A 57,671-nucleotide genomic window follows, 5' to 3' on the forward strand; every position below is an offset into this window, starting at 1 on the left:
ACACTCAACGCCCTGCCATCCGCGGCGCTTGGCGATGCGATGCGCGAGGCGTTGATCTCCGGACATTTCAGCATCGCTGGACTTATTTTCTTGGTTCTCTGGTCGGCAGCTGGCTCATTTGCAGCCATCAAGCTCTTCAAGTGGAACTAGCCAATACATATATCTTCAAGGGAGATTTCCATGTCTTCAGACTTGGCCGCTAAAAGCTGGGCCGACAAGCTGCCAACGAAGGTCACTCGCCTCGTACATGGCCTCGCGATTGCCTCGTTGATCTCTCAGGTCGGCATCATCGTTACCGGCGGTGCAGTCCGGCTGACCGAATCGGGACTGGGGTGCTCGCACTGGCCCAACTGTGTTCCAGGCTCGATGACGCCAGTGCCGGCAATGGGCATCCACGGCATTATCGAGTTCGGCAACCGCACTTTGACCTTCGTGCTTTTGGCGATTGCAGTGGCATTCCTCGTCTCGGTTTGGTCGATGCGACGGACTCACTCCACTTTGTTCAAGCTTGGGCTGACCCTCTTGCTGGGCATCCCAGCCCAGGGCGTCATCGGCGGCATCACAGTATGGACCGGGCTGAATCCATGGGTTGTGTCCCTGCACTTCCTGCTTTCAGGAACCCTGGTGATCCTGGCTACCATGCTGGTCAATCGCACGCGTACTGAGCTGAAGGCCCAGGAGAATCCGGCAACTACAAAGACCATTCGCCAGACCGCCACCGCGGCATGGATCTTCAGCATCCTCGCCGTCATCCTGGGCACCATTGTTACTGGAACGGGCCCGCACGCCGGGGACGCAACGACGCCTCGCCATATGTTCGACCCGCTGCTGGTGACCCGCATGCACACGGCGCCGGTGTACCTGCTGATTATCGCCACCGTCGCATTGCTGGTCCTGGTCTACAAAGCTGGCGGCAATGCCCGCTTGCGCTCGTCTGTCTGGTGGCTGGTAGCTGTCATCTTAATTCAGGCAGCCATCGGATACACTCAGCACTTCACTGGATTGCCCATCGGGTTGGTGCTCCTGCATATGCTTGGAGCCAGCTTGCTGCTGGTATCCAGTACCGACACATGGGATCGGACCTCGCTTCTCCCCAAGTACCAGCGAGTCGATAACTAACTTCGCAGAAAAGCTCGGGTGGCCATGCAAATCATTGCATGGCCACCCGAGCTGTTTTACATGGCCTTGCGACCGCGGTCCAGTTACTAACCTGCCGCGTTACGCTTCTCGAACCACAACAAGCCGTACAAGCCGAAGTAGAAATACGTTATGCCCCCGAGCCAGAACGCGGCCATCAGCATTCCCTGATCAATGATGGACAGGGCAGCCAGTCCAGCACCAACGACGCTGGTTGCCCAAAGAGCGACCCTGTATCTGAGCAGGAATCCTACGCCGCATAGTAGGCCAACGGCCGCGTAGGCGTAGGCACCGCCCCCTTCGACAGCTCCGGTGGCCAGCCCGCCCAAGACGAATAGCACAGGGATCAGCAAGGCCGCCGCTCCGATCAACTGGATGGTGCGTGAACGCTTGGCTCTACGGTCCTGGCTGAGCTTTAGATTATTGGCTCCGGCGAGCATCCAGGCGGTAACCATCGATGGCACGAAGAACATCCCCAAGCCGGTCCCGCAGAAAATCACCACAATCGTCATGACGATTGCAGCGGCGAAACTGTATTTGCGCGCAATCACCGGCCGCATCACCGCCGAGGCAGCAACCATCAAGGCAAGTGCCAAGAAAATCAGGAGCTGTATCGCGGCGAAGATATCCGAGTAGCCGTAATTGCTACTCAGCCCTTGGAGGTCCACCGGCCCGAAGGCCATATCGACGATTGTTGAATCCGAGGATCGTGAAACGATGGCGGCGAACAATCCGGTCACCAAGGCGACAATGCCCAGCACACGTCGAATCGTCCGCATTCGAGGCGAGTTCCCATCCTGCATGAGGTCATCCAGATATGGCGCAGCCACAGCTTGTGGTGAACCGAGCGCAGCAAGGATCTCCCTGTCGTTGCGTCCCCGTTCACGGCCCTCATCGATATGCGCCGCAATATCTTCAACAAGATCGCGTCGTGCCTCTACAGGCACATGTCGCAATAGACGATCCAAAGAACGCAGATAGGACTCCACGCTGTGGTTTTCAGCTAGCTTCCCCATCTTGCCCTCCAAGCAATTGTTCGACCTGCTCAGTGATGTCAGCCCAGACAGCACGAAATTCCTTTAGCATGACCCGTCCACGGTCGGTGATTGAATAGTATTTTCGCTTCCGGCCTGCCCCACCTTCTTCCCAGCGGGTCTCGACCAAACCCGCCGTTTTCATGCGGGCAAGGAGCGGATACAAGCTGCCTTCCCCAGCAGTCAAATGCAGTTTCGTCAGTTCTTCAGCAAGCTCCAGCCCATACTTGTCTTCGCTTGCCAAGGAACCCAGAACGCAATATTCGAGCACGCCCTTGCGAATGTTGGTTGCTATCTTTTCACGCTGTTCAAGCATGATCCGAGAATACCTTGCATAACAAGACTTGTATAGCAAGATTTACTTTCGCAGCTCGGCCATCTTGGAATAGCTTGGTTTCAAGCACGCAAAAGCCCCTCCGCCAATCCAAGGATTTTCGCGAAGGGGCTTGCGGATTATGGAAGCTACAACGGCAATTAGCCGAAGAGCGGATTCCCCACAAAAGGATCAATTGCCAAGGCCAAGAAGACAATCGACAAGTAAGTGATGGAAATGTGGAAGACCTTCATGGCCTTGCGATTCACTACCGCAGGCTTGTGATCGCCCTGAGCTTCACGGTAGAGGACATGCGATTCGTAGATGAACCAGATGCCCGCGCCACCGGCAATCGCCGTATAGACGATGCCTGCATGACCCAGCGGGACGAGCAGGAGTGAGCAAACGACGGTTGCCCATGCGTAAAGAACGACCTGGACCGACACGCGTCGAGCGTTGGCAATCGCACCGAGCATCGGAACCGACGCAGCGTTGTAATCGTCCGCATACTTCATCGATAGCGGCCAGTAATGAGGTGGAGTCCAGAGGAAGATGACCAGGAACAGGATGACCGCTGGCCATTCAACGGTTTCTTTCACAGCCGCCCATGCGATAAGCACTGGCATGCAGCCGGCGATACCGCCCCAAACAATGTTTTGGGCGGTGCGGCGCTTCAGGATCATCGTGTAGAACACTACATACAGCAAGATGGCAGCTAGGCCCAGGGCGGTAGTCAGCGGATTGGTTCCGACCCACAGCACGACCAGCGAAGCAATTGCCAGAGCCCACGAGAAGATCAGTGCCTCTTTAGGCGTCAGGTCGCCGGTGACCAAAGGACGTCCCTTGGTGCGCTTCATCAGCTTGTCCATGTCGCGATCGATATAGCAGTTGAAGGCTCCCGATGCACCAGCAGCCATGGCGCCGCCGACAAGAGTGGAGATCATCAACCACACCGGCGGGAATCCTCGCTGGGCAAAGATCATGGTCGGGAAGGTGCTCACTAGCAGCAACTCGATAACGCGAGGTTTGGTCAACGCCAAATAGGCGCCGGCCTTGCGCTTCACATACTCTCCGGTACTTTCGCCAGGCTGACGCGAGGCGCGAGGCACGGATGCTCCAGCGACACTTTGAGTCTTCAATTAAACGCACTCAGTTCTTCACGGGTACAAGATAGACAAAGTTCATTCTACGCCCGATAGAAATTCTTTGAAACTCCAAACCGGAGAGTTCTTCGGCAAATATTGGTGATCTCTATCAACCCGAATATCCCGTCAATCCCCTATGGGCAACCAAGGTGGTCGCGATTCAGGGGGAGTTCCTCTAACGGAGAACATCGCCCCATGCCGACCATTTCTTACTGACTTGCGCGTCACTAAGTCTCAATATTCGGACAGCCACATCGGAACCCGGCACGCGGACGAGGCGTCACGAGCCAGTAATTGTTAGATTTTTGAAACTCGTGCGTTGCACACCGAAACGAGAGCACTCAATTCCGCGACAAACAGTACCTACACCCTGTTCTTGTCACAGTTACAACAGTTGAAGCTTGTTCTTGCTCATCTTGCGGCGTTTGTGATCCGTCCCGAAATCCGCTCCTCAGGCATTCGAATAACCACGACATCACGCAAGGTGACCGCCGTTACATCGCAGTGCATGGCTTGCCACCATTTATCAACCGTGAATCCACTGTTACGTGGTGGAAATAAAGTTGCGTGTCATCTTGCTATAACCAACACCTCACTCATCGTTTTCGCGATAGAGTTGGACGAGATTGCGCCGTCGCAACCTACATCTTCCTGAGCCTTAATGAGCTCCGGAATATATGGGAGGCGACGGCGTATTGCGTGTCAGCGGGAGAGATCTCCCGTCCGAGCCTGAATGGAAGGAACGCCGCTGTGGCGACTGAATCCTTAGTAGAAGAGTTTTCACTGACCGAGTTGGACCGTAAGGCCATCGACACCACCCGTGTCCTGGCAGCCGACGCTGTTGAAAAAGTTGGCAATGGCCACCCCGGTACCGCCATGAGCCTGGCACCGGCCGCCTACCTGATTTTCCAGAAGCACCTGCGCCATGATCCGAAGGATCCGAACTGGATCGGACGCGACCGCTTCGTCCTCTCCCCTGGTCACACTTCCTTGACCCTGTACCTGCAGCTGTTCCTTTCCGGCTACGGCCTGGAGATGGAAGACATCGAGGCACTGCGCACCTGGGGCGCCAAGACCCCGGGCCACCCAGAGTACGGCCACACCGCCGGCGTCGAAATCACCACCGGTCCACTGGGCCAGGGCCTGGCTTCCGCCGTGGGCTTCGCCTACTCCCAGCGCCGCATGCGCGGCCTGCTGGATCCGGCCGCCGAGCCGGGCACCAGCCCATTCGACCACACCGTGTACGTCATTGCTTCCGATGGCGACCTGCAGGAAGGCGTCACCTCCGAGGCCTCCTCGCTGGCGGGCCACCAGGAACTTGGCAACCTCGTCGTAATTTACGATGACAACAAGATCTCCATCGAGAACGACACCGACATCGCCTTCACCGAAGATGTCCTCGGCCGCTACGACTCCTACGGCTGGCACACCCAGCGTGTTGACTGGACCGTCACCGGCGAATACGTGGAAGACCTGAAGGCACTGGATGAGGCAATTCGCGCTGCCAAGGCCGAGACCTCCCGCCCTTCGATCATCGCACTGCGCACCGTCATCGGCTGGCCAGCACCAACCAAGCAGAACACCGGCGGCATCCACGGTTCGAAGCTCGGCACCGAAGAAGTAGCAGGCCTCAAGGAGGTCCTGGGCTTCGACCCGGCAAAGAACTTCCACATCGACCAGGAAGTACTGGATCACGCCCGCGAGGTTGTCACCCGCGGCGCAGACCTGCACGCTTCGTGGAACGAAGGCTTCAACGCTTGGAAGAGCGCAAACCCGGAGCAGGCTGCCCTGCTGGAGCGCCTGGAATCGGGCAAGCTGCCTGAAGGCTGGACCGAGAAGCTTCCGGTCTTCGAGCCAGGCTCCACCATGGCTACACGTTCGGCTTCGGGCAAGGTCATCAACGCCATCGCCGATGAGTTGCCAGAACTCTGGGGCGGCTCGGCCGACCTCGCAGGTTCGAACAACACCACCATCGACACCGCGAAGTCCTTCGCTCCGGAGCGTCGCTCCACCGCTTCGTGGGATGCCAGCCCATACGGCCGTGTCCTGCACTTCGGCATCCGCGAGCACGCTGCTGCCTCGATCGTCAACGGCATTGTGCTCTCCAGCCCAACCCGCGCGTTCTCCGGCACCTTCCTGATCTTCTCGGATTACCAGCGTCCGGCCATCCGCTTGGCTGCCTTGATGGGTGTTCCATCGATCTTCGTATGGACCCACGACTCCATCGGTCTGGGCGAAGACGGCCCAACCCACCAGCCAGTCGAGCAGCTCGCTTCCCTGCGCATCATCCCGAACTTCGACGTGGTCCGCCCAGCGGATGCCAACGAAGTCGCCTACGCATGGCGCGGCATGCTGGAACTGACCGACACCCCATCGGGCATCGTGCTCTCCCGCCAGAACCTGCCAATCTACGATCGCGCAGCCGCCGGCTTCCGCGGCGCAGAAGGCACCCTGAAGGGTGGCTACATCCTGGCCGAGGCAGTACGCGACGGCGCAGAGGTCACCCCAGACGTGATCCTGCTGGCTACCGGTTCCGAGGTGGAACTGGCAGTCGAGGCCCGCGAGGAACTGGCCGCCAAGAACATCGCCGCCCGCGTTGTTTCGCTGCCTTCGCTGGAGTGGTTCGCCAAGCAGGATGCCGCCTACCGCGAAGAGGTCCTGCCCGCTGCCATCACCGCCCGCGTGTCGGTTGAAGCTGGCGTGGCCCAGGGCTGGCGCGAACTGGTCGGCGCCAATGGCGAAATCATCTCCCTGGATCACTTCGGCGCTTCCGCCGATTACAAGAAGCTGTACTCCGAGTTCGGCATCACCACCGCGGCCGTTGTTGCCGCAGCCGAAACCTCCGTGCAGAACGCTGCAAAGTAAGGAACCGAAGTAAATATTATGAGCAACCCAAATACCCAGGCCCTGTCCGATGCCGGCGTTTCGATCTGGCTCGACGACCTTTCCCGCGAGCGGCTGACCAGCGGTTCGCTGGCCAAGCTGATCGAAGAGAAGAACGTCGTCGGCGTGACCACCAACCCTGCGATCTTCGCAGCTTCGCTGTCCAAGGCCGAGGTGTACGGCGAAGCCATCGCCGAGCAGCGCGACAAGTCCGTTGAAGATGCGATCACCGAAATCACCAGCGATGACGTAGCCGCGGCCTGCGACCTGTTCAAGGGCATCTACGAGTCTTCCAAGGGCTTCGACGGCCGCGTATCCATCGAGGTCGACCCTCGCCTGGCTCACGAAACCGCGCCGACCATCGCACAGGCCAAGGCCCTGTACGAGCGTGTCAACCGCGAAAACGTGCTGATCAAGATCCCGGCAACCCTTGAGGGCCTGGAAGCGATCACCGAGACCATCGCCGAAGGCATCTCGGTCAACGTCACCCTGATCTTCTCGCTGGAACGCTACCGCGAAGTCATCAACGCCTACCTGATCGGCCTGGAGAAGGCCCACGCCAAGGGCCTTGACCTGTCCAAGATCCACTCGGTTGCTTCCTTCTTCGTCTCCCGTGTGGACACCGAGATCGACAAGCGCCTGGATGCCATTGGCACCGAGGCAGCCACCGCGTTGCGCGGCCAGGCTGGCGTGGCCAACGCCCGCCTTGCCTACCAGGTTTTCGAAGAGACCTTCTCCTCGGCTCGCTACGAGGTGCTGGCAGCCGCCGGTGCCAACGTCCAGCGTCCGCTGTGGGCCTCGACCGGCGTCAAGGATCCTGCCTACCCATCCACCCTGTACGTCACCGAACTGGTGGCACCGCAGACCGTGAACACCATGCCGGAAAAGACCCTGGATGCCACTGCAGCCGAGGCCGAGGTTCGCGGCAACACGATCGCCGGCAGCTACGATGCAGCCAACCGCGTGCTGGACAAGCTCGCCGCGCAGGGCATCGACTACAACGAGATCGTGAACCTGTTGGAGGTCGAGGGCGTCGACAAGTTCGAGGTCGCCTGGAACGAACTGCTCGAAGATATGTCCGTTGCACTGAAGGGAGCCAAGTAGATGGAACTCGGTTTGGTGACCTCTGGCGAGGCCCTGGCCTCCGTTGATGCACTGCTCCCGAAGCTCATCGAAGCTAAAGTCGGCAGCCGCATCGCAGCCCAGGATCCTACCGTGTGGGGTCCGGCAGCAGAAGCAGAATCCTCCATCCGCCTGGGCTGGGTCAACCCCTTCGAGGCAGCTGGCAAGCTGATCCCGGCCATCCTGGAACTGCGCGATGAGCTGCAGAAGGAAAACCTGACCCGCGTCGTCTTGTGCGGCATGGGCGGCTCGTCCCTGGCTCCTGAAGTCATCGCGGCCCACGACGAGGTTGACCTGGTCATCTGCGACACCACCGACCCGTCGATGGTCAAGCAGATCGTGGAAACCGATCTGGAGCGCACCGTTGTGGTCGTATCTTCCAAGTCCGGCTCCACCGTTGAGACCGACTCCCAGCGCCGGGCATTCACCGCGGCATTCCAGGCAGCCGGCATCGATCCAGCCACCCGCCTGGTGCTGGTGACCGATCCGGGTTCGCCCATGGACAATCCTGAAGGCGTTCGCGCGGTCTTCAATGCCGACCCGAACGTCGGCGGCCGCTACTCGGCACTGACCGCCTTCGGCCTGGTTCCTTCGGGCCTGGCCGGTGCCGACATCGAAGCCCTGGTTGAAGAATCCGGACTGATCAATGACGTCTTGGCTTCGGACGACGAGGACAACCTGGCGCTGCACCTGGGGGCTGCCATGGCCACCGCAGGCCGCGACAAGCTGCTGATCGCCTGCGTCGGCGACGCACTGCCAGGCTTCGGCGATTGGGCTGAGCAGCTCATCGCTGAATCCACCGGCAAGGACGGCAAGGGAGTCCTCCCGGTAGCCGCCCACGTCGACGCGCCAGAGCTGAAGAACCTGCCTGCCGATGTCGTGCCGCTGTTCGTCTATGACGAACTGCCAGAAGAGATCGACGAGGAAACCACCGGAGTGCACTTCAGCGCGCCGCTGGGCACCGCGTTCATGATCTTCGAGTACGCCACCGCGGTAGCCGGCTACCTGCTGGGCATCAGCCCATTCGACCAGCCGGATGTCGAAGCCGCGAAGGTCGCAGCCCGCTCGATGCTGGAGGCCCCGGCCGCCGCCGAGCCCGATGCAGTCGACGGCTCGGTGCAGTTGTTCGGCACCACCGCGAGCACCTTGGATGCCGCGTTGGCCGAGCTGACCGCCAAGCTGCCTGAGGACGGCTACTTCGCCATCCAGGCGTACCTGAACCGCACCTCGGATAACGAGCTGCAGGAACTGCGCGATCTGTTCGCCGAGAAGACCGGACGTCCGGTCACCTTCGGCTGGGGCCCGCGCTTCCTGCACTCCACCGGCCAGTACCACAAGGGCGGCCCGGCTCAGGGTGTCTTCCTGCAGATTACCGCTGACCACCAGGACGACCTCGAGATCCCGGATCGTCCATACTCCTTCGGCTCCCTGATCACTGCCCAGGCCATCGGCGATGGCGCAGTGCTCTCGGATGCCGAGCACAACCGCCCAGTGCTGCGCGTGAACCTCACGGACCGCGCAGCCGGAATCGCTGCCCTGCTTGAGGCAGCGAAGTAAGGCACTAATGAGTAATCCACTACGCGATGCCCGCGACCGGCGACTTAACCGCATTGCCGGTCCGGGCGCGCTGGTGTTCTTCGGAATCACCGGCGACCTTGCCCGCAAGAAATTGATGCCAGCTGTCTATGACCTGGCCAACCGCGGGCTGCTCCCCCCGAATTTTGCCATCGTCGGCTTCGGCCGCCGCGACTGGAGCGCCGAGGACTTCGCGAACCAGGCCCGCGAATGGATCCTCGCCAGCTCCCGAACCCCGTTCAACGAAACGGTCTTCGCCCAGCTGGCCTCCGGAATGCGCTTCATCTCCGGTGCTTTCGACGATGACGACGCCTACAAGAAGCTCGCCGAGACCCTCGACGAGCTGGCGGAGTCCCGTTCCACCGGCCGCAACCATGCTTTCTACCTCTCGATCCCGCCAAGCTGGTTCGAAATCGTCTGCCAGAAGCTCTCCGAGCACCACCTGGCCAATGATTCCAACCCCGGCTGGGAACGCGTGGTCATCGAGAAGCCGTTCGGCCACAACCTGCAAAGCGCCCGCGAACTGAACCAGATCGTGGAATCCGTGTTCCCTCCGGATCAGGTCTTCCGCATCGACCACTATCTGGGCAAGGAAACCGTGCAGAACCTGCTGGCTCTGCGTTTCGGCAACCAGATGTTCGAGCCGCTGTGGAACAACAAGTACGTTGACCACGTCCAGATCACCATGGCCGAGGACATCGGCATCGGCGGACGTGCCAGCTACTACGACGGCGTGGGCGCGGCCCGCGACGTCATCCAGAACCACCTGCTCCAGCTGCTCGCGCTGACCGCCATGGAGGAGCCGATCTCCTTCAACGCCGATCACCTGCGCAGCGAAAAGGAAAAGGTCCTCTCGGCGGTTGAGCTGCCCGAGGATCTGGGAGCTGCCAGTGCCCGCGGCCAGTACACCTCCGGGTGGCAGGGCGCCGAAGAGGTTGTCGGCTTCCTCGATGAGGAAGGCTTCAACCCGAAGTCCAAGACCGAAACCTATGCGGCGGTGCGCTTGAACATCAAGACCCGCCGATGGGATGGCGTGCCGTTCTACCTGCGTGCCGGCAAGCGCCTGGGACGCCGCGTCACCGAGATCGCCGTGGTCTTCAAGAAGGCCCCGAACCTGCTCTTCGGCGACCACGATTCCGACGAGTTCGGCCAGAACGCCTTCGTGATCCGCGTCCAGCCAGATGAAGGCGCCACCATCCGCATCGCCTCGAAGGTGCCAGGCACCCAGATGGAAATCCGCGATGTCACCATGGACTTCGGCTACGGCAACGCCTTCACCGAATCCTCCCCGGAAGCCTACGAGCGCCTGATCCTCGACGTGCTCCTGGGCGAACCGCCGCTGTTCCCGCGCCATGAGGAAGTGGAACAGTCCTGGCGGATCCTGGATCCGTTCGAGGAATACTGGGCTTCGCAGCCAACCCAGCCGGATCCATATGCTCCGGGGTCGTGGGGACCAGCCAGCAGCGATGAGCTGATGGCCAAAGATGGAAGGACGTGGCGACGCCCATGATGATCGATCTTCCCAACACCACCACCTCCAAGGTGGCCAAAAAGCTGATCTCCTCGCGCCGTACCCACGGCGTGGTGGCGCTCTCCCGCGTGCTGACCCTGGTGGTCATCACCCGCGAAGGCTTCGCGGAGAACGCGATCGAAGCTGCCAACCTGGCCAGCCGCGAGCACCCCTGCCGCATCATCGTGGTGGTGCGCGGCAATACCAAGGAGAAGAACCGCCTGGACGTGCAGATCCGCGTGGGCGGTGACGCCGGCGCTTCCGAGGTCATCGTCATGCGCACCTTCGGCCCGGACGTCGTCGCAGATGAGGCGCTGATTTCCGCGCTGCTGCTGCCGGACGCCCCGATCGTCGCCTGGTGGCCGCATGGCGTGCCGAAGGATCCATTCGCAACCGCATTGGGCCGGCTGGCGCACCGCCGCATCACCGATTCGGCAGAAGAGTCCGATCCGGTGGCCTCGCTCTATGGCCGCGCCGACAGCTACCACGCTGGCGATACCGACCTGGCCTGGACCCGCCTGACCTACTGGCGCGGACAGCTCGCGAGCATCATCGACCTGGTCGGCACCGAGGACCTGACCGGCATCACCGTGAAGGGCGCGGAGAACTCGCCTTCCACCGTATTGCTGGCTGCCTGGCTAACCATGAGCCTCGATTTGCCGGTGACGATCGCCGCGGATAACACCACCGGGGGCCTGTCCAGCGTGCGCCTGTCCCGCGAGGCTGGCGATGTGGAACTCTCGCGTCCCTCCGGCGCGGTGGCCCACCTGTACCAGCCAGGCTCCGCCCCGCAGCGCATCTCCCTGCCTCGCCGTTCCGTCGCGGACTGCCTGGCCGAGGAAATGCGCCGCCTGGATGCCGACGAGGTCTTCGGCGACGTCATCACCAAGGGCCTGAAGATGACCCAGATCGGGAGCGTGGTTCCCAGTGATCGCTAGGCAAATCACCATCCACGACGACGTCGCTTCCACCGCGCATGCCATCGCCGCCCGCTTGATCACCTCGATCAACGACGCGATCGCGGCCCGCGGGGTCGCGCACGTGGTGGTCACCGGCGGCAGCCTGGGCATTGCCGCGCTGGTAGCGGTCGCTGAAAACCCGGCCAAAACCTCGGTGAACTGGTCGCAGGTGCATTTCTGGTGGGGTGACGAGCGCTTTGTCGACAGTGATTCCGCCGATCGCAATGTGCTGCAGGCCGAGCCGCTCTTCGCCGCACTGGACGAATTGGGGCTGGACCGCGGCACCGTCCACGCCATGGGCGCCAGCGACCAGTACGAGAGTGCCGAGCAGGCCGCCGTGGCCTACACGCAGCTGCTCGCGCAGGAAGCACCGGAAGGTTCCGCCTCGCCGGTCTTCGACGTTCTGATGCTGGGCATGGGCCCGGATTCGCATGTGGCTTCGCTTTTCCCGAACCACACGCGCTCCGATGAGCTCGGGGCCATCGCGGTCCACGACTCCCCCAAGCCGCCACCGCATCGCGTCAGCTTGACCATGGGGACCATCAACACCGCGCGCGAAGTGTGGTTGATCGTCGCCGGCGCCGACAAGGCTCCTGCCTTGGCCGCCGCCTCCCATGAAATCAACGAAGTGGCTGTTCCTGCCAGCGCAGTGCGCGGCACCCAAGCCACCCGCTGGATCGTCGATCGCGCCGCGTCAACACTGCTCTGATCAGCAACGCTAGGTCGGCTCCGTGAACCTCTTGGTTCGAAGGAGCCGGCCTTTGCGCTAACCACCGTCTTTAAGGATTCCCATGCCAGAACTGCTCGCCCCGCTCAATGTCACGGTGATAGGTGCCGGGGTCATCGGCCTGTCCACCGCAAATGAACTGGCCAGCCAAGGCCACCGTGTGCGCGTGATCAGCGATCAGGAACCGCTGCACACCGTTTCCGCAGTCTCCGCGGCCATCTGGTTCCCGTACCACTCGGAGAACTCCCCCGCCGCCGATATCCTGCTCGCTCGAACCTTGGAACGCTTCGAGGCGCTCTCCTTGATTCCGGAGACCGGAGTCGACCTTCGCTTCGGCATGGATGTCGAGCGGCGCGCGGATGCCGATCGCTCATGGACCAGGCATGTTGCCGACGCCGCGGTCGTCGACCCGGAGCTGCTGCCCGACGGCGCGCTCTCGGCCACCAGCGGAACGGTCCCGGTCATCACCATGCCGACCTATCTAGCCTGGCTGCAACAGCAGTGCCAGCGGCTCGGCGTGCAATTCGAGCAACGCACGGTCACCGATCTGGACGAACTGGGTGCCCACAGCGATGCAGTAGTGGTGGCCGCCGGGATCCGCGGAGGCGAATTGCTGGGCGATGACCACAGCGTCTATCCGATTCGCGGCCAGGTCATCCGCCTTGCTAATACCGCCGGATTGACCGACTGGTTCAGCGATGACGACCACCCGCAGGGTGTCTGCTATGTCATTCCGCGGCGCGATGACATCATCGTGGGCGGGACCGACGTCGCCCACGACACCAACCTCGAAGTTGATGAACAGACGGCGATCGACATGCTCGATCGCGCCATCTCCCTGGTGCCGCAGCTGGCCGATTGCGAAGTCCTGGAACACAAGGTCGGCCTGCGTCCGGCGCGGGAAACCATCCGGCTGGAGCACGTTGCCGGGTACGGCATCCCGGTGATCGCGGCTTATGGCCATGGCGGCGGCGGTGTCACCCTGTCCTGGGGCACCGCGCGGCGAGTGGTGGAATTGCTGAACTCGTAGGCCCGGATAGTGCACGATTAAACCCAAACTTCATCCTATTTAAACACTGTGTTGCCGATGACGGGCTAGGCTCGCCATAGAACGCCAAATGGTGTCGTTCGCTGCCTAGGCTGGGGCAGTTTTCGGCACTGCGTTTCGAAAACTGGGAGAAGGTCCGTTCCACCGCGCTCTGCACCGCGCGCGGGGACGTGCCGGGCCGTCGCAGTACCTGGCCCAGCGGCGAACGACGCCTTTGATGACATTTGCCGGTCATAGGCGACGACAGATCGCCGGCCTTAGAGTAATGTCACGTTTCACGCACGACCACTTTCAACCCAGGTACCACTGAAGATCACGAGAGCAGCCAATGTCGCAATCATTCGATGCCCGTCAACTCCGCGAGACGACCGCCGCAGATTCTGCGCCGACGCCAGCACAGTTTCGCCAGGCCTTGTTGCGCCACCTGCAGTACACGGTCGGCAAGAGCCCGCAGCAAGCCTCGCTCTTCGACTGGCGGATGGCCCTGTCCCACACGGTGCGTGATTACGCGGTTGATCCGTGGTTCAGCGCTACCCGTCGTACCTGGGATGAAGACCGCAAACGCGTCTACTACCTGTCGATGGAATTCCTGATCGGCCGGCTGCTTGAAGACCAGGCCATCAACCTGGGCCTGCGCGATGTCATGGTCCAAGTCCTGGCGGAATTCGGCTTGAGCTTCGATGAGGTAGCCGAGGGAGAACCCGATGCCGCCTTGGGCAACGGCGGCCTGGGACGGCTCGCGGCCTGCTACCTCGAATCCATGGCCACCATGGGCTGCCCCGCCTACGGCTACGGCCTGCGCTACGAACACGGGCTGTTCCGCCAGCTCTTCGAAAACGGGCGTCAGATCGAAACCCCGGAAAATTGGTTGGCCACCGACAACCCATGGGACTTCACCCGCCCCGAAGCCGCCTACCCGGTCGGCTTCGGCGGCGAGCTGCACGATCACGACGGCACCTCCATCTGGTCGCCACGCTCCAAGGTCCTCGCCTCGGCCCATGACACCCCGGTGGTTGGCTACGGCGGCCAATGGGCGAATACCCTGCGCCTTTGGGCCGCGATGCCCAGCGCCGACCTTTTCGATCTGGATCGCTTCAACGCCGGCGACTTCGCCGCCGCCTCCGAACCCGAAGCATTGGCCCGCAGCCTCAGCCGCGTTTTGTACCCGAACGACACCACCGAGGGCGGCAAGGAGCTGCGCCTTTCCCAGGAGTACTTCCTGACCTCCGCCTCGGTGCAGGACATCCTTCGCCGCTACCTGGCGGCACACGATGACCTGCTCAAGCTCCCCGAGTTCGTGGCCATCCAGATGAACGACACACATCCAGCCATCGCCGGCCCCGAGCTGATCCGCCTGCTGGTTGACGAGCACGCCGTGGACTTCGATACGGCGGTGGAAACCGCGACCGGCGTCCTGGGCTATACCAACCACACGCTGCTGCCCGAAGCCCTGGAACGCTGGAGCGTCGGGCTGATGCGCAAGGTCCTGCCACGCCATCTGCAGATCATCGAGACCCTCGACACCCAATTCATCGCGCTGCAGGGCCAGGTCTCGGATCCGGTGCGCCTGATCAGCAACGATCAGGTCAGCATGGGCGATTTGGCGTTCACCACCAGCCACAAGGTCAACGGCGTGTCAGCGCTCCACACCGAACTGGTCAGCCAGGAGCTGTTCCCGGTCCACAACGAACTGCACCCAGGGCGGATCGTGAACATCACCAACGGAGTCACCCCGCGTCGTTGGCTCAAACTCGCCAACCCATCGCTGGCCGCATTGATCACCGACACCATCGGCGCCGGGTGGGAGACAGATCTGGAGCGGCTGCGCGAACTCGAACCTTATGCCGAGGATCCTGCCTTCCGCGATGCCTTCGGCCGCAGCAAGCGCCAGGCCAAGGAGCATTTCACCGGCTGGCTGGTCGCTGAGCACGGTATCGAACTGCCTGCCGAGGCGTTGTATGACGCCCAGGTGAAACGGCTGCACGAATACAAGCGCCAGCTGTTGAACATCTTGTGGACCATTGCGCACTGGCAGCGGATCAAGCGCGATCCGCAGGCCAGCTGGGTCCCCCGGGTCAAGATCTTCGGTGGCAAGGCAGCACCGAGCTACCACATGGCCAAACTGATCATCCAGCTGATCAACGACGTCGCCGAAGTCGTGAACAACGATCCGGAAACCCGCCACCTGCTGCGCGTGGTCTACCCGCCGAACTACGGTGTATCCATGGCCGAAAAACTGATTCCGGCGGCCGATCTGTCCGAGCAGATATCCACCGCGGGCATGGAAGCCTCAGGCACCGGCAATATGAAGTTCGCCCTCAATGGGGCGTTGACCATCGGCACCCTTGACGGGGCGAACGTCGAAATCCGCGAGCATGTCGGTGCCGAGAATTTCTTCCTCTTCGGGCTCACCACCGAACAGGTCGCCGAACGCCGCGCCCAGCAGGGCCACTCCCGCGCCGCGCTGGAGGCCAGCCAAACCCTGCGCGATGTCCTGCAGGCCATTGCCGAAGGCACCTTCAGCCCCGAGGATCATCACCGCTATGACGGGCTGCTGGAGACCATGTGGAACAGCGACTGGTTCCTGGTTGCATCGGACTTCGAGGATTACGACCGGGCCCAAGGCGAAGTAGCCGACTGCTACAGCGACCCCGAAAAGTGGCAGCGCATGGCCATCTTGAACATCGCTCGCATGGGGTATTTCAGCTCCGACCGCTCAATCCGCGAATATATGTCTCAGATTTGGGACGTGGAATCCGCGCTGTAGCCGGTCACCTTCTGTCACGACATGTAATACAAAGGTGACCTGCGTCATCTTGGGTCCAGCGGGCTCTGCGTGTGTTTGGATGAGAGCAAAAGCAACAGCAAGGAGCCGACGTGCCAGACGAGGATACAAGCCATCCGGTGCTCGATGCGCGGCAGGTGCGCCTGCTGTCCCAGGGGCGGCATCCGGATCCTTTCTCCGTGCTCGGCCCCACCGAAGACGGACGGCACCTGGTGGCGCGCATTCCAGGCGCAATTCAGCTCTGGGCAGTGAACGCCACCGACCAGGTGCAGCTTGAACCTCATCCCCAGGACCCTGAGCTTTTCACCGGCCCCGCACTTCCGTACTACAGGTTGCGCATCCGCTGGGCCTCGGGATATGTCGAGGAACGCGAGGACCCGTACCGCTTCGGGCCGGTCATCGGCGAATTCGACGAACACCTGATCGGCGAAGGTGAACACCGCAGCCTCTGGAAAGCACTGGGTGCGCACCTGATCACCCACGAGCAGGTTGCTGGCGCGCATTTCGCGCTGTGGGCGCCCAATGCTCGGCGGGTCAGCGTAGTTGGCGATTTCAACTCATGGAACGGCACCGCCCATCCCATGCGTGCGCGCGGCGCCACCGGAGTTTGGGAACTATTCCTGCCCGGTCTCGACGAGGGCGCGGTGTACAAGTACGAGATCCTGGGCCCTGACGGCGAGCTGTTGCCGTTGAAGGCCGATCCCGTTGGCTTCGGCTCCGAGCACCCGCCGGCCACCGGTTCGGTGATCCGGCGGATCGAGGCCCATGATTGGCGCGATGGATCATGGCTCGCCCGCCGCGAGCAGATCAACTCGGTCAACGCCCCGATCAGCATCTACGAGGTGCATCTGGGTTCCTGGCGGCGTACCGAGGGCACCGGCCAATCGCTGAGCTACCTTCAACTGGCCACGCAACTCGTGGACTACGCCGCCGACATGGGATTCACCCACATCGAGGTCCTGCCTGTCACCGAGCATCCCTTCGACGGATCCTGGGGCTACCAGCCCATCGGTCTCTTCGCGCCAACGATCCGCTACGGCACTCCGCAGGAATTCGCGGCCTTCGTCGACGCCGCCCACCAACGCGGGCTCGGGGTCATTGCCGATTGGGTTCCGGGGCACTTCCCCACCGACCAACATGGCTTGGGCCGGTTCGACGGTACTGCGCTCTACGAGCATCTTGATCCACGTGAGGGCTTCCACCCGGACTGGAACACGTTGATCTACAACTACGGCCGCCCCGAGGTGCGCAACTATCTGGTGGCCAATGCACTGTATTGGCTGGGCGAATACCACCTCGATGGGCTGCGCGTGGATGCTGTCGCCTCGATGATCAACCGCGACTACTCGCGCGCCGAGGGCGAATGGATCGCCAATAAGGACGGCGGGAATGAAAACTACGAGGCCTTGGACTTCCTGAAGCAGACCAATGTGGCCAGCTATGCGCAGCACCCGGGCATCGCGATGATCGCCGAAGACTCCACCGCCTACCCCGGAGTCACCCGCCCGGTGGATGCCGGCGGCCTGGGCTTCGGCTACAAGTGGAACCTCGGGTGGATGAATGACTCGCTGGAGTACTTCGGCAAGGATCCGGTCTACCGAAAGCACCACCACAACCAGCTGACCTTCGGCATCACTTATGCCTTCAGCGAGAACTTCCTGCTGCCCATCAGCCATGACGAGGTCGTGCATGGCAAGGGCTCGATGTACTCGCGCATGCCGGGCAGCCACGCCGACAAGCTCGGCAACCTCAAGGCCTTCTACGGCTACATGTGGGGGCATCCGGGCAAGAAGCTGCTGTTCATGGGCCAGGAATTCGGCCAACCCGCCGAATGGGACTACCAGGCCCAGCTCGACTGGAACATCCTCGATGATCCCGGCCATGCCGGAGTGCAGACCCTGGTCCAGGATCTCAACCGGATCTACCGCGAGCAACCGGCCCTGCATCGGGGCGATGCCCGCCCGGAGGGGTTCCAATGGCTGCTGGTCGACGACATCGAGCATCAGGTCTTCGCTTGGCTGCGCCGCGGCGAACCTGGCGATCCCCACGTGGTCGTCGTTCTGAACCTCACCCCGGTGGAACGCACCGGATTCCGCATTGGATTCCCGGTGGCCGGACGCTGGGTCGAGGCCCTGAATACCGATTCCGAACGCTACCACGGGGCCAATCGCGGTCACGGTGGAGCCATCGAAACCGAAGCCGTCCCCTCAGGCGGCGAAGCACAATCCGCACTGCTCACGCTCCCACCCTTATCGGCAATCTATTTTGTGGAGGAACGCTCATGAATACCACTTCCAATAGGCGCAATGCAGCCGGTGCACCACCGCGCCTGTCCAGCCAGGCGATGGCCTTCGTCCTGGCTGGCGGCCGAGGCAGCCGACTCGAGGAGCTCACCGACCGGCGTGCAAAACCTGCGGTCCACTTTGGCGGCAAGTCGCGCATCATCGACTTCCCGCTCTCCAACGCCTATAACTCCGGGGTGCGCAAGATGGCCGTTGCCACCCAATACAAGGCCCATTCGCTGATCCGGCACATGCAGCGTGGCTGGAACTTCTTCCGAGCCGAGCGCAACGAGTACCTGGACATCCTGCCTGCCAGCCAGCGCGTCCAGGAGAACAAGTGGTACCTGGGCACCGCGGATGCGGTCACGCAGAATATCGACATCGTCGATGATTATGACGTTGAGTACGTGATCATCCTGGCCGGCGACCACGTATACAAAATGGACTACGAGGTCATGCTGCGCCAGCATGTCCAGACCCAGGCCGACGTAACCATCGGCTGCTTGACTGTACCGCGTGAGGAAGCCACCGGCTTCGGCGTGATGCATGTTGATGAGAACGGCCGTATTGTCGACTTCCTCGAAAAGCCAGCCGATCCCCCGGGCATGCCTGACGATCCGGCGATGGCTCTGGCTTCCATGGGCATCTACGTCTTCAACTGGAAGTTCCTACGCGAGCTGTTGCTGGATGATGCCGAGGATGACAGCTCCAGCCACGACTTCGGGCATGATCTGATCCCGTCCATCGTGAAAAACGGCGGCGCCTACGCCCACAAATTCACCGAGTCCTGCGTCATGTCAGGTCTGGAGACTGAACCATACTGGCGCGATGTGGGCACCATCGACTCCTTCTGGCGAGCAAATCTCGACCTCACCGAGGTCGTCCCCTCGCTAGACCTCTACGACAACAGCTGGCCCATCTGGACCTATGCCGAGTTGACCCCTCCTGCCAAGTTCATCCACGACGATGAGTCACGCCGCGGACAAGCCGTGGAGTCACTGATCTCGGGCGATTGCATCCTCTCCGGAGCCGACGTACACAAGTCGCTGCTCTTCACCGGGAACCGGGCCCACTCCTTCTCCAAGCTTGACCAGGTCGTATCGCTGCCCAACGTTGATGTGGGGCGCAATGCGGACTTGACCAAATGCGTTATCGACAGCCGGGTGCGCATCCCCGAAGGGCTGATCGTCGGCCAGGATCCGGTCGAGGATTCCAAGTGGTTCCGCCGCACGGATTCGGGCGTCGTGCTCATTACCCAGCCGATGCTTGACCGCCGTGCCGCAATTCTCGAAGGCGGCATCTCGTGGAGCGCCGAGCAGTTGGAGGGGAAGTAGGATTCGATGGCTCAACGACTACGCCGTGTGCTGTCTGTTGCTTCTGAATGCGCGCCACTGGTCAAAACCGGCGGACTGGCCGATGTAGTTGGCGCGTTGCCTGCCGCGCTGGAGCCTCTGGGGTGGCGCACCCGCATCCTGATGCCGGCCTATCCTGGCCTGCTGGAGCGCGTGGGCCGCACTAGACGGATTTGGCGGGACGAGGACCTCTTCGGCGGCCCTGCCACAGTGCGTTCCTGCCACTTCGAGGGACTGGACCTGCTGCTGCTGGATGCGCCGCACCTTTACGACCGGCCCGGCGGACCCTACGTGGTCGACGGGCACGACCACCACGACAACCACGTGCGTTTTGCCGCGCTGTCGTGGGTGGCGGCGCGGATTGCCATCGACGGCACCTCCGATAAGTGGCGCCCGGATGTGGTGCATGCCCATGATTGGCAGGCAGGGCTGGTTCCCTCCTACCTGAAGTATGCCGGCTCCCGGGTTCCGACGCTGCTGACCATCCACAATATTGCCTTCCAGGGGATCTTCGGCCCGGATCAGCTTGATGCGCTGCACCTGCCGACCTGGGATTTCCATCCTGAGGCGCTGGAGTACCACTCGCTGGTCAGCACGCTGAAGGCGGGGCTGGTACATGCCTCGCGGATCAGCACCGTCAGCCCGAGCTACGCCCAGGAACTCACCCGTGAAGAGTTCGGCTTCGGCCTCCAAGGCGTAGTGACGATGCGCAGGGACCGCGGTGAGCTTTCCGGCATCCTCAACGGCATCGACACCGAGGTCTGGAATCCTGCCACGGATCCGCAGATCAACAACTACGACGCGGCTGATCCGGCGGCCAAGGCTGCGAACCGGCAGGCATTGCTCAACGAATTCTCGCTGGCCGAGCCATCGGGCCCGTTGGCCGTGGTTGTCACCCGGCTCACCCACCAAAAGGGCGTGGACCTGCTGCTGGAGAAGCTGCCGGTCTTCATCGAATCCGGCGGCGCCGTGGTGGTGCTCGGCTCAGGCGACCCGGGCTACGAGTACGCGCTGGGCGAGCTGGCGGCCCGCTATCCGCAGTCCGTGGGCCTGCACATCGGCTACGACGAACAGCTCAGCCACCGGATGTACGCCGGGGCCGATCTGGTGCTGGTGCCCTCCCGATTCGAGCCATGCGGGCTGACCCAGCTCATCGGCCTGCGCTATGGGGCGATCCCGCTGGTGGCTGCCACCGGCGGCCTGCGCGACACCGTAGTCGACGCGACGCCGGAGCACCTGGCCGATGGCACCGCCACCGGCTTCACCTTCAGCGACATCGATGCCGGCGGCTTGGGCTTCGCCCTGGGCCGGTCGGTGGACCTCTACAAGGATCAGGCGGCCTGGGCGCAGCTGCGCTCCCAGGCGCTGAACACCCCGGTGGACTGGGGCACCTCGGCTGCCGTATATGCCAGGCTGTTCACGGAGCTCGTTTCATGACCCAGGCCCCGGCACTCGACACGACGGCCGGCCGGCCGTGGCCGCTGGGCGTCACCGTGGACGCTTCCGGAGCCAACGTTGCGGTCTACGCGCCCAAGGCGAGGGCCGTATACTTCTGCTGGTTCCCCGAAGGCGATGACGCGGAAGAACACCGCCTGGCCCTGCCCTACGTCCAGGACGGCATCTGGCATGCGCATTTTGGCGGCATCGGCGCAGGCACCAGGTATGGATTGCGCGCGGACGGCGAATACAAGCCCGAAGCAGGCCTGCGCTTCAACGTAAACAAGCTGCTGATCGATCCCTACGCGAGATCGCTGGACCGCCCGGTGCGGTATCACGAACTGATGGACGGCGCCCTTCGGCCCGCTGCCACGGATCCCGTGGACGACGGCGACAGCGACCTCGCGCCGCAGCCAGATCCGGAGGACAGCGCTCCCGTCGTCCCCAAGGGCATCATCACCGCGGAACCTTCGGGGCCTGACCCCGCCAGCAACCGACCGCACCACGAGCTCGCGGACCTGGTGATCTACGAAAGCCACCTCAAGGGCTTGACCGCAACCCACCCAGGGGTTCCCGCCGAAATCCGCGGGGCATATGCGGGCATGGGGCATCCGGCCATCATCGATCATCTTCAGTCCCTCGGCGTCAACGCTGTCGAGTTTTTGCCGGTGCAGGCATTTATCGACGACGAGCACATCGTTGAACAGGGCCTCACCAACTACTGGGGCTACCAGCCCGTGGCCTGGTTCGCTCCCGAGCCCCGCTACGCCCAGAACGATGCCGTGGCCGAATTCCGCCAGCTGGTCCACACCCTGCACGAAGCGGGCATCGAGGTCATCCTCGACGTGGTCTACAACCATAGCGGCGAAGGCGGGGAACACGGTCCCACCCTGAACCTGCGCGGCCTGGATAACGCCGGGTACTACCGCTTGGCCGAGGACCCGCGCCATTATATTAATGATGCTGGCACCGGGAACACCCTTGCGGTCTACTCCCCCATGACACTTCGCATGGTGCTAGATAGCCTGCGCTATTGGGCCCAGGCTTTCGGCGTGGACGGCTTCCGCTTCGATTTGGCGACCTCGGTGGCGCGCAGCCCGCAAGGATTCGAGCCCGAGGGAACCTTCTTGCAATCCATCGCGCAGGATCCCGTGCTCTCCGAGCTCAAGCTCATCGCCGAGCCATGGGATTTGGGCCCCGGCGGTTATCAATTGGGCAATTTCCCCGCTCCTTTTGCGCAATGGAACGATCGCTTCCGTGACGGGATCCGGCAGGTATGGCGAGGCGAAATCCTGGGAGCTGCGAATTTCGGTTCCCTGCTCCTTGGCTCCGCCGACTTCTTCGATCATTCGGGCCGGAGTGCCACATCAGGAATCAACTTCATCAGCGCTCACGACGGCTTCACTCTGCGTGACGCCGTCACTTACTCGCAGAAGCACAATGAGGCCAATGGCGAGGAGAATCGCGACGGCCACGACGAAAACTACTCCGACAACTTCGGTGTCGAGGGGCCAACTGATGAACCGGGCATCCTCCAGGGGCGTAGCCTGCGCGTCCGCGGCCTGCTGGCCACCTTGCTGCTTGCCCAGGGTGTGCCCATGCTGTTGGCCGGCGACGAATTTGGCAACAGCCAGCAGGGCAATAACAATGCCTACGCGCAGGATAACGAGTTGGGATGGATTGACTGGTCGTCGCAAGACCATGTGCTGACCGGGTTTGTCCGCGACTTGATCGAGCTGCGCCGCCGATTCCCCCACTTGCGCCAGCGCGGCTTTTTGCACGGCCAGCAGCGGGCTGATGGGCACCGTGATGTCCGTTGGTTCTGTCCCGATGGTTCCAGTCCCGACGCGGAGCACTGGCAGGATCCGGAGTTCCGTTCTCTGGCGTTGCAGCTGCGCGGCGCTGCCGGCGAACCACGCGGCGAGGCACTCGCAGGCAGCGTCCTTGTTATTTTCAACTTTGGAGATGAGTGCGAATTCACTCTTCCGGACCCTGATGATGGTGCTTTCTGGTGTCTTGAACTGGACAGCGCCGAGCCGGAAGTTTCAGCGCACAATGTTGCAGGCAGCTACCTGATGCAGGGTCACTCTGTTGCGCTGCTGAGCTCCTAGAGGTACTGAAGGAGCCTTAAACTCAATGGGCACCTTCCACATGATGTGGAAGGTGCCCATTGGCAGCTATTGGTCTAAGTCCGCTTAGCCCTCGGCGCTGAATCTCAGGACCAGGGCCAGTCCGATAATCACGGCGCCCCAGATCAGACCCAGGATAATGGTGATGCGGTTCAGGTTGCGCTCCGCGACACCTGAAGAGCCCATTGAACTGGTCATACCGCCGCCGAACATGTCCGACATACCGCCACCACGACCCTTATGAAGCAGGATCAGGAGGGTCAGCAAGACACTGGTAATGCCCAGCAGTACCTGCAAAATGATCTTGATAATATCCAAGTCGACGGTTCCTTAGCTAGATTCAGTCGGTGACGAGGTGATGCTCGAACCTGACAATATTAGCAAACTCTTCAGCGTCGAGGCTGGCTCCGCCAACCAACACGCCGTCAACGTCACGCTCGCGCATGATCGCCGCTGCGTTTGCTGCCTTAACACTACCGCCATAGAGCAACTGGGTCTTCTCGGCAATCTCTTCGCCAAAGCGCTCAGCCAGTGCACCGCGAATTGCTGCGCACATTTCCTGAGCATCTGCCGGACCTGCAACTTCACCGGTTCCAATGGCCCACACTGGTTCGTAGGCGATAACCAGGTTTTCAGCCTGCTCAGCGCTCACGCCTTCCAGCGATTCAGCCAACTGGTTCAAGGTGAAGGCAACATGCTCGCCAGCCTTGCGGACCTCCAGGCCTTCGCCAACGCAAAGCATTGGAGTCACCTCGTGGCGGTATGCGGCGGCCAGCTTGGCTGCGATCACATCGTTGGTTTCGTTGTGGTACTCGCGGCGTTCCGAGTGGCCCACCAGTACGTAGGAGCAACCCAGCTTCTTCAGGAACTGGCCGGAAATTTCACCGGTGTAGGCTCCTGAATCCTGTGCCGACAGATCCTGGGCGCCGTAAACGACCTCCAGCTTGTCGCCCAGAACCAGGGTCTGCACGCCACGGATATCCGTGAATGGCGGGAAGACAGCTACCTCAGCACGATCGTAGTTGTGCTCGTGGTCCTTGAGGGTCCACGCCAGCTTCTGGACAAGGGTGATGCCCTGGACGTGGTCCATGTTCATCTTCCAGTTGCCAGCGATCAGTGGCTGGCGCACGTAGGCGCCGTTCTGCGAAATAGTCATTTCCTAGCCTTCCAATGCGGCAACGCCCGGCAGGGTCTTGCCTTCGAGGTACTCCAATGAAGCTCCGCCACCGGTGGATATATGACCGAAGTCCTCCTCCGAGAAGCCCAATGCGCGGACAGCTGCGGCTGAATCGCCACCGCCGACGACGCTGAATGCTTCAGAGTTAGCCAATGCCTGCGCTACGGTGCGGGTGCCTTCCGCGAACGCCGGAATCTCGAATACGCCCATCGGGCCGTTCCAGAATACGGTGTTGGCGCTGGTGATGTAGCTTGCGAACTGCTCCGCCGACTTCGGTCCGATATCCAAACCCAGCCCGGTGGAGCCGAAACTTGCTTCCTCGATCTTGTCTGCTGGCAGAATCTCATGCGCCGAGTCGGCGCCGAACTTCTCAGCGACAACGACGTCAACAGGAACGATGATCTCGCAACCCAGCTGCTCGGCACGCTTGAGGTATTCCTGGCAGGTAGCGATCTGGTCTTCCTCCAGCAGCGAGCCGCCAATGGCGTAGCCCTGTGCCTTCAGGAAGGTGAACGCCATGCCGCCGCCGATCAAGAGCTGATCGGCCTTGCCCAGCAGGTTGTCGATGACTGCAAGCTTGTCCGAAACCTTGGAGCCTCCGAGCACCACAACGTATGGGCGCTTAGGGGCTTCGGTCAGGGTCTTCAGGACCTTGACCTCGGTTGCGACCAGGTCACCCTGGTAGCTAGGGAGCAAGCTGGCAATGTCGTAGACGGAAGCGTGCTTGCGGTGCACGGCGCCAAAAGCGTCGTTCACGTAAGCGCCGTTTTCGCCGGTCAGTGCCGCAAGTTCGTTGGCGAACTCTTCGCGTTCTGCGTCGACCTTGGAGGTTTCGCGAGCATCGAAGCGAACGTTTTCCAGAACCAGCACGGAGCCTTCGGCCAAGTCTGCCGCGGCCTTGCGAGCGGATTCGCCCACAACATCCTCGGCGACTGTTACGTCAAAGTCTGCAAGTTCGTTCAAGCGCTGTGCTGCAGGTGCGATCGAGTACTTCGCATCAACCTGCCCCTTAGGGCGGCCCAGGTGCGCCATCACGATGACTTTTGCACCCGCTTCAACCAGCTTGGAGATGACCGGCAAGGATGCGCGTACGCGGCCGTCATCGGTCACAGTTGCACCGTCGAGCGGCACGTTCAGGTCGCTTCGGACCAGAACGTGCCGTCCGCGGACACCGTTGTCAGCGATCAATTCGTCAATAGTGTGAGAAGACATATCTCTAGGTTATCGACTAGAGGCTTGATCCCACGAATCCAACGAGGTCAACAAGTCGCGAGGAGTAGCCCCACTCGTTGTCGTACCACGAAACAACCTTCACGCTGTTGCCCATAACGGTGGTCAGACCGGAGTCGAAGATCGACGAGTTAGGGTTGGTGACGATGTCCGAGGAAACCAGTGGATCGGTCGAGTATTCCAGAACGTCCTTCAGCGGACCTTCGGAAGCGGCCTTCTCGAATGCAGCGTTGATTTCCTCTGCGGTTGCGGTGCGAGCCAGGTTGACGGTCAGGTCGGTTGCCGAACCGGTTGGAACTGGCACGCGCATTGCGTAACCGTGCAGCTTGCCCTTGAGCTCTGGCAGTACGACGCCGATGGCCTTGGCAGCACCGGTCGAGGTAGGGATCAGGTTCAGTGCAGCGGCACGTGCACGACGTGGGTCGCTGTGTGGAGCATCCTGCAGGCGCTGGTCAGCGGTGTATGCGTGGATGGTGGTCATCAGGCCGTCAACAATGCCGAACTCGTCGTTCAGGACCTTGGCCAGTGGAGCCAAGCAGTTGGTGGTGCATGATGCGTTGGAGATGATGTTGTGGTTTGCAGGATCGTACTTGTCCTGGTTAACACCCATCACGATGGTGATGTCTTCATCGGTTGCTGGAGCCGAGATGATGACCTTCTTGGCACCGGCTGCAATGTGCTTCTTGGCGTCTACAGCCTTGGTGAAGAAGCCGGTCGATTCGATGACGACATCGACCTTCAGTTCACCCCATGGAAGGTTTGCTGGATCGCGCTCGGAAAGAACCTTGATGCGACGTTCACCGACGACGATGGTGTCACCATCTACGGATACTGCCTCGCCCACTGGGCCGAGTACAGAGTCAAACTTCACCAGGTGAGCAAGCGAATCGATTGAACCAAGGTCGTTGACGGCGACAATTTCGATGTCTGCCTTGTGGGCCAATACTGCACGCAGGAAGTTGCGTCCGATGCGACCGAAACCATTGATACCAACACGAGTTGTCACGTGACTATCTCCTCTAAACGGGATGATTGTGCCACGACCGTTCACAAACGGAAGTGGCCTTCTTTGAGAGGACACTCCGTTGTGCCGTGCTTTGCGGATCCCGGTGGATCACCGGGATCCGCAACACACTTGAAACATACTACGCTATTTTGGCGCAGAATGTGAGCTAACTTACCAGATTAATTATTTACCTGGAACGATTAGCGATGCTGCGCCGTTGCGGGCAGCTTCGAAACGTGCCTGAACGTCTGCCCAGTTCACGATGTTCCAGAAAGCCTTGACGTAGTCAGCCTTCACGTTGACGTAATCCAGGTAGAAAGCGTGCTCCCACATATCCAGCATCAGCAGTGGGGTGGTTGCTACTGGAACGTTGCCCTGCTGATCGTACAGCTGCTCGATGACCAGCTGGCCGCCAAGTGCGTCGTATGCCAGCACAGCCCAGCCGGAGCCCTGCAGGCTCATTGCTGCTGCGGTGAAGTGGCCGCGGAAGCCATCGAAGGAACCGAAGAACTCGTCGATTGCTGCAGCCAGCTCGCCCTCAGGCTTGTCGCCGCCTTCTGGGGACAGGTTGTTCCAGAAGATCGAGTGGTTGGTGTGACCACCCAAGTGGAATGCCAAGTCCTTGGACAGCTTCGGGATGTTACCGAATTCGCCCTTTTCGCGTGCTTCGGCCAGCTGCTCCAGTGCCGAGTTTGCGCCAGCAACGTAGGTTGCGTGGTGCTTGGAGTGGTGCAGCTCCATGATGCGAGCCGAGATGTTTGGCTCGAGAGCAGCGTAGTCGTACTGCAGTTCTGGCAGCGAATATACAGCCATGATTCTCCTCAATTTTCTCATTCGGATGAATCTCCGCGGGAGGGCTCCCACGGGGACATTTTTAGTGTTCCATTTCGTCTAGTGGAACGCTGGACTCCGTACCTGGTATTCCCAGATCACTGGCCTTCTTGTCAGCCATGGCCAACAGTCGACGAATACGGCCAGCTATGGCGTCCTTGGTCATTGGAGGTTCAGCCATGCGGCCGAGCTCATCCAAGGAGGCTTGCTTGTGTTCCAGGCGAAGCAACCCGGCATATCGCAAATGCTCGGGTACTTCATCTCCCAGAATGGTCAGCGCACGCTCAACGCGGGCGCCGGCAGCGACCGCTGCCTGCGCGCTACGACGTAGGTTGGCGTCGTCAAAGTTCGCCAACCGGTTAGCCGTGGCACGCACCTCTTTGCGCATGCGGCGCTCTTCCCACACCATCAAGGCATCGTGAGCACCCATGCGGGTCAACAATTGCGCAATGGCGTCACCGTCGCGAATCACCACACGGTCAACGCCACGCACTTCGCGGGCCTTGACTGTCAGTCCCAGTCGGCGCGCAGCCCCGACCAGGGCTAATGCGGCTTCCGGGCCAGGGCAGGTAATTTCCAGCGCTGAACTTCGACCGGGCTCGGTCAAGGAACCGTGGGACAAGAAGGCGCCACGCCACACGGCTTCTGCGTCTGCAGTTGAACCGTTGACAATAACTGATGGCAGGCCTCGAACTGGTCGACCGCGCTGGTCAAGCAACCCAGTCTGCCGCGCGAGAACTTCACCGTCTTTTGCCACGCGGACGATGTATCGGCTGCCCTTGCGGATGCCAGAGCCGGAGACCATGACGATCTCGGCCTCGTGGCCATATAACTCGCCAATGGCAAGCTTCAGCCGACGGGCAGTCGCAGCCAGGTCCACCTCAGCTTCAATGACAATTCGCCCGGAGACTATGTGAAGTCCCCCGCTGAAGCGGAGCATCGTCGAAACCTCGGCCTTGCGGACCGACGGCTTGCGAATCTCAACCCGCGACAGCTCGTCTTTGACGGAAGCCGTCAATGCCATGAATCAAACTCCCTTACTTGGATCTTCCTAAGATCCGATCGCGGTAAACACCTCATGATAGGCCGCCGCTAGTCGCAACGGGTCGTGCACTGCACGACCGTCAGATACTCCTACTGTACTAAAAAAGACACGTGCGCCGAGTTTTTGCGCTGCCAGCTCAAATCTCTGGCGATTGTGGACCTTGGACTCATCGGCAATGATCGCGTCAAAAGTCACCTCAGGGGCGTACCGCCCGAGCACTTCCAAATGGGCAGCCGCGTCCATTCCGGTGGTTTCGTCCGTATCCATCGACAAGTTCATCGTCAGCAACTTCTTGGCTGTGGTCGAAGCGATGGCCTGGCGCATATCGGGCAGCAGCAAATGCGGAAGCACCGAGGTGTACCAGGACCCCGGGCCGAGAATGACCCAATCGGCCAGCTCAATGGACTCCAGCGCTTCAGGACAGGCGGGCGCATCGGAAGGCTCCAGATGGACGTTCGTGACCAGTCCCCCGGCACCGGCGCGCGCCAATCTCGCCTGGCCGTCGATGCGCCGGCGCACCAGCGCATCGCTCTCATCGGATTCGAGAACCTCGCCATGGATCGACAACGGGACGGTGCTCATCGGCAGGACCTGGCCTCTGGCACCCAACAGGGCTCCAGCCCAGCGCAGGCCAGCGACTGGATTATCCAGCAACTCCCAGAGAGCCAGGATCAGCAGGTTTCCGACGGCGTGGCCGTTCAGGGGCTCTTCCTGATTCGCGTCCGACTCGAAACGATGCTGCATGACATCGCGCCACGTGCGGCCCCAGTCGTTGTCGTCGCACAGGGCAGCCAGTGCCATGCGCAAGTCGCCTGGAGGCAGGACGTCGAATGATCCACGCAGGCGGCCTGAGCTGCCGCCATCGTCTGCGACCGTGACCACAGCGGTCAGGTCAGTGGTCAGCCGGCGCAGCGCCGAAAGGGATGAGTAGAGGCCGTGTCCGCCTCCGAGTGCGACGACCGACGGGTTGCGCTGGTCGTTGCCTCGGGATAGCCCTTGTATTGAAATTGGACCTGTTGAAAAGGCCATATCGGTTACTCGCGTCCCAAGTCGCGGTGGCTGATGCTCACGCGGACATTAGGGAACTGTGCCAGCCGACGACCCAATTCGATGGTCGTTGCCACGGAGCGGTGCTTGCCGCCGGTGCAACCCACAGCGATGGTGGCGTAATGCTTGTTTTCTCGGCGGTAGCCTTCAAACACCGGTTCCAGGGCCTTGAGATAATTCTCGATGAAGTCGCGGGTGCCTTCCTGGCTCAGCACGTAGTCCGAGACTTCCTTGTCCTTGCCCGTTTGAGGGCGCAGCTCGGGGACCCAGTGCGGGTTGGGGATGAAGCGAACATCCGCCACGTAGTTGGCGTCGGTTGGCAGGCCATATTTGAAGCCGAAGCTCATGACATTGATCCGGAGGATGACCGGACCGGATTCGCTGAACAGCTCGTTGACCGCACGCGCCAGATCATGAACCGACATCGACGACGAATCGAGGATGATCTCAGCGGCTTCACGAAGCTGCTCGGTAATGCCACGTTCCCGGGTGATCCCGTCAACGATGCGCCCGTCGCCCTGCAACGGGTGCGGACGCCGACCCTGTTCGAAACGTCGGATCAGGACTTCATCGCTCGCGTTGAGGTAAACCAGACGGAACTTGACGCCGCTGGACGTCAGGTGGGCCAGCGCATCACGAATCTCCGGGAACATTTCCTTCGAACGCACGTCCATAACGACAGCCATCTTCGGAATGGATCCCTGCGACCGGCTCATCATCTCGGTCAGCGGTCCCAGCATGGCTGGTGGCAGGTTCTCCACCACGTACCACCCCTGGTCTTCCAAAGCGTGCGCGACCGTAGTACGACCGGCACCTGACATGCCGGTTACGATCACGAGTTCAGACTCAGGCGGTTTTACAGCTTCATACTCAGCGGTCATATTCCAAGGCTAGTCGACGATTTCGCCTGTCGTCATATTCACGCCAGAAAGTGAAGCATCTTCAAGGTTTTCTTTGATGATCGCAGCCAGCTTCTCGCCGATGCCTGGAACTTGGACAAGCTCCTCGATGCTGGCGGCGCGAATCTTTTTCATGGATCCAAAATGCTTGCGCAGAGCGGCTTGCTTTGCTTTGCCTAGCCCCGGCACGGCATCCAGCTCGGAGGAGATCATCGACTTGGCACGCTTCTCGCGGTGGAAAGTAATCGCGAAGCGGTGGGCCTCATCGCGAAGCCGCTGCACAAGGTACAAAGAAGCCGAGGCTCGCGGGAGGATGACCGGGAACGGATCGTCCGGAAGCCAGAGCTCTTCCAGTCGCTTGGCCAGGCCAACCACCGGAATGTCGTCAATCCCTAGATCGTCCATGGCCTTCTGGGCCGCGGCTACCTGTGGCGGGCCGCCATCAACAATGACCAAAGATGGCGGATAGGAGAATTTCTTCTTCTCCACTTCGCCAGATACGCCATCCTCTATCGCGCCGGTAGCGAAGGCCGACGGGTCGACCTTCTCTTTGAGGTACCGGCTGAACCGCCGATAGATGACGTCGTACATGCTGGCGGTATCATCGCGAGCTGCATCGCCGGTAATGGAGAACTTCCGGTACTCGCTCTTTTTCGGCAGCCCGTCTTCGAAGACCACCATCGAGGCCACAACGTTGGTTCCCTGGGTATGCGAAGCGTCATAGCACTCGATGCGCAGCAAGGCTTGTTCTGCGCCAAGGGCTTCTTGCAGCTCCTGCATGGCCAGGGAACGAGTAGTAATGTCTCCGGCGCGCTTGGACTTGTGCAGGCGCAGGGCTTGTTCGGCGTTTTCCTTAACCGTGCCGGCCAGGGCCGCCTTGTCACCACGTTGCGCAACACGGAGCGATACTTTCGATCCGCGCAATTCCGAAAGCCAGGTGGTGACATCGTTGATGTCCTCAGGCAGTGCTGGAACCAGGATCTCGCGAGGAATCCGGTCGGCATGGTCGGCGTAGATCTGTGTCAGAAGCTGCTCGACGAATTCAGCGTCCGATGCATCGGCGACTTTTTCAACAACCCATCCGCGCTGTGAACGAATGCGGCCGTCGCGCACGTGGAATACCTGCACGGCAGCTTCGAGCTCGTCGCCATGGACACCGAAGATATCGGCTTCAGTTCGATCGTCGAGCACCACAGCATTGCGCTCGAATACCCGATTCAGCGCTGCGATATCGTCACGGTAGCGCGCCGCCTGCTCGTATTCGAGTTCGGCAACCGCGTCCTGCATTTTGACGGTAAGCGCTTTGGTGAATTTAGTGGCTTCACCGCTCATGAACGTGCAGAGGTCATCGGCAAGCTGGCGATGGTCCTCTTCGCTAATCCGCCCAACACAAGGCGCAGAGCATTTGTCGATATAGCCAAGCAGGCAGGGGCGGCCTGAAGCTTCGGCTCGTTTGAACACCCCGGGCGCGCAACTTCGGACCGGGAATACTCGCAACAGGGTATCCAGGGTTTCGCGAATGGCCTTGGCCGGGTAGAACGGGCCGAAGTACTTGACGCCTTTGCGCTTATCACCACGCATCACCAATGCACGTGGGTACTTCTCATTCAGCGTCACGGCAAGATACGGGTAGGTCTTGTCATCACGGAAAACGATGTTGAATCGAGGGTTATATTCCTTGATCCAAACGAATTCCAGCTGAAGTGCCTCCAGCTCCGAACCGACAACGGTCCATTCGACGCTGCCTGCGGTGAAGACCATGGCCCGCGTTTTCGGGGTTAGCCGGTCCGGGTTGGCGAAGTACGAGGTAAGTCGATTCCGAAGCACCTTGGCTTTGCCAACATAAATCACGCGGCCATGCTCGTCGCGGAAACGGTACACACCGGGCTTGGTTGGAATATCCGAGGTTTTCGGACGGTAGCTTGCTGGATCAGCCATAGATTATTTCGCGTCTGGAGGTAACTGATTGTATGAGTCGACGCGTTCCTGGCCTGACAGTTCAGCAATAGCATCCACAATACGATCCGTCGCTTGACGGCGTTGCGGCAGTGGATGTTTGCGGCCCAGCTGGTCGAATTGCAGCGGCTCACCATAATGGATGTGGAATTTGGCTGGCTTGAAGCCCTTCGAACCTGCTGGCTGCAACTTCTCGGTGCCGATCAGGCCCACCGGCACCACAGGTACGCCCGTGGTCAACGCAAGCCAACCTACACCGGTTCGGCCTCGATACAGCTTTCCATCGCGTGAACGCGTGCCTTCGGGGTAAATCCCGATACCGCTGCCATCTTCGATGATGTCCACCAGAGAATCGAGAGCCGCCACTGAGGCAGCCTGCTCTCCACGCTGCACCGGAATCGATCCAACTGATTCGAAAAATGTCTTCATCAGTTTTCCCTTGACGCCGGGCGTGGTGAAATACTCCGCTTTCGCGAAGAAGGCAACGTCACGAGGGGTCAAGGCCTGGATGATGAGCGAGTCGAAAAAAGAAAGGTGGTTCGATGCGACGATGAACCCGCCCTCTTTGGGCACATTTTCCAGACCGGTAACCTCGGCACGGCAAACGCCATGGATAACACCGCGAATCGAAGCGCGGGTCATGGTGTAGATGCTCATTTATTCTGCACCTTCCTGCATGACGCTTGCTTCGATTTCTATTGAACTGGCAGCCCGCTCGCCCAGGAGCGCTTGCGCTAGTTCTTTGACATTGTCTACTTGCCGGTCGGCCTTGGACAGCTCATCGCCCTGGGCGAATCCCCAAGCCACGCCGATGGAAGCGACGGAATTCTCGCGGGCCGCATCCAAGTCGTAGTACCGGTCCCCCACGACAACGCTGGATTTCGCATCCAAGCTTGCGTGGGACAAAGCTTCGGCGACAATGTGCGTTTTGCTTGAACCCATAGCTCCATGCTCGCCGGCATTTCCATGAATCGCATCCAAATGCTCGGTCAGGCCTTTTCGGTCCAGGAGCAATCGTGCGATGTCCACGGGTTTTGCCGTGGTGACGGCAACGTAGATATTTTCGCTGCGCAAAGCCTCTAATAGCGCGACGATGCCTGGGTAAATGCGCGATTCATCCATACCCACTTCTTCATACCTGGCACGGTACGTCGCGATGATGGAATCAATGTTTTCGTCGGTAACGCCCTCTATGGTGCGAAGCCCCACTTGAAGCGGAGGACCCACTAGAGCTTCCACTCGTGCCTCGCCTGGATCCGAAAGACCGTGTGCCACGAGGGCGTGACGGATACCCGAAGTAATGGCACCTGCGGGATCCACGAGGGTCCCGTCAAGGTCGAAGAGCACGCTTGTTACCGACATATTCACTTAGCTATCTTCCCATGAAGCAGGCGCGGGTCAGGAATCCATGACTGAAATGGCATATTTCCCCGATCCGCGCCGCTATTTCTACAGGATTTCGGCCAAGAACTTTCCGGTGTGCGACTCGCTGACCTTGGCCACCTTTTCAGGCGTGCCGGTCGCAAGGATCGTACCGCCGCCGGAACCGCCCTCAGGGCCGAGGTCGATCACCCAGTCCGCCGACTTGATCACGTCAAGGTTGTGCTCGATGGTCAAGACCGTGTTGCCCTTGTCGACCAAACCTTGCAGCACCTTCAGGAGCTTGCGGATGTCCTCGAAGTGCAGGCCTGTGGTTGGCTCATCCAGCACGTAGATGGAGCGGCCGTTCGAACGCTTCTGCAATTCGGCGGCCAGCTTGACGCGCTGGGCTTCACCACCGGAAAGGGTCGTGGCCGGCTGTCCCAAACGCACATATCCCAATCCAACGTCAACCAAGGTCCTGAGGTGGCGGGCAATCGGCGTGAAGGCACTGAAGAATTCGGCGCCTTCTGCGATTGGCATGTCCAGGACATCGGCAATGTTCTTGCCCTTGTACAGCACCTGCAATGTCTCGCGGTTGTATCGCGCGCCATGGCAGACTTCGCATGGCACGTAAACGTCGGGCAGGAAGTTCATCTCGATCTTCAACGTTCCGTCGCCGGAGCACGCCTCGCAGCGACCGCCCTTGACGTTGAAGGAGAAGCGACCCGGCTGGTAGCCGCGCAATTTAGCTTCGTTGGTTTCAGCGAAGAGCTTGCGAATGTGGTCGAACACGCCAGTGTACGTGGCGGGATTTGATCGCGGGGTACGGCCGATCGGCGACTGGTCTACGTGTACGACCTTGTCCAGGTGCTCAAGGCCGAGCACCCGGGTGTGCCGTCCTGGTACCTGCTTGGCGCCGTTGAGCTTGTTGGCCAGGACCTTGTAGAGAATGTCGTTGACCAAGGTGGACTTGCCCGAGCCGGACACGCCGGTCACTGCGGTAAGCAGGCCCAGCGGGAATTCGACAGAGACATCTTGGAGGTTGTTTTCGCTGGCGCCGACAACTTTGAGCTTGCGGTCCTTATCAACCTTGCGCCGTTTGGTCGGGACATCAATCTTCTTGCGACCCGACAGGTAATCGCCGGTCAACGACTGGGTATTGGCCTTCAACCCTTCAACCGAACCGGAGTGCACAACTTCGCCGCCGTGCTCGCCGGCCCCAGGCCCGATGTCCACGATCCAATCGGCTTCAGCGATGGTGTCTTCGTCGTGCTCGACAACGATCAGCGTATTGCCCAACGAGCGAAGATGCAGCAGCGTGTCGATCAGGCGGCGGTTATCGCGCTGGTGCAAGCCGATGGAAGGCTCGTCAAGCACATACAGGACGCCTACCAGGCCCGAACCGATCTGTGTGGCCAAGCGAATACGCTGGGCTTCGCCGCCGGACAGCGTGCCAGCGGCGCGCTCAAGAGTGAGATATTCGAGCCCGACGTCCAGCAGGAACTTCATGCGAGCGTCGATTTCCTTCAACACCTGAGCTGCAATCTTGGCTTCGCGTGTGGAGAGCTCGATGGTCGAGAGGAAGTTGGCAGCACTGCGCAAATCCATTGCCGAAACTTCAGCGATGGATCGTCCGCCGATCAAGACGGAGAGCGATGCCGGGTTCAGTCGGGCGCCACCACATGTCGGGCACGGAATCTGGCGCATGTACTGCTCATAGCGATCACGCGCATGATCGGATTCAGTTTCTTCATGCTTACGGTGAACGTACGAGATGACACCTTCGAAGCCGGTAGAGTACTTGCGTTCACGTCCGAAGCGATTCTTGTACTGGACAACAACCTTGTGGTCCTTGCCGTTGAGGATCGCTTCGCGCGCCTTGGCCGGCAGGTCCTTCCACTGGGTATCCATCGTGAAGCCCAGCTCGTTGCCTAGGCCTTCGATCAGGCGATTCCAATACTCGGTGGTCGCCTTGCCCAACGACCATGGAGCGATAGCGCCATCGGCAAGGGTGACTTCTGGGTCTGGCACGATCAGGTGCTCGTCTACTTCAAGCTTGGTGCCGATACCTGAGCATGCCGAGCATGCGCCGAACGGGTTGTTGAAGGAGAAAGTTCGCGGCTCGATTTCATCGATTGCGAGCGGGTGCTCGTTTGGGCATGCCAGGTTCTCGGAGAAGGCGCGCACTCGCTGCGGGTCGGCTTCATCCAGATCGACAAAGTCTGCTAATACCCGGCCGTCTGCGATTCCCAATGCGGTTTCAATCGAATCGGTCAGACGCTGGCGCGCATCTTCCTTGATGGCCAAACGGTCAACGACCACCTCGATGGTGTGCTTTACCTGCTTGGCCAGCTTCGGTGGGTCATTTAGTTGAATGGTGGTTCCGTCAACGCGTGCACGCGAGAAACCCTTTGAGGAGAGCTCGGCGAAGAGGTCGACGAATTCGCCCTTGCGCGCTCGGACGACCGGAGCGAGAATCTGGAAACGGGTCTTCTCCGGCAGCTCCATGAGCTGATCCACGATTTGCTGAGGCGTCTGCTTGGAGATCGGCTCATGGCAAATTGGGCAATGCGGCCGTCCGACTCGCGCCCAGAGCAAACGCATGTAGTCATAGACCTCAGTGATCGTACCTACGGTCGACCGGGGGTTACGGCTAGTGGACTTCTGGTCGATTGACACTGCTGGCGACAAGCCCTCAATGAAGTCAACGTCTGGCTTGTCCACCTGCCCAAGGAACATGCGGGCATAGGCAGAAAGAGACTCGACGTACCGACGCTGGCCCTCGGCGAAGATGGTGTCGAATGCCAGTGAAGACTTTCCGGAGCCGGATAGACCGGTGAAGACGATCATCGCATCACGCGGAAGATCAATGTCAACATTTTTCAGGTTGTGCTCACGCGCGCCCTTGACGACCAATCGGGTGAGATCTGTTTTCTTGCTCTCTGCAGTAATAGCCACGAAGCCATACTAATCGAAAACTGCTTCGAATAAGTGTACGAATGGTCCTATCTCACAGAAATTTTTCGCTAGGCTTATTCGCCCGATCGGCGAGCGCAAATTTTGCGCTAGTTACCGGCTGGCTCAGCCAACCGATACGCAACCATTCCTTCAATCTGGCTCAGAACCACGACATCTTCGGTCTTGTATCCGGCCCTTCTGAATTCATCGACATCAGGGACGTCCATCGTAGGTTTCCACGAGCCGCGTTTGCACACCATTTGAGCATCGTCGAATCGACTATCCCCCGCGGCTTTGCTGAGAGACGGGGATTCCGTGCCTAGAGTCGCGGAGTAAACGAAGTATGCTTCGCGATCAAGGGTGCACAACACGTCATTCCCGACAGCTTCCTCCAAGGGCATTACTGTCCCGTCCAGGCTATGGACTGCTTTGTCTCCTCCTGCCAGAGGGAGGATAGAGATCGGATCCTCGGTGGTGGGCATTCCGGCTTCACGCAGCCGCTCAGCGTATTTGTTTACATCGCTGAGCTTGTGTTTCCACTTTCGGACGCCGGTACTTGCCTCAAATGCGGCTACGCTCCATGCCGCGCCTTTCGTCGATCTCGAGTAATACCCGTCGCCTTTATCAGTTAGTTTGCGTTGGCCAGCAGTGTAATAACAGAGAACGATCGTGTAGTTTGGAGCGGCGCTCCCCTGCTCCGAAGCAGCACCGCACATTGACGACGCCCCATTTTGGCGCCACAGAACTTTACCGCTCTTGGCATCAACTGACACTAGTTTCGATAAGTCAGCCAATTTGTACGTAGCCGTTTTCTTGTCGGATTCGAAGAAATCATCCTGCGCATGTTGCCCGTAACCGAGCAGGATCTCAACGTCTTCGCCTGCAGTACCCCATGCCCAACCTGCTGTTGAGGAGTAGCCTTTGCCGAATACTTCTTCATACGGCCGGTTCCACAGGGTCTTCGACCCTTTGGAATAGCTCAGCATCTCTATATCTTCGTCCCAGTATGAGCTTAGCCCTGTGAACAAGGAATGCCCGCCTCGCTGGAGGCAATATTCAAGCTCTAGAGTCGGCACCGCCTGCCATTGCTTGCTGGACCAATTGAATTTGAAATGCTGGCGTTCAAGCAGCTGACCATTGCTTACTTTTGAACCTTCGGTGCAGAACGTCTTACCGCAGGCAAAAGGACGGTCGCCCCAAAATTCAAAATTCTTTCCGATTTTTACTTGTTCGCCAGTGGAGATGTCGGTGATCGTCAACCATCCATAAGCTCCGGTTTTGGTTCCCGCGTAAGCCGCATAATGCCTGCCACCGTGCTTTACGAGTTCAATGTCCAGATCCACACCCAGGGCATCGGCAGCGCCCAGCGCTTCATCTTTCCAGAGCTGTTTGCCGTTTTTCAGGTTCCTGGCGATGATTTCCAACTGAGGGCCTTGGTGCCGATAGGCAATAGCAACATCTCCGATCAATTCGACATCGGATACGAGAACTTCTTTGCTTTTCCACTCAACAGTCGCAGGCACAGGTGTTGGATTTTCCGACGCTTTGGAAGCTGGTTCCGCTTGACTGGCGGTGCAGCAGCCCGAAAGCCCGACGCCCAGAACGAGCGCGCAGGTGGCGATAACAGCGATACTCACGAACTTCCTGCGATCACGTGCATTCGAGTTCATGGTGGATTCCTGACCCCGGGACTATTGATTAGTTCCAGAGTCTAAACCGAGTTCTCAAGGAAGCATCGGGCTTATCCACAAATCCCGGTATTCGCCATGCGCGGGATTAGTCCCGTTGCCTAGCGGGGCAGGGAGCTAAAGGCTGCGCGAAGGTATTTCACCGCAGTTGCTTCATCCACGGACCACAACTGCGCAATCCGAGCCAAATCTGCGGCTGCGTCGCTCACTTCTTGCTCGGCACGGTTCTCTGCTGCCTGCACCACTGTGCCGTGGCGCCCACGTGTGACAACGGCACCCTGCAATTCGAGTTCCTTGTAGACCTTGGCAACGGTATTTACCGCGAGGTTCAGCGTGCCAGAGAGTGCACGGACCGACGGGAGCTTGGTCCCCGGGGCGAGCTTTCCCTTGGCAATCGCTGAGAGAATCTGTTCACGGACCTGCTGGTATGGCGCGACAGTGGATTTAGGGTCGATCTTGATGAATCCTAGTTCGCTCATGCTCTGCTCCATTCTTTAGGACTATGACTCGTGTTGTCCCGAGCCTATCGCGTTGACCCGCCAATCCAACGTAGTGTGAGGGTATGAACGAACTACTGCTAGATGATGTAACCATCCGCTGGATCTCCGTATCCGACATGGCTAACAATGTTTATCTCATTACCAACCGCGCATCGGGAGAGCAGCTTCTGGTGGACGCGGCAGACGATGCCTCTGCTATTGCAGGACTCATCGACGAAGCCAAGAATGATGCGGATCATCCGCGAATCGTTGGCATCGCGACAACGCATCAGCACTGGGACCATGTTCGGGCTTTGGCCGAGCTCGTCGATCAACACCCTGTGACTACTTACGCCGGTGCCGACGACATGGCAGGAATTGCCGAAGAGTCCGGCGTACAGGTCACCAATGGCCTGAACCACGGCGATCAGCTCAAGCTTGGCGAGGTCATTATCGAAGCCATCCACCTGCGCGGCCATACTCCAGGATCGATCGGCTACGCACTGGTTGATTCCTCCGGCCAGCCAGTCATCCTCAGTGGCGACAGCCTATTCCCAGGTGGCGTGGGCAATACGTGGAAGGATCCGCAGCGTTTCCTCTCGCTGATCACCGACGTATCCGAACGGATCTTCGATCGCTTCCCGGATGAAACCAAAGTCCTCCCGGGACATGGCGATACAACCACCCTAGGAGCCGAGCGTCCGCATCTGGACGAGTGGCGCGAACGCGGCTGGTAGGCCTTGACCGTTGTGGCGCCAGCTGGCGACAAACCTGCTGGCGCCACAACGAGTGTTCCGGGCTAGGCTCCGAACGAGAGTGAAGCTGTTATCCGGCTAGCTTGTGGCCCACCATGAATATGCGACGGAACGGGAAGTTGGTCAGCGTCGTGCCGTCCGGGGTTTGGAAGGACGGGTAGTGCGGGGAAACCGCAGTTCGATAGTCATTCTCGAATTCGACGTAGTCGCCGGCATTCAACGACGCCTTCACCGGCAGCAGGGCAGTTCCGCGGACCCAGTCCAAAATCGGGTCATCGCCAAGCAGCACCTGATGGAACGTCGTCTCCCAGACATTTGCCTGGAACCCCGCGTCTAGCAGGATTCGCTGGTACTCGTCCGGCTCCCCTACGACGTCACCTCCTCGTAAGACGCCGCCGAGCTTGCCTGCCCACTTTGAGCTCTCGGCTACCTCGCGCATGAGCGCGTGGGAGGGCGACCCGAAGTTGCCGGGCACCTGGATCGCCACATAGGAACCGGCCTTCATCTTTCGCAGCCACGATGCCAACAGGTCACGATGATTTGGCAACCACTGCAGCATGGCGTTGGAGAACAACAGATCCAGGTCCTCATCGGGCTGCCACTGCGTCGCGTCAGCCAAGGCGAAGCCCAGATTCGCTTCATGCTCCGATGACGTGGCTTTAGCGATCATTTCCTGTGAGGCATCCAGCCCCGCTACCTGGGCGTCAGGCCACCGCCGGGCAATAAGCCGTGTCATATTGCCCGGTCCGCAGCCCAGATCAACGACCTTCTTCGGGTTGGCTTCAGCTAGCTGCCCGAGCAAGTCCTTATAGGGGCGTCCACGGTAATCGGAAAATTCTGTGTACTTTGCTGGATCCCATTTCATGCCCTAAGCCTAATCCTTGGATCTGCGTCCAATCAGGCACGCAGTCATACTTCTCAACCGATAAGCTAAGAACATCATGTTGCTCACCGAATATTTGCCAGCAAACAGCAAAAACGTATCCGACGACGAAATCTATGAGGCTTTTGGCCAATGGGTCACCTCTCGGGGCATCAATCTCTATCCTGCCCAAGATGAAGCGTCGATGGCTCTGGCTGGCGGCAACAACGTCATCCTTGCCACGCCTACCGGGTCCGGCAAGTCAATGGTCGCCATCGCCGCGCACTTCTATGCCATGGCCCGCGACCAGATCAGCTTCTATACCGCGCCAATCAAGGCCCTGGTTTCCGAGAAGTTCTTCGACCTCTGCAAAATCTTCGGCGCGGAAAATGTCGGCATGGTTACCGGAGACTCGTCGGTCAATGCCGACGCACCGATTATCTGCTGTACCGCGGAGATCCTGGCGAACATTGCTCTGCGCGAAGGCTCCAAAGCCGATGTCGGCTGCGTCATCATGGATGAATTCCACTTCTATGCCGATCCGCAGCGTGGCTGGGCCTGGCAGGTGCCACTCATCGAGCTTCCGCAGGCACAATTCCTGCTGATGAGCGCCACGCTCGGTGACGTGACCCGTTTCGAAAAGGAATTGGAAGAGCGCACCGGAACGCCCACTGTTACTGTGGCACATACCGAGCGCCCGATCCCTCTGCATTTCTACTACTCCATGGAGCCAGTCCAGGAAGCGGTCGAGGAACTGATCAAGACCAAGCAGGTCCCGATCTACATCGTGCACTTCTCCCAGCTCGACGCGATCGACCGCGCCACCGGGCTCATGAGCATCAATGTCGCTACGCGCGAGGAGAAAGAAAAAATCTCCGAGATGATCGGCGGTTTCCGCTTTGCCGCAGGTTTCGGCAAAACCCTCAACCGCCTGGTTCGCCACGGAATCGGCATCCACCACGCAGGCATGCTGCCCAAATACCGGCGCTTGGTCGAGCAGCTTGCCCAGGCCGGCCTGCTCAAGGTCATCTGCGGTACCGACACCTTGGGCGTGGGCATCAACGTGCCAATCCGCACGGTGGTCATCACGGCCCTGTCCAAATTCGACGGCACCCGTACACGCATCGTGAATGCCCGCGAGTTTCACCAGATCGCAGGACGAGCGGGCCGAGCAGGTTTTGATACCGCGGGAACGGTGCTGGTCCAAGCGCCGGAGCACGCGATCGAAAATCATAAGGCGATGGAAAAGGCCCTCAAGAAGCACGGCGAGGGTTCTTCCAAGCTCAAGCAGATTCCGAAGAAGAAGCCACCTCAGAATTTTGTGACCTGGGGCGAAAAGACCTTCGACAAGATCGTTGCCGCTCCCCCGGAAACGCTGAAGTCCTCGTTCCAGGTATCGCACTCCATGCTGCTGAACCTGTTGGAGCGCGAAGACAACGCCTTTGAAGCCGCGGTTCGCCTGTTGAGCGAAAACCACGAGACGCCATCCACCCAGCGCAAGCTAAAGCTGCGCGCCATCGGCATCCTTCGTGAACTGATTGCCACCGAAGTTGTCGTGCGGCGCGATGAGCCCGACGAATACGGCAACTACTACGAGTTGACCGTGCATCTTCAGCAGAACTTCGCGCTGAACCAGCCCCTGTCCCCCTTCGCCCTTGCGGCCTTGGATTTGCTGGACCCGGATTCAGCCAGTTACGCACTCGATGTGGTGTCGGTGATCGAGGCTACCCTCGAAAAGCCGCGCCAGGTGCTTTCGGGCCAGGAGAAGAAGGCACGCGGCGAGGCGATTGCCGTCATGAAGGCCGAAGGCATGGACTACAACGACCGCATGAATGCGCTCGATGAAATCACTTACCCGATGCCTCTGGCGGAAAAGCTGGAATCGGCATTTGAGCAGTATCGCTCCGGCGCTCCTTGGCTTGCCGACTTCGAGCTGCAGCCCAAGTCGATCGTCCGCGATATGTACGAACGCGCCATGGGATTCTCCGACTTCGTCCAGTACTACCAGTTGGCCCGCTCCGAAGGCGTCCTGCTGCGCTACCTCACGGATGCGTACAAGGCGCTGCGCCAAACCGTCCCGCAAGATGCGCTGCGCGAAGACCTCGAAGACCTTATCGAGTGGCTTGGCGAGATGATTCGCCAGATCGACTCCTCGTTGCTGGACGAATGGGAAGAGCTCTCCCGTGGTGAACTGCACGAAGAAACCGAAACGGCACCTCCTCCGGCCCCGGAAAAGCTGACCAGCAACAAGCGCGCATTCCGCGTGATGGTGCGCAATGAGATGTTCCGCCGTGTCAAGCTTTTTGCCGACGAACAGGACCAGGCCCTCGGCGAGCTCGACGGGCACAATGGCTTCGACGCCGACGCATGGGCCGATGCCATGGACGGCTATTTCGATGAGCACGAGGACATCGATGACGGCCCAACCGGCCGCAGCTCGAAATTGTTCATCGTCAATGAGCTGCCCAACCGCGTGTGGGAGATCCGCCAGATCTTTGCTGACCCCGCCGAACACCACGACTGGGGTATCAGCGCGACGATCTCATTGGACGATTCAGACGAGGTCGGCGCTCCAGTGGTGACCGTAACCTCCGTGGGCCGAATGGACTAGCCAGGTGACCGCCATCAGCTATGTTGTGCTCCGCCGGGGCGAAGAAGTGCTTTTGCAGCTTCGACGGGGCACTGGGTTCATGGACGGTTGCTGGAGCATCGCCGCGGCTGGACACGTGGAATCTGGCGAATCCAGCGCGGCCGCAGCGATTCGAGAAGCATGGGAAGAATTAGGCGTTCGTATCGCTGCGCATGACCTTCAGGAGCTGCTCACGGTAAGCCGGACGAATTCGATTCCGGGAGCTGGCGACATTGATGATCATTTTCATCTGGCGACCGCTTGGAGCGGCACGCCGCGGATCATGGAACCGGATAAAGCCGGCGACTTGCGCTGGTTCCGGCTTGGCGAGCTCCCAGGGAATCTGGTGCCTCATGAAAAAGCCGTGCTCTTGAAACTGCTCGCTAACTAGCGCCTTTGCCTGCTGCCCGCACAAGTTGTCGTAAATCGATAGCCATGTTGCGGGCAGTGTCGTAGGGTATGGCCATGAACGGATTCCAGCTGCGTCTCGTTGGCGGATGCATCATACTGTTTGTCCTGATCGGACTGCTCAGCGGTTGGTCAGCTCTTTTTGCCGCCGAGGCACTCATTTCCACGCTGTTCCAAATCGGGCTTCTGCTGCTGGGGCTGGCGCTGGTCTACCAGGGCGAAAACACGACCCTCAAGAATTAGCCATTACGCAACGATCAGAGCGATGCCCACGTAGGTGGTCAGCAACGTCGCCAAAAGCCATTCCGCGGTCGAACCGGTTTCGGCAAGGACCGGGACGGCGATCCGGCCATTGGCTTTCCAGCAACCGCCGATTAGCGGCAATTTGCGGAACCAGCGCGGCGAGCCGATCTTGATCGGCCAAATGAGGTTGCAGCCCCCGATGGTCAACATGTCGCCAAGGACATGCACCACTACGCCCAACGCCACCGCCAGCAAGAACCAGATATTCTCCTCGGGGGCATTGACCCCCACAAAAGCACCGGTCGCCAAGGCAATAATCCAGCAAAGCACCGGCGGCATGAATTTAACGGATTTCACCGCAAAGGAAATCAGCAAGATCGCAAAGAGTGCAGCCCCGGGATAGACCGTGCCAAGGGCAGCAGTATGGACATCCCAGCCGTTGGCCAGCCACGCCAAGAAAATGAAGAAGGCCATGCCCACGATCGAGTGGGTTCCGTTGCGGTGCCCGCCGGATACCTCTCCGATAACCCGGGCGAAAATTCTTGAAAAAGGCGGCAGGGCACGAGCAATGGTCGCCCCATGGTGGTCCGCGTCAGGCAGCAAGGCCGCACCGGCGCAGACGATGGCTCCAGCGAGCGTCTCCCAGCGGTCCATCTGAAAGGTGCCCAATCCGAGATTGACCGAGCCGACGGTGACCGGAGTAGTAATTGCCAACCATGCGGCTGCGCCGCTCACCGCGTGGTGTCCACCCATCATGCATTCAACCTTAGGACTGGTCACCGACGTTTTAGCGATACGACAGCGGTAAGCTAGGACACATGAGTATTGTGCGTGAAGCCGTCATCGATGACTGCCCTCAAATTCTGGACCTGATTCAAGAACTGGCGGACTATGAGAAGGAGCCTGATGCGGTGCGCAACACCGTTGAAGACCTCGAACAGCATCTCTTTGCCGATAGCCCGCAGGCGTTCGCGCATGTGGCTGAAGACGAGACTGGCGCCATCGTCGGCATCGCCATCTGGTACCTGACCTACTCCACCTGGGAAGGCCGCCACGGAATCCATTTGGAAGATCTGTACGTGCGCGCCAACCAGCGAGGGCTGGGTACCGGCAAAGCGCTTCTGAGCACGCTGGCGCGCATCTGCGTCGAGCGCGGATACAAGCGCCTCGAATGGCAGGTCCTCGATTGGAACGAGCCAGCCATTAAATTCTACGACTCGCTCGGCGCCGGTTCCCTCGACGGATGGACCACCCGTCGTTTGGACGGCGACGCCTTGCAGTCACTCGGATCGCAAGGAGCAAAGTAATGGCGCATTACCGCGGCATGGACGTGGCCGATCACCGGATCGAGGTCCCGCTGGATCACTCGCATCCCGAAGGCGAAAAGATTTCGGTTTTCGCCCGGGAAATCAGCACCGACTCCACCAAGCCTTGGCTGTTGTTCCTGCAGGGAGGGCCGGGCGGCAAATCGCCGCGTCCAGGATCCCTATCTGGATGGCTCGCGGAAGCAGTGAAGCACTTCCGCGTGCTTTTGCTCGATCAGCGCGGCACAGGCCTGTCCACCCCTGCCAACCGCCAGACGCTCCCGCTGCGCGGAGACTCCGCAGCTCAGGCACGCTATCTGGCGCATTTCCGCGCGGACTCGATTGTGCGTGATGCCGAAGCGTTCCGTGAACATCTTGGCATTGGCCAGTGGAGCACCCTGGGCCAAAGCTACGGCGGCTTCTGCACCCTGACGTACCTTTCGCTGTTCCCGGGATCACTCACACGATGCCTCGTCACCGGCGGCCTGGCGTCACTGGACCAGGATGCGAAAACCGTGTACCGGGCCACCTACCAGCGAATGACTGAACGCAACCGCGAGTACTTCTCCTGGTACCCGCAGGACTTCGACACGCTGCACAAGATCTACCAGCACCTGCGCGCCAATGACGATGAGCGCTTGCCCAACGGCCAGCGGGTCACCGTCCCCTTGGTGCAAATGCTGGGCATGTACCTGGGTGGCAATACCCGGGTACACCTCTTGCACCACATCTTCGAGGAGGCCTTCGTCCACACCCCGGGTGGCCCGCGGCTCTCCGATGCCTTCCTGGACGCCCTTCAAGCCCAGGCTTCCTTCGCATCAAACCCGCTGTACGCGCTGATGCATGAGACGATCTACGCTCAGGGCCAGGCGACGAACTTCGCGGCCGAAGAAGTGCTCCCGGAATTCCCGGACTTCACAGTCCATGCGGACACGCCCCTGCTGACCGGCGAGATGATTTTCCGGTGGCACTTCTCCGAGGACCCGGCATTGCGCCCGCTGGAAGAGGTCGCCCGCATCCTGGCCGAGCACGAGCACTTCCCGCCGCTCTACGACCTGGAGACCCTGGCCAAGAACACCGTGCCCGTGGCGGCTGCCGTCTACCATGACGACGTCTACGTCGACCGTGAACTCTCCCTGCGCACGGCGTCCCAGGTTAACGGCCTGCAGACCTGGGTCACCGACCAATACCACCACGATGGCATTGGCGATGATGGGCCAGCGATCTTCCGCCGGCTGCTGGCCATGGCCAATGGCGAAGATCCCGAGGCTGCTGCCAAGGACCTCTAAGACCGCAATAGGCAAAAGGCGCGCCGTTCCCCTCGGGGAACGGCGCGCCTTTGGCTATATCCAGACCTCAGCCGTCGAGGTCGGCTGCGATCTGATCGTTGATTCGTTGAATCAGCGGCACTACTCGGGCCAAGGCCTGCTGTTCGGCTTCGCTGAATGCATCCATGCCGCCCAGCAGCACGTCGATGGCCCGCTGTCGGTAGCCGCGGATCTCTTTTCGGCCAGCATCACTCAGGCTGACCAGGCTTGCTCTGCCGTCCTTCGGATCAGGCTGTCGCTGCAGCATGCCGTCGTTTTCCAGACGGATAATCAGTCCGGTCATCGTCGGCTGGGCGACTCGTTGCTCGATCGCGAGGTCGCCCACGCGCTGCGCGCCCAACCGATCCAGCGACGAAAGCACCCGCCACGCAGTGACGGAGCGCCCCTGTCCAGCGGCCTGCCCCAACAGGCGGGACATGGTTCCCGAAGCAAGCGCCAGGTCGGTGGCTACGGTACCTGCATCTAGCGGTGCATCGCTCATAAGTTTTCCCCCAAGAGAAGATCCCTGCATTAGAAACTGGCCAGAGAAAACCCGCCGATCGGCCTGTGCAGGCCAACCGGCGGGTTTTTCCGACGCTTAGATGTCGTCGCTTGAGGCCTTGCTAGATGCGGATGTCATGGACTCGGCTTCTGCAGTGGCTGCAGCGCGCTTGCCCCATGGGGTCCACAGGGACAGCACGGTGGCTACGATAATGGCACCGAGGATCACCAGCAGGGAGACGCCAACGGAGATATCCAGCCATGCGTAGTGCAGTGGCTCGCCGCCGTTGATGAATGGCAGGTTGTTTTCATGCAATGCGTGGAAGACCAGCTTGACGCCGATGAAGGCGAGGATGAAGCTCAGTGCGTGCTTCAGGAAGACCAGACGGTTCATCAGGCCACCGAGCAGGAAGTACAGCTGGCGCAGGCCCATCAGGGCGAAGATGTTCGCGGTGAAAACGATGAAGGCCGACTTGGTCAAGCCGAAGATCGCCGGGATCGAGTCGAAGGCGAACAGCAGGTCGGTCATGCCGATGGTCACGAAGACCAGGACCATTGGGGTGAACAGCTTCTTGCCGTCGACCACGGTGCGCAACTTGGCTCCGTCGAAGTCCTTGGAGATCGGCATGCGGCTGGTCAGCTTCTTGACCAGGCCGCTCTCTTCGTCCTCGTCTTCGTCCTTCAGCTGGTTCCAAGCGGTCCACAGCAGGAAGGCACCGAAGATGTAGAAGACCCACGACCACTGCTCGATGATGGCAGCGCCAAGAACGATGAAGATCGCGCGCAGGATCAGCGCGATGATAATGCCGAACATCAGCACTTCCTGCTGATACTTACGAGGTACCGAGAAGCGCGCCATGATGATGATGAAGACGAACAGGTTGTCCACGGACAACGCGTACTCGGTGATCCAGCCGGCGTAGAATTCCTGGCCGATCTGCGGGCCAGCCTGCCACCAGAGGATGCCGCCGAAGATCAAGGCGAGGCCGATGTACACGCCGACGAAGATGCCGGCTTCCTTCATGGAAGGGATGTGCGGGCGCTTGGTGACGTACAGGAGGTCTGCGATAAGCACCGCACACAGCAAGACCAGCGCGATCATTTCGAATTGAATGGTTAACCCATGAGTGCCCACGGACGAGCGACCTTTCGTTGGAGGGTATGGAAAATCGCCGCAAGTCTCTCCGCCGTCATCCAGGCAATCAAAGTACTTCGAAAGCTGGTTTGCTGATCGGCTGCTGCGCCCGGCGAAACATCATTGGTTCGCGTGTTGACGTTCACAGCATTGGGATACTCCCCTACGTCCAAGCATTAAGTGTAGCGCACAGCATCTCCACAGGCTTTTTCATAACGCAGGACTCGGGCACCCCGGCAGATTCTAGGCGTGCCCGGCCGCCTTCATCTGGCGTAACTCCTTCTTCAATTCGGACACCTCGTCACGAATGCGGGCGGCCAATTCAAACTGCAGTTCAGCAGCCGCGGCATGCATCTGCTCGGTCATTTCCTCGATCTGCGAGAGCAGGTCCTCGGCAGGCGCCGCTGCCAAGCCGTCCTTGCGCACGCCCGAGGACGCCTTGGTGCGCTTGGCATCCTTGGCCAACCGGTTGTTGTTCAGCAGCTCCTGCGTGTCGGCGTCTTCGCGCGCCAGCTGATCGGTGATATCCGCGATCTTCTTGCGCAGCGGCATCGGGTCGATCCCGTGCTCCTTGTTATGCGCTTCCTGGATCGCGCGGCGGCGGTTCGTCTCCTCGATGGCCTGATCCATGGCGTCGGTGATCTTATCGGCGTACATGATCACCTGGCCCGACACGTTACGCGCGGCGCGGCCGATCGTCTGGATCAGCGAGGTCGCCGAACGCAAGAAGCCCTGCTTATCCGCATCCAGAATGGCCACCAGCGACACCTCGGGCAGGTCCAGACCCTCTCGCAGCAGGTTGATGCCCACCAGCACGTCGAAGGAACCCATGCGCAGTTCGCGCAGCAGCTCCACACGGCGGATGGTATCCACGTCCGAGTGCAGATACTGCACCCGGACCTGATGTTCGGTGAGGTAGTCGGTCAGGTCCTCGGCCATGCGCTTGGTCAAGGTGGTGACCAGAACACGCTCATCACGGTCCACGCGGGTTCGGATCTCGTCCAGCAAGTCATCGATCTGGCCCTTGGTGGGTTTGACGATGATCTCCGGGTCGATCAGGCCGGTCGGGCGGATGATTTGCTCCACGAATCCATCGGACTTGCCCAGTTCGTACTTGCCCGGGGTAGCCGAAAGGTATACCGTCTGGCCGATGCGCTCCAAGAACTCATCCCATTTCAGTGGGCGGTTATCCATCGCGCTGGGCAGACGGAAACCGTGCTCCACTAGGGTGCGCTTGCGCGACATATCGCCCTCGTACATGGCGCCGATCTGCGGCACGGTCACGTGCGACTCATCGATCACCAGCAGGAAGTCATCCGGGAAATAGTCGATCAAACAGTGCGGGGCGCTTCCGGCATCACGGCCGTCAATATGGCGCGAGTAGTTCTCGATGCCGTTGCAGAAGCCCATCTGCTCCATCATTTCCAGGTCATAGGTGGTGCGCATGCGCAGCCGCTGGGCCTCGACCAGCTTATTCTGCGATTCGAGTTCCTTCAGGCGCACCGCCAGCTCATCCTCGATGCGCTTGATGGCCTTGCCCATGCGTTCGGCCCCGGCCACATAGTGGCTGGCCGGGAAGATGTACATTTCGGTTTCTTCGCGGATCACCTCGCCGGTGACCGGGTGCAGGGTGTAGATGGCTTCGACTTCGTCGCCGAAGAACTCGATGCGCACTGCCTGCTCTTCGTACATCGGGATGATCTCCACGGTGTCTCCGCGCACGCGGAAGGTACCACGGTGGAAGTCCATGTCATTGCGGGTGTACTGCATGGCGACGAACTGGCGCAGCATCGCGTCGCGGTCCAGTTCCTCGCCGGTGCGCACGGTGACCATTCCGGCCACGTATTCCTCGGGGGTGCCCAGGCCATAGATGCAGGAGACGGTGGCGACGACGATCGTGTCGCGGCGGGTGAGCAGCGAGTTGGTGGCCGAGTGGCGCAGCCGTTCGACCTCCTCGTTGATCGAGGAGTCCTTCTCGATGAAGGTATCGGTTTGCGGGACGTAGGCCTCGGGCTGGTAGTAGTCGTAGTAGGAGACGAAGTACTCCACCGCATTGTTCGGCAGCAGCTCGCGGAATTCGTTGGCCAACTGGGCGGCCAGGGTCTTGTTCTGCACCAGCACCAGGGTGGGGCGCTGCACCTGCTCGACCAGCCAGGCGGTGGTCGCGGACTTGCCGGTGCCGGTGGCGCCGAGCAGCACGATGTCCTTCTCGCCGTTGTTGATCCGCTCGGTCAGCTCCTTGATGGCCTGCGGCTGGTCGCCGGCTGGCTCATATTCGCTGATGACTTCAAACGGGGCGACAACGCGCTTAATCGGCTGGGCAAGACTCATGCATCCAGCATATCCACTTGCCCCGACCGTTTGCCTCCTGCCCTAGCCAGCTATCAGCTTAAAGCTTGCAGAAGCTACTTGCGCATGCCGTAACGGATCGCGTTGCGCTTGACGGTGCGCTGGATGCTGTTGCCGAAGAAGCCCACGGTCATGATGGTCGCGGTGATGATCCCCAGCAGCGCCAGCCACCCGGAAATGTAGACCACCGGCGAATACGGCCCCTGTTCCTGGCTGACGAACTCGGCACGACCGCCGAATCCGAGCCAGAGCACCAGTGCGACCGCGAAGGCGGCGAGCGTCGTCCATTTGCATACCTTGTACATCTATTCTCCTGCTGCCTTCGTTAACTGCTGATAGAGGTCGGCCACGCGCCCCTGCAAATCTTCAAGCGTGCCAAAATTCTCCAGCACATAATCTGCCACCGCGGCCCGCTGCTCATCGGTGGCCTGGGCGGCCATCCGGGATCGGGCGTCCTCCACGCTCCAACCGCGGTCCTCGACCATTCGGCGGATGCGTTCCTCATGCGGCGCTTGGACGACGATCACGGCGTCGAAGTCCTCGGCCTGCCCGGATTCAACCAGCAGCGGGATATCTTCAACCACCAAGGCCTCGGCGGGGGCCTGCTCGCGCAGCTCCTTGGCCGCCTGGCGCACCAGCGGATGCACGATCGCGTTGAGCTTGAGCCTCTGCGGCTCGTCGGAGAAGACGATAGCGCCCAAGGCCTTGCGGTCCAAGGAGCCGTCGGGAAGCAGGATTCCGGCGCCAAAAGAGTCCTTGATCGCAGCCAATCCCGGCGTCCCGGGGGCCACGACATCGCGCGCCAAGGCGTCGGCGTCGATCACCACCGCTCCGAGTTCGGCAAATTTAGCCGCAACCGCAGATTTTCCCGAGGCCACTCCCCCGGTCAGTCCCACATGCTTCATGCTTCCACCCTATAAACTATTAGCGATGAACACCAACGAATCGGTCGCGACCAGCTACACCACCCTGCGCGGCGACAGCGTGCACGAGCTGGAAATCAAGCGCTCGCGCTTCATCACCTACCTGTACCGGGTCGAATCCGAGGCAGCTGCGCGCGAACATATCGCGGCCCTGCGCAAAACCCACTTCGATGCGCGGCACCACTGCACGGCCTTCATCCTAGGCCCGGACCGCATGACCCAGCGCTCCAACGACGACGGCGAGCCATCAGGCACCGCGGGCATCCCGATGCTTGACGCCCTGGCCAAACGCGAACTGCCTAATGGCACGCAGCTCTCGGACATCCTCGCAGTGGTGGTTCGGTACTTCGGCGGCATCAAACTCGGTGCCGGCGGCCTGGTCCGTGCCTATTCTGAAGCGGTCTCCACCGCCTTGGATCACGCCACCCTCCTGCCCCGCCAGCGGCTGCGGATCTTCACCCTGCCCGCCGCCCACGCCAGCGCCGCGCGCTACGAGAACGAGCTGCGCGCCGCCGGCTACCAGGTCGAACCCACACAGTGGCAGGCTGAATCCGCGCTGGTGCACATCGGCATCCCCGATACGCCAGAAGCCGCCGAAGAATTGCGCACCCACGTCGCCACGCTCACCGCGGGCGCCGGAGAACTCACCGCCACCGAGACCCGATGGGTTGATCTGATTTGAATCCCGCGCCCGAAAATACCGCCGACCTGACGGCGCTGCTGGCCGATCTCAGCCGCTGGCCCGATGTCCAAGCGCCCAACCTCTTTGCCTCTGATGCCGCCGATCGGCTGATCCTGGACACCGCAGCCGCAAGCCTGGCCAGCACTGGCTGGCCCGCGTCCGTGGCCATCGTCGGCGACCACTACGGTGCCCTGACGCTCGGCGCACTGGCCTTGGGCAGCACCACTGTGCGCGTGCATAGCGATTCGCTGACCGCCCGCCAGGCTATCGAGGCCAATCTGCGCCGGCTGCTTCCTGAGCGTGCCGAACAGGTCCGTTTCCTCCCGCTGGCGGATGTGGCCGATCAGAGCGCCACGATCCTGCTGGCACTGCCGCGCGGACTGGATGTGCTCGACGAACAGCTCGCCGCCATCACCGCCACCTGCTCCCCAGAAACCCGGGTCTTCGCCGGCGGCCGCATCAAGCATATGAGCCGCTCGATGAATGAGGTGCTCGCCAGCCGTTTCTCCCGCGTGGATGTGTCCCTGGCCCGGCAAAAGGCCCGCGTCCTCACCGCCACCGGGCCGCTGCCCGAACAGCCCGCCAGCAGCTTCCCCGCCACGGCAGCCCACCAGGTCAACGGAACCGGTTTCACCCTGCACGCCGGGGCGGCCACCTTCGGCGCGGCGCGCCTGGATCCGGGCACCCGGCTGCTCTTGGAGCATCTGCCCGATCTCTCCGCCCACGCCACCCTCGTGGATCTGGCCTGCGGAAATGGCTCCATCGGCATCTACTGCGCCCTCACCCATCCGCAACTGCAGGTGATCGCCTCCGATCACTCGGCCTCAGCGGTGGCGTCCACCTTGGCCGCTGCGCGCCTGAACTCTGTGGCCGATCGAATCACCGCCGCCCAGGATGACGCGCTCAGCCGGCTGCCCGATGCTTCAGCCACGCTCATCACCCTGAACCCGCCCTTCCACATCGGCAATACGGTGACCGCCGACATCGCCTTCAAGCTCATCGACGACGCGGCCCGCGTATTGGCCCCCGGTGGCACTTTGTTATGCGTGTTCAACTCGCATCTTCGTTATCGCGGGGAGCTGTCCCGCCGCGTCGGGCCAACTTCCCAGCTGGCCCGGGACAAGACCTTCACCGTGACCAGTTCGATCAAGGCTGCCTGAGGCTTTTCCACATCTCGCGCCCGCCCGCCCCGGGCCGGAACCCGCCATCGCATTCTTGATCCATGAGCGAATCGATCGGCCAGGCCATTGCCAGCCTCACCCACGCGATCCAGGACAACCCGGTGCTCAGTGCCTCGGACGCCCTGCAGATCGCCACGCTCATTCCGACCCTGCACCAGAGCATCGCCCCAGATTCTGTTGCAGGGTCGGATACCCGATCCGCCGCGCAGCAGGATCCGCGCTTCGCCCTCGCGCTGGCCAGCAGTGCCGAAGCCGCCGCCCACGAGGCCCTGCGCACCCAAACTCTTGCCACCCATCTGGTCGAATCCACGGCGGCGCATACGCTGACCTCGGACGAGCTGAAGGCAGTCCGCTCAAGAACTGTTGATTTCACGCGCGAGGCCCATCGAACCGGACAGCGCCCTACCTTCCGCAACAGCACTGACCTGCTCGCATCCTGGCTGCACCTGGAGAATTTCGACGCTAAACGGCGCATAGCTTCAGCGCATCATGTCTTTGCCCAATTCGATTACCAGCACCAGCAGTTCCCGGCGCAGTTTCCACTGATGGCACAGCGTTTCCAGGATACGTCCCGCCCGCCTGCTGAAGCCTTATCCGCCGCCCGCCGGCTCAGTTCGCTTGAACCGCAACGCGGCGAATTCGACGCGCCGACAATTTCCACGATCCGCACCGAGGACGGCGAGCTGCTTGAATCGCTCGTGGATCTGGAAATGGACGAACCCGATACCGCGACCCGCCGCAAGGGGATCAACGGCATCTTCAAAACCGCCCGAGAGCAACAATCGGAAGAAGAACCCGAAGCGCAGGAAGGCGTCTTCCGCAAAGGCAAGCGCCACGGATTGGTCGTCTATGAGATTGCCCTGCGCCCCTTGCGTTCCGAGCTCTTCGAATCTGCGCTGGCGCAGAGCGATAATCCCCGATCCCAGGCAGGCCAGGCCGCCCGCGAGGCGTTCTCCGTAGATGCCGGACAGGACGCTAGCTCCTCCAGCGGCCATCCGGATTTCGTCACCGATGAAGAGGCCGCATCCAGTGAAGCAGCAGAACCCGCCCCGATCACTCCCGCCGCGCGCCGGCTCAACGCCCTGATGCTATTGCTTGGAGCCAACGCCAAGAGCATCAAGCGCCTGCTGGATCGTCGTCCGGCCCAGGCGCCCGGCTCGGATCCTCCGCCTTCCGAAGGCGAGGATCCGGATTTCCCGGTGATCGCTCCTCAAGTAGTGGTCATGCTGACGCTGGAAGAACTGGAAGGCCGGGCGAAGACCCACGGGGTCACCGCGCATGGATTCAGCCTGAGCCCCACGGACTTGCGACAGGCCCTGGCCAAAGCCAAGATCATCCCGATGGTGCTGGGTGGCAAGGGCGAAATCCTGGACATCGGGCGAAGCCAACGCAAGCATCCGCGCTACATGCGGCTCGGGATATCAGTACGCGATCGCGGATGCATCGTTCCGGGGTGCACTATGGACCCAGAACGATGCAACATCCACCACATCAAATTCTGGTCCGAGGGCGGGGTCACGGCGGTCTATTGGAGTGCCATGCTTTGCGACACGCATCATCATGACGTACATGCCGGGTTGATTAGGGTCATCCCCGATAGCGGTGTCCCAAAAGTGATTCTTCCGCGCTTTATGGACCCCACCCAGACTCCGGTGCGCAACCGATACAACCTCATGCAGGCTGCCTAGATTCCGGATCTTCAGGCAAGGAACGGTCGCGCGCCGGCAACTCGCACGGCTTCAGCGTTGATTCCCAGCGCATGTAGGTTGATGCGGTCGATTTCCGGGCCGCCGGCCACGTCGAGCGTTTCAGGCACAATCGTGTTGTCGGCCGGGTCAACCACTTTAAGTTCGCGCTTGGCACGGTTCAACGGTTCGCGGGCAGCAAGCGGAGCGTAGTACTCGCTGGCCAGTTGGCCACCGCCATATGACCATGGCGATCGCACGGCCACAGGGCGGGAGCCCCAGCCGGTGAGCCCGACAACGTTCATGCGCAGCTGCTGTCCGTTCAGGATTCTTCCGTTGAGGTGGTCACCATAAACCCAAGGCTGGTCGGCAATCTGCAAGAATTCGGAACGGCTGAGCTGGTTGACCGCTTCAATGCCATGTTCCGGGCAGAAGTCGGATGCAAAAATGAACCTGTGATCCACGAATTCCTTCTTGCTCTCGTTTTTCTCGGCATCCCGGCAGCTGCATTTCATGGTCTCCTGCTCAATAAGGACCGCTTGTCCCAACGCCCGCAGCCCGGTCGGGCCGTTCTGCACGTCCGCGGGAATCTCCAACGCGAAAATCCCAACTGCTCGACTGCTGATCCAGCGAAGGGTGCTGAGGATGAAGCAGAGTGCCAGCAATACCAGCGCCGCGATCATATCGAACCGAAATCCTGCATCAAGATCGGCCACAGAATGGACCTCGGTGCTGAAGTATTGCCAGAGCAGCCGGAGGGCCGGATAGGCCAGCGCTCCCCATGCCAGATTCCACATTATGGGAGGCAGGTATTTGGTGATGCCGAACGAACGCGTTTGTTGTGGTTCCACAGCGAGCGTCCCGGTGGCTTCTCTGCGCCAGCTACGCAGCAGAGCGCGAAATCTCGCGTCGCTGCATGCCACAAGGACCGTGAGCACGACGTAGTAAGCCAGCGCGAACATCACGATGGTTTGGATCCCGTCGCGGCTGGACTGCCAATAGGCGATCGCGCCGGTGAGCGCCAAGCCCAACCACTGCGCCTGCCTGCCACTGCCGACGATCACGGCCACCACGAACGCAACCATCGAGAAGGAGATCAGATCCCAAAGCGTGTCGCCCGCAGCAGCCAGCATGCCGAGTTGGTCATGCTGAACTAACAAGAAAATCACCATAGGGAGCCACACGCAGATAGCGAGCCATAAATCCGGGAAGGTGCGAGGCACCGCGGCCCACTCTTCGCGCGTCACCTGCCGCAAGGCCACCTGCTTTGCAGCGCCCTCACCTGCTCTAGTGCCGGCCGTTTCGCGATTTCCGGTCTGCATAATTAGACTCCCGCCACCTTTTATGCACTTCATTCGAACGGTTTTAGTCTATCTGTGGCAGGTTTTTGAGTCTGTCCTCCCTGGGAGCTATTCCAATTGCCTGCTCGTCAGCAGAAGTAGTGACATCAGACCTCAAGGAACACCAAGGGTGTGCGCTTAAAAACAAAGGCCCAACCCTTGCGGGTTGGACCTTTGTGAATCAGCTAAGGCTAATCACGATTTCTGCACGAGGCAGAATCCGAAATTAGTTGCCGGTCAGCTTCTCGCGCAGTGCAGCAAGAGCTTCGTCGGAAGCCAAGGTACCTGCATCGGTGGCTGGAGCCTCCGAGGAGTACGAAGCTGGTGCTGGCTCGTTGCCACCGGCGGCAGCAGCAGGCTCTGCTTCTGCGTCGGCCACGATTGCGGCAGCAACCTGCTTCTTGTGTGCTTCCCAACGCTCCTGAGCAGCAGCGTACTGTGCTTCCCATGCAGCGCGCTGGGTGTCGAAGCCCTCGAGCCATTCGTTCGACTCTGGGTCGAAGCCCTCTGGGTACTTGTAGTTGCCGGCCTCGTCGTACTCTGCAGCCATGCCGTAGAGTGCTGGGTCGAACTCGGTGCCCTCTGGGTCAACACCTTCGTTAGCCTGCTTGAGCGACAGCGAGATGCGGCGGCGCTCCAGGTCGATGTCGATAACCTTGACGAACAGCTCGTCGCCAACGGAGACAACCTGCTCAGCCAGTTCAACGTGGCGAACTGCAAGCTCGGAGATGTGAACCAGGCCTTCGATGCCGTCTTCGACGCGTACGAACGCACCGAATGGAACCAGCTTGGTAACCTTGCCCGGTACAACCTGACCCAGTGCGTGGGTGCGGGCGAAGGTCTGCCAAGGATCTTCCTGGGTAGCCTTCAGCGACAAGGAAACGCGCTCGCGGTCCAGATCGACTTCGAGAACCTCTACGGTTACTTCCTGGCCAACCTCGACAACCTCGGATGGGTGATCGATGTGCTTCCAGGACAGCTCGGAAACGTGTACCAAGCCGTCTACGCCGCCCAGGTCCACGAATGCACCGAAGTTGACGATGGAGGAAACAACGCCCGGACGAACCTGGCCCTTTTCCAGCTTGTTGAGGAAGGTCGAGCGAACCTCGGACTGGGTCTGCTCGAGCCATGCACGGCGGGAAAGAACAACGTTGTTGCGGTTCTTGTCCAGCTCGATGATCTTGGCTTCGATTTCCTGGCCGATGTATGGAGCCAGGTCGCGCACACGGCGCATCTCGACGAGCGATGCTG

The 57,671-nt window shown here is 60.6% G+C and carries 49 protein-coding genes (2 of these 49 running past the window's edge); 23 read left to right on the forward strand and 26 right to left on the reverse strand.

All coding sequences use genetic code 11. From position 1 onward, the window contains the following. Nucleotides 1–150, forward strand: partial view of an ABC transporter permease gene (locus D3791_RS00825; protein WP_246242243.1) — the end only. Its footprint begins 612 nt before the window's first position; 150 of the gene's 762 nt are visible here — the last part of the coding sequence; the start codon falls outside the window, past its left edge; the stop codon is at nucleotides 148–150. A gap of 30 nt (nucleotides 151–180) precedes the next feature. After that, nucleotides 181–1,119, forward strand: coding sequence for a COX15/CtaA family protein (locus tag D3791_RS00830; protein WP_022876391.1), 939 nt, complete (start codon nucleotides 181–183; stop codon nucleotides 1,117–1,119). Nucleotides 1,120–1,205: 86 nt separating this feature from the next. Here the strand turns inward: D3791_RS00830 and D3791_RS00835 are convergent, their stop codons facing one another. The 3 genes from D3791_RS00835 to D3791_RS00845 form a co-directional block, all read right to left on the reverse strand. Next, entirely contained in the window at nucleotides 1,206–2,153 is a 948-nt protein-coding gene (locus D3791_RS00835) for a DUF1700 domain-containing protein (protein WP_022876392.1), read from the reverse strand. Then, entirely contained in the window at nucleotides 2,137–2,487 is a 351-nt protein-coding gene (locus D3791_RS00840; protein WP_022876393.1) for a PadR family transcriptional regulator, read from the reverse strand. The genes D3791_RS00835 and D3791_RS00840 overlap by 17 nt, the downstream gene beginning before the upstream one ends. Before the next feature lie 158 nt (nucleotides 2,488–2,645). Beyond that, complete coding sequence (locus tag D3791_RS00845) at nucleotides 2,646–3,593, reverse strand: heme o synthase (RefSeq protein ID WP_052165298.1); 948 nt, start codon at nucleotides 3,591–3,593, stop codon at nucleotides 2,646–2,648. A 786-nt stretch (nucleotides 3,594–4,379) separates the two neighbouring features. Between D3791_RS00845 and tkt the strand changes: the two genes are divergently transcribed. The 12 genes from tkt to glgX all read left to right on the forward strand — a co-directional run bounded on the left by tkt (nucleotide 4,380) and on the right by glgX (nucleotide 23,420). Further along, nucleotides 4,380–6,494: a transketolase gene (gene tkt / locus D3791_RS00850; RefSeq protein ID WP_022876395.1), complete on the forward strand. Its 2,115-nt coding sequence runs from the start codon at nucleotides 4,380–4,382 to the stop codon at nucleotides 6,492–6,494. 18 nt (nucleotides 6,495–6,512) lie between these two features. After that, the gene (gene tal / locus D3791_RS00855; RefSeq protein ID WP_172511037.1) at nucleotides 6,513–7,616 is read left to right on the forward strand and encodes a transaldolase; all 1,104 of its coding nucleotides are present in this window, start codon (nucleotides 6,513–6,515) and stop codon (nucleotides 7,614–7,616) included. Beyond that, entirely contained in the window at nucleotides 7,617–9,191 is a 1,575-nt protein-coding gene (locus tag D3791_RS00860; RefSeq protein ID WP_172511038.1) for a glucose-6-phosphate isomerase, read from the forward strand. It begins immediately after the preceding gene. 7 nt (nucleotides 9,192–9,198) lie between these two features. Next, on the forward strand, nucleotides 9,199–10,719 hold the full coding sequence (zwf, locus tag D3791_RS00865; RefSeq protein WP_022876398.1) for a glucose-6-phosphate dehydrogenase: 1,521 nt from the start codon (nucleotides 9,199–9,201) through the stop codon (nucleotides 10,717–10,719). Next, a complete protein-coding gene (locus D3791_RS00870; RefSeq protein WP_022876399.1) occupies nucleotides 10,716–11,657 on the forward strand; it encodes a glucose-6-phosphate dehydrogenase assembly protein OpcA in 942 nt (313 codons plus the stop codon). Before zwf ends, D3791_RS00870 begins: the two co-directional genes overlap by 4 nt. Beyond that, entirely contained in the window at nucleotides 11,647–12,387 is a 741-nt protein-coding gene (gene pgl / locus D3791_RS00875) for a 6-phosphogluconolactonase (protein WP_172511039.1), read from the forward strand. Before D3791_RS00870 ends, pgl begins: the two co-directional genes overlap by 11 nt. Before the next feature lie 82 nt (nucleotides 12,388–12,469). Then, nucleotides 12,470–13,435, forward strand: coding sequence for an FAD-dependent oxidoreductase (locus tag D3791_RS00880; RefSeq protein WP_172511040.1), 966 nt, complete (start codon nucleotides 12,470–12,472; stop codon nucleotides 13,433–13,435). Between the two features lie 346 nt (nucleotides 13,436–13,781). Beyond that, nucleotides 13,782–16,220, forward strand: a complete 2,439-nt coding sequence (locus D3791_RS00885; protein ID WP_172511041.1) for a glycogen/starch/alpha-glucan phosphorylase — start codon at nucleotides 13,782–13,784, stop codon at nucleotides 16,218–16,220. Between the two features lie 110 nt (nucleotides 16,221–16,330). After that, nucleotides 16,331–18,523 carry a 1,4-alpha-glucan branching protein GlgB gene (glgB, locus tag D3791_RS00890; protein ID WP_172511042.1) on the forward strand — a complete coding sequence of 731 codons (2,193 nt, stop codon included), beginning with the start codon at nucleotides 16,331–16,333 and terminating at the stop codon, nucleotides 18,521–18,523. Then, on the forward strand, nucleotides 18,520–19,854 hold the full coding sequence (glgC, locus tag D3791_RS00895) for a glucose-1-phosphate adenylyltransferase (protein ID WP_172511043.1): 1,335 nt from the start codon (nucleotides 18,520–18,522) through the stop codon (nucleotides 19,852–19,854). The genes glgB and glgC overlap by 4 nt, the downstream gene beginning before the upstream one ends. Nucleotides 19,855–19,860: 6 nt before the next feature. Next, entirely contained in the window at nucleotides 19,861–21,309 is a 1,449-nt protein-coding gene (gene glgA / locus D3791_RS00900; RefSeq protein ID WP_172511044.1) for a glycogen synthase GlgA, read from the forward strand. Further along, nucleotides 21,306–23,420 carry a glycogen debranching protein GlgX gene (gene glgX, locus D3791_RS00905; RefSeq protein WP_172511045.1) on the forward strand — a complete coding sequence of 705 codons (2,115 nt, stop codon included), beginning with the start codon at nucleotides 21,306–21,308 and terminating at the stop codon, nucleotides 23,418–23,420. The genes glgA and glgX overlap by 4 nt, the downstream gene beginning before the upstream one ends. A gap of 84 nt (nucleotides 23,421–23,504) precedes the next feature. On the opposite strand, the gene secG is transcribed toward glgX, so the two are convergent. The 14 genes from secG to D3791_RS00975 form a co-directional block, all read right to left on the reverse strand. Further along, a complete protein-coding gene (secG, locus tag D3791_RS00910) occupies nucleotides 23,505–23,756 on the reverse strand; it encodes a preprotein translocase subunit SecG (RefSeq protein WP_013349244.1) in 252 nt (83 codons plus the stop codon). 22 nt (nucleotides 23,757–23,778) lie between these two features. Beyond that, on the reverse strand, nucleotides 23,779–24,594 hold the full coding sequence (gene tpiA / locus D3791_RS00915) for a triose-phosphate isomerase (protein WP_061951905.1): 816 nt from the start codon (nucleotides 24,592–24,594) through the stop codon (nucleotides 23,779–23,781). Nucleotides 24,595–24,597: 3 nt separating this feature from the next. Beyond that, a complete protein-coding gene (locus D3791_RS00920; RefSeq protein ID WP_172511046.1) occupies nucleotides 24,598–25,827 on the reverse strand; it encodes a phosphoglycerate kinase in 1,230 nt (409 codons plus the stop codon). A gap of 16 nt (nucleotides 25,828–25,843) precedes the next feature. Continuing rightward, on the reverse strand, nucleotides 25,844–26,851 hold the full coding sequence (gene gap / locus D3791_RS00925) for a type I glyceraldehyde-3-phosphate dehydrogenase (RefSeq protein WP_022876409.1): 1,008 nt from the start codon (nucleotides 26,849–26,851) through the stop codon (nucleotides 25,844–25,846). A gap of 183 nt (nucleotides 26,852–27,034) precedes the next feature. Then, nucleotides 27,035–27,664, reverse strand: a complete 630-nt coding sequence (locus D3791_RS00930; protein ID WP_022876410.1) for a superoxide dismutase — start codon at nucleotides 27,662–27,664, stop codon at nucleotides 27,035–27,037. A 61-nt stretch (nucleotides 27,665–27,725) separates the two neighbouring features. Next, entirely contained in the window at nucleotides 27,726–28,706 is a 981-nt protein-coding gene (gene whiA, locus D3791_RS00935) for a DNA-binding protein WhiA (RefSeq protein WP_022876411.1), read from the reverse strand. 27 nt (nucleotides 28,707–28,733) lie between these two features. Next, nucleotides 28,734–29,756 (reverse strand): gluconeogenesis factor YvcK family protein, encoded by a 1,023-nt coding sequence (locus D3791_RS00940; protein ID WP_022876412.1) that lies wholly within the window; start codon nucleotides 29,754–29,756, stop codon nucleotides 28,734–28,736. A gap of 5 nt (nucleotides 29,757–29,761) precedes the next feature. Beyond that, nucleotides 29,762–30,655, reverse strand: a complete 894-nt coding sequence (rapZ, locus tag D3791_RS00945) for an RNase adapter RapZ (protein ID WP_022876413.1) — start codon at nucleotides 30,653–30,655, stop codon at nucleotides 29,762–29,764. A gap of 9 nt (nucleotides 30,656–30,664) precedes the next feature. Further along, nucleotides 30,665–32,611, reverse strand: a complete 1,947-nt coding sequence (uvrC, locus tag D3791_RS00950; protein WP_172511047.1) for an excinuclease ABC subunit UvrC — start codon at nucleotides 32,609–32,611, stop codon at nucleotides 30,665–30,667. Between the two features lie 3 nt (nucleotides 32,612–32,614). Further along, nucleotides 32,615–33,286: a lysophospholipid acyltransferase family protein gene (locus tag D3791_RS00955; protein WP_022876415.1), complete on the reverse strand. Its 672-nt coding sequence runs from the start codon at nucleotides 33,284–33,286 to the stop codon at nucleotides 32,615–32,617. Continuing rightward, nucleotides 33,287–33,991, reverse strand: a complete 705-nt coding sequence (locus D3791_RS00960; protein ID WP_035762503.1) for an HAD family hydrolase — start codon at nucleotides 33,989–33,991, stop codon at nucleotides 33,287–33,289. Between the two features lie 87 nt (nucleotides 33,992–34,078). Continuing rightward, a complete protein-coding gene (uvrA, locus tag D3791_RS00965) occupies nucleotides 34,079–36,949 on the reverse strand; it encodes an excinuclease ABC subunit UvrA (protein WP_172511048.1) in 2,871 nt (956 codons plus the stop codon). Nucleotides 36,950–37,056: 107 nt separating this feature from the next. After that, a complete protein-coding gene (locus tag D3791_RS00970; RefSeq protein WP_172511049.1) occupies nucleotides 37,057–38,619 on the reverse strand; it encodes an outer membrane protein assembly factor BamB family protein in 1,563 nt (520 codons plus the stop codon). Nucleotides 38,620–38,738: 119 nt separating this feature from the next. Continuing rightward, nucleotides 38,739–39,116 carry a GntR family transcriptional regulator gene (locus tag D3791_RS00975; protein WP_022876419.1) on the reverse strand — a complete coding sequence of 126 codons (378 nt, stop codon included), beginning with the start codon at nucleotides 39,114–39,116 and terminating at the stop codon, nucleotides 38,739–38,741. 83 nt (nucleotides 39,117–39,199) lie between these two features. Here D3791_RS00975 and D3791_RS00980 point away from each other — a divergent pair, with 83 nt between their 5' ends. Beyond that, nucleotides 39,200–39,853 carry an MBL fold metallo-hydrolase gene (locus tag D3791_RS00980; RefSeq protein ID WP_172511050.1) on the forward strand — a complete coding sequence of 218 codons (654 nt, stop codon included), beginning with the start codon at nucleotides 39,200–39,202 and terminating at the stop codon, nucleotides 39,851–39,853. Between the two features lie 88 nt (nucleotides 39,854–39,941). Here D3791_RS00980 and D3791_RS00985 read toward each other — a convergent pair whose 3' ends face one another. Then, entirely contained in the window at nucleotides 39,942–40,736 is a 795-nt protein-coding gene (locus D3791_RS00985; RefSeq protein WP_172511051.1) for a methyltransferase domain-containing protein, read from the reverse strand. Nucleotides 40,737–40,812: 76 nt separating this feature from the next. On the opposite strand from D3791_RS00985, the gene D3791_RS00990 reads away from it, so the two are divergent. The 3 genes from D3791_RS00990 (at nucleotide 40,813) to D3791_RS01000 (ending at nucleotide 44,013) form a co-directional block, all read left to right on the forward strand. Then, nucleotides 40,813–43,344, forward strand: a complete 2,532-nt coding sequence (locus D3791_RS00990) for a DEAD/DEAH box helicase (protein WP_172511052.1) — start codon at nucleotides 40,813–40,815, stop codon at nucleotides 43,342–43,344. 4 nt (nucleotides 43,345–43,348) lie between these two features. Then, complete coding sequence (locus D3791_RS00995; protein ID WP_172511053.1) at nucleotides 43,349–43,753, forward strand: NUDIX domain-containing protein; 405 nt, start codon at nucleotides 43,349–43,351, stop codon at nucleotides 43,751–43,753. Nucleotides 43,754–43,827: 74 nt separating this feature from the next. Next, entirely contained in the window at nucleotides 43,828–44,013 is a 186-nt protein-coding gene (locus tag D3791_RS01000) for a hypothetical protein (protein WP_152485563.1), read from the forward strand. A gap of 3 nt (nucleotides 44,014–44,016) precedes the next feature. Here D3791_RS01000 and D3791_RS01005 read toward each other — a convergent pair whose 3' ends face one another. Further along, nucleotides 44,017–44,769 (reverse strand): metal-dependent hydrolase, encoded by a 753-nt coding sequence (locus D3791_RS01005; RefSeq protein ID WP_172511054.1) that lies wholly within the window; start codon nucleotides 44,767–44,769, stop codon nucleotides 44,017–44,019. Between the two features lie 62 nt (nucleotides 44,770–44,831). Here D3791_RS01005 and D3791_RS01010 point away from each other — a divergent pair, with 62 nt between their 5' ends. Together D3791_RS01010 and D3791_RS01015 are read left to right on the forward strand one after the other, a co-directional pair. Then, a complete protein-coding gene (locus D3791_RS01010; RefSeq protein ID WP_022876426.1) occupies nucleotides 44,832–45,320 on the forward strand; it encodes a GNAT family N-acetyltransferase in 489 nt (162 codons plus the stop codon). After that, on the forward strand, nucleotides 45,320–46,606 hold the full coding sequence (locus tag D3791_RS01015; RefSeq protein WP_172511055.1) for an alpha/beta fold hydrolase: 1,287 nt from the start codon (nucleotides 45,320–45,322) through the stop codon (nucleotides 46,604–46,606). The genes D3791_RS01010 and D3791_RS01015 overlap by 1 nt, the downstream gene beginning before the upstream one ends. 67 nt (nucleotides 46,607–46,673) lie before the next feature. Here D3791_RS01015 and D3791_RS01020 read toward each other — a convergent pair whose 3' ends face one another. The 5 genes from D3791_RS01020 to coaE form a co-directional block, all read right to left on the reverse strand. Then, nucleotides 46,674–47,126 carry a MarR family winged helix-turn-helix transcriptional regulator gene (locus D3791_RS01020; protein WP_172511056.1) on the reverse strand — a complete coding sequence of 151 codons (453 nt, stop codon included), beginning with the start codon at nucleotides 47,124–47,126 and terminating at the stop codon, nucleotides 46,674–46,676. A 96-nt stretch (nucleotides 47,127–47,222) separates the two neighbouring features. Then, complete coding sequence (locus D3791_RS01025; RefSeq protein ID WP_035762517.1) at nucleotides 47,223–48,227, reverse strand: TerC/Alx family metal homeostasis membrane protein; 1,005 nt, start codon at nucleotides 48,225–48,227, stop codon at nucleotides 47,223–47,225. Between the two features lie 276 nt (nucleotides 48,228–48,503). Beyond that, on the reverse strand, nucleotides 48,504–50,591 hold the full coding sequence (uvrB, locus tag D3791_RS01030) for an excinuclease ABC subunit UvrB (RefSeq protein ID WP_172511057.1): 2,088 nt from the start codon (nucleotides 50,589–50,591) through the stop codon (nucleotides 48,504–48,506). Nucleotides 50,592–50,665: 74 nt separating this feature from the next. Then, nucleotides 50,666–50,914: a hypothetical protein gene (locus D3791_RS01035; protein WP_022876431.1), complete on the reverse strand. Its 249-nt coding sequence runs from the start codon at nucleotides 50,912–50,914 to the stop codon at nucleotides 50,666–50,668. Beyond that, on the reverse strand, nucleotides 50,915–51,514 hold the full coding sequence (coaE, locus tag D3791_RS01040) for a dephospho-CoA kinase (protein WP_022876432.1): 600 nt from the start codon (nucleotides 51,512–51,514) through the stop codon (nucleotides 50,915–50,917). A 25-nt stretch (nucleotides 51,515–51,539) separates the two neighbouring features. Between coaE and D3791_RS01045 the strand changes: the two genes are divergently transcribed. The 3 genes from D3791_RS01045 (at nucleotide 51,540) to D3791_RS01055 (ending at nucleotide 55,083) form a co-directional block, all read left to right on the forward strand. Continuing rightward, the gene (locus tag D3791_RS01045) at nucleotides 51,540–52,214 is read left to right on the forward strand and encodes a YigZ family protein (RefSeq protein ID WP_172511058.1); all 675 of its coding nucleotides are present in this window, start codon (nucleotides 51,540–51,542) and stop codon (nucleotides 52,212–52,214) included. Next, nucleotides 52,211–53,374: a class I SAM-dependent methyltransferase gene (locus D3791_RS01050; RefSeq protein WP_246242249.1), complete on the forward strand. Its 1,164-nt coding sequence runs from the start codon at nucleotides 52,211–52,213 to the stop codon at nucleotides 53,372–53,374. Before D3791_RS01045 ends, D3791_RS01050 begins: the two co-directional genes overlap by 4 nt. A 62-nt stretch (nucleotides 53,375–53,436) precedes the next feature. Next, on the forward strand, nucleotides 53,437–55,083 hold the full coding sequence (locus tag D3791_RS01055) for an HNH endonuclease signature motif containing protein (protein WP_172511059.1): 1,647 nt from the start codon (nucleotides 53,437–53,439) through the stop codon (nucleotides 55,081–55,083). A gap of 11 nt (nucleotides 55,084–55,094) precedes the next feature. On the opposite strand, the gene D3791_RS01060 is transcribed toward D3791_RS01055, so the two are convergent. Both D3791_RS01060 and rpsA read right to left on the reverse strand, forming a co-directional pair. Beyond that, nucleotides 55,095–56,402, reverse strand: a complete 1,308-nt coding sequence (locus D3791_RS01060; protein WP_172511060.1) for a hypothetical protein — start codon at nucleotides 56,400–56,402, stop codon at nucleotides 55,095–55,097. Between the two features lie 244 nt (nucleotides 56,403–56,646). Then, nucleotides 56,647–57,671, reverse strand: partial view of a 30S ribosomal protein S1 gene (gene rpsA, locus D3791_RS01065; protein ID WP_022876437.1) — the 3' portion only. Its footprint extends 454 nt past the window's final position; only the last 1,025 of its 1,479 coding nucleotides appear in the window; the start codon falls outside the window, past its right edge; the stop codon is at nucleotides 56,647–56,649.

The sequence above is a fragment of the Glutamicibacter mishrai genome (assembly GCF_012221945.1).
GTDB lineage: Bacteria > Actinomycetota > Actinomycetes > Actinomycetales > Micrococcaceae > Glutamicibacter > Glutamicibacter mishrai.

What these genes read in the sequence shown, in the direction of transcription:
- D3791_RS00830 (WP_022876391.1), top strand. Translation starts at nt 181, where the DNA reads ATGTCTTCAGACTTGGCCGCTAAAAGCTGGGCCGACAAGCTGCCAACG.
- D3791_RS00835 (WP_022876392.1), bottom strand. Translation starts at nt 2,153, where the DNA reads ATGGGGAAGCTAGCTGAAAACCACAGCGTGGAGTCCTATCTGCGTTCT.
- D3791_RS00840 (WP_022876393.1), bottom strand. Translation starts at nt 2,487, where the DNA reads ATGCTTGAACAGCGTGAAAAGATAGCAACCAACATTCGCAAGGGCGTG.
- tal (WP_172511037.1), top strand. Translation starts at nt 6,513, where the DNA reads ATGAGCAACCCAAATACCCAGGCCCTGTCCGATGCCGGCGTTTCGATC.
- D3791_RS00860 (WP_172511038.1), top strand. Translation starts at nt 7,617, where the DNA reads ATGGAACTCGGTTTGGTGACCTCTGGCGAGGCCCTGGCCTCCGTTGAT.
- zwf (WP_022876398.1), top strand. Translation starts at nt 9,199, where the DNA reads ATGAGTAATCCACTACGCGATGCCCGCGACCGGCGACTTAACCGCATT.
- D3791_RS00870 (WP_022876399.1), top strand. Translation starts at nt 10,716, where the DNA reads ATGATGATCGATCTTCCCAACACCACCACCTCCAAGGTGGCCAAAAAG.
- D3791_RS00880 (WP_172511040.1), top strand. Translation starts at nt 12,470, where the DNA reads ATGCCAGAACTGCTCGCCCCGCTCAATGTCACGGTGATAGGTGCCGGG.
- D3791_RS00885 (WP_172511041.1), top strand. Translation starts at nt 13,782, where the DNA reads ATGTCGCAATCATTCGATGCCCGTCAACTCCGCGAGACGACCGCCGCA.
- glgC (WP_172511043.1), top strand. Translation starts at nt 18,520, where the DNA reads ATGAATACCACTTCCAATAGGCGCAATGCAGCCGGTGCACCACCGCGC.
- glgA (WP_172511044.1), top strand. Translation starts at nt 19,861, where the DNA reads ATGGCTCAACGACTACGCCGTGTGCTGTCTGTTGCTTCTGAATGCGCG.
- glgX (WP_172511045.1), top strand. Translation starts at nt 21,306, where the DNA reads ATGACCCAGGCCCCGGCACTCGACACGACGGCCGGCCGGCCGTGGCCG.
- tpiA (WP_061951905.1), bottom strand. Translation starts at nt 24,594, where the DNA reads ATGACTATTTCGCAGAACGGCGCCTACGTGCGCCAGCCACTGATCGCT.
- D3791_RS00920 (WP_172511046.1), bottom strand. Translation starts at nt 25,827, where the DNA reads ATGTCTTCTCACACTATTGACGAATTGATCGCTGACAACGGTGTCCGC.
- D3791_RS00930 (WP_022876410.1), bottom strand. Translation starts at nt 27,664, where the DNA reads ATGGCTGTATATTCGCTGCCAGAACTGCAGTACGACTACGCTGCTCTC.
- whiA (WP_022876411.1), bottom strand. Translation starts at nt 28,706, where the DNA reads ATGGCATTGACGGCTTCCGTCAAAGACGAGCTGTCGCGGGTTGAGATT.
- D3791_RS00940 (WP_022876412.1), bottom strand. Translation starts at nt 29,756, where the DNA reads ATGGCCTTTTCAACAGGTCCAATTTCAATACAAGGGCTATCCCGAGGC.
- rapZ (WP_022876413.1), bottom strand. Translation starts at nt 30,655, where the DNA reads ATGACCGCTGAGTATGAAGCTGTAAAACCGCCTGAGTCTGAACTCGTG.
- uvrC (WP_172511047.1), bottom strand. Translation starts at nt 32,611, where the DNA reads ATGGCTGATCCAGCAAGCTACCGTCCGAAAACCTCGGATATTCCAACC.
- D3791_RS00955 (WP_022876415.1), bottom strand. Translation starts at nt 33,286, where the DNA reads ATGAGCATCTACACCATGACCCGCGCTTCGATTCGCGGTGTTATCCAT.
- D3791_RS00960 (WP_035762503.1), bottom strand. Translation starts at nt 33,991, where the DNA reads ATGTCGGTAACAAGCGTGCTCTTCGACCTTGACGGGACCCTCGTGGAT.
- D3791_RS00970 (WP_172511049.1), bottom strand. Translation starts at nt 38,619, where the DNA reads ATGAACTCGAATGCACGTGATCGCAGGAAGTTCGTGAGTATCGCTGTT.
- D3791_RS00975 (WP_022876419.1), bottom strand. Translation starts at nt 39,116, where the DNA reads ATGAGCGAACTAGGATTCATCAAGATCGACCCTAAATCCACTGTCGCG.
- D3791_RS00980 (WP_172511050.1), top strand. Translation starts at nt 39,200, where the DNA reads ATGAACGAACTACTGCTAGATGATGTAACCATCCGCTGGATCTCCGTA.
- D3791_RS00985 (WP_172511051.1), bottom strand. Translation starts at nt 40,736, where the DNA reads ATGAAATGGGATCCAGCAAAGTACACAGAATTTTCCGATTACCGTGGA.
- D3791_RS00990 (WP_172511052.1), top strand. Translation starts at nt 40,813, where the DNA reads ATGTTGCTCACCGAATATTTGCCAGCAAACAGCAAAAACGTATCCGAC.
- D3791_RS01000 (WP_152485563.1), top strand. Translation starts at nt 43,828, where the DNA reads ATGAACGGATTCCAGCTGCGTCTCGTTGGCGGATGCATCATACTGTTT.
- D3791_RS01005 (WP_172511054.1), bottom strand. Translation starts at nt 44,769, where the DNA reads ATGATGGGTGGACACCACGCGGTGAGCGGCGCAGCCGCATGGTTGGCA.
- D3791_RS01010 (WP_022876426.1), top strand. Translation starts at nt 44,832, where the DNA reads ATGAGTATTGTGCGTGAAGCCGTCATCGATGACTGCCCTCAAATTCTG.
- D3791_RS01015 (WP_172511055.1), top strand. Translation starts at nt 45,320, where the DNA reads ATGGCGCATTACCGCGGCATGGACGTGGCCGATCACCGGATCGAGGTC.
- D3791_RS01020 (WP_172511056.1), bottom strand. Translation starts at nt 47,126, where the DNA reads ATGAGCGATGCACCGCTAGATGCAGGTACCGTAGCCACCGACCTGGCG.
- D3791_RS01025 (WP_035762517.1), bottom strand. Translation starts at nt 48,227, where the DNA reads ATGATCGCGCTGGTCTTGCTGTGTGCGGTGCTTATCGCAGACCTCCTG.
- uvrB (WP_172511057.1), bottom strand. Translation starts at nt 50,591, where the DNA reads ATGAGTCTTGCCCAGCCGATTAAGCGCGTTGTCGCCCCGTTTGAAGTC.
- D3791_RS01035 (WP_022876431.1), bottom strand. Translation starts at nt 50,914, where the DNA reads ATGTACAAGGTATGCAAATGGACGACGCTCGCCGCCTTCGCGGTCGCA.
- coaE (WP_022876432.1), bottom strand. Translation starts at nt 51,514, where the DNA reads ATGAAGCATGTGGGACTGACCGGGGGAGTGGCCTCGGGAAAATCTGCG.
- D3791_RS01045 (WP_172511058.1), top strand. Translation starts at nt 51,540, where the DNA reads ATGAACACCAACGAATCGGTCGCGACCAGCTACACCACCCTGCGCGGC.
- D3791_RS01055 (WP_172511059.1), top strand. Translation starts at nt 53,437, where the DNA reads ATGAGCGAATCGATCGGCCAGGCCATTGCCAGCCTCACCCACGCGATC.
- D3791_RS01060 (WP_172511060.1), bottom strand. Translation starts at nt 56,402, where the DNA reads ATGCAGACCGGAAATCGCGAAACGGCCGGCACTAGAGCAGGTGAGGGC.